This is a genomic window from Streptomyces sp. NPDC015242 (assembly GCF_043079125.1).
Classification (GTDB): Bacteria; Actinomycetota; Actinomycetes; order Streptomycetales; family Streptomycetaceae; genus Streptomyces.
This window is the reverse complement of sequence record NZ_JBIBUF010000016.1, coordinates 1-51,018: the sequence shown is the minus strand read 5'-3', so window position 1 is coordinate 51,018 and position 51,018 is coordinate 1. Positions and strand designations below refer to the sequence as shown.

48 protein-coding genes are annotated in these 51,018 nt (G+C 71.3%); 19 read left to right on the top strand and 29 right to left on the bottom strand.

What is annotated here, in order from left to right:
- Window positions 1-378 (bottom strand): Scr1 family TA system antitoxin-like transcriptional regulator (locus tag ACF07N_RS35850; RefSeq protein WP_392121019.1); only part of this gene is annotated, 378 nt, incomplete at its 3' end.
- A gap of 141 nt (window positions 379-519) precedes the next feature.
- Between ACF07N_RS35850 and ACF07N_RS35845 the strand changes: the two genes are divergently transcribed.
- The 4 genes from ACF07N_RS35845 to ACF07N_RS35830 all read left to right on the top strand — a co-directional run bounded on the left by ACF07N_RS35845 (window position 520) and on the right by ACF07N_RS35830 (window position 4,035).
- Window positions 520-1,002 carry an ATP-binding protein gene (locus ACF07N_RS35845; protein ID WP_392121014.1) on the top strand — a complete coding sequence of 161 codons (483 nt, stop codon included), beginning with the start codon at window positions 520-522 and terminating at the stop codon, window positions 1,000-1,002.
- A 28-nt stretch (window positions 1,003-1,030) separates the two neighbouring features.
- Window positions 1,031-1,489 carry a TIGR03618 family F420-dependent PPOX class oxidoreductase gene (locus tag ACF07N_RS35840; RefSeq protein ID WP_392121012.1) on the top strand — a complete coding sequence of 153 codons (459 nt, stop codon included), beginning with the start codon at window positions 1,031-1,033 and terminating at the stop codon, window positions 1,487-1,489.
- 147 nt (window positions 1,490-1,636) lie between these two features.
- On the top strand, window positions 1,637-2,617 hold the full coding sequence (locus tag ACF07N_RS35835; RefSeq protein WP_392121010.1) for an arabinan endo-1,5-alpha-L-arabinosidase: 981 nt from the start codon (window positions 1,637-1,639) through the stop codon (window positions 2,615-2,617).
- Window positions 2,599-4,035, top strand: coding sequence for a family 43 glycosylhydrolase (locus ACF07N_RS35830; RefSeq protein WP_392121008.1), 1,437 nt, complete (start codon window positions 2,599-2,601; stop codon window positions 4,033-4,035). Before ACF07N_RS35835 ends, ACF07N_RS35830 begins: the two co-directional genes overlap by 19 nt.
- 60 nt (window positions 4,036-4,095) lie before the next feature.
- Here ACF07N_RS35830 and ACF07N_RS35825 read toward each other — a convergent pair whose 3' ends face one another.
- The 8 genes from ACF07N_RS35825 to ACF07N_RS35790 form a co-directional block, all read right to left on the bottom strand.
- The gene (locus tag ACF07N_RS35825) at window positions 4,096-5,808 is read right to left on the bottom strand and encodes a pyridoxal phosphate-dependent aminotransferase (RefSeq protein WP_392121006.1); all 1,713 of its coding nucleotides are present in this window, start codon (window positions 5,806-5,808) and stop codon (window positions 4,096-4,098) included.
- A gap of 186 nt (window positions 5,809-5,994) precedes the next feature.
- Complete coding sequence (locus ACF07N_RS35820; RefSeq protein ID WP_383340321.1) at window positions 5,995-7,143, bottom strand: aldose epimerase family protein; 1,149 nt, start codon at window positions 7,141-7,143, stop codon at window positions 5,995-5,997.
- A gap of 55 nt (window positions 7,144-7,198) precedes the next feature.
- Window positions 7,199-8,443, bottom strand: coding sequence for a multiple monosaccharide ABC transporter permease (gene mmsB / locus ACF07N_RS35815; protein WP_383340324.1), 1,245 nt, complete (start codon window positions 8,441-8,443; stop codon window positions 7,199-7,201).
- Window positions 8,440-9,990 carry a multiple monosaccharide ABC transporter ATP-binding protein gene (gene mmsA, locus ACF07N_RS35810; RefSeq protein WP_392121003.1) on the bottom strand — a complete coding sequence of 517 codons (1,551 nt, stop codon included), beginning with the start codon at window positions 9,988-9,990 and terminating at the stop codon, window positions 8,440-8,442. The genes mmsB and mmsA overlap by 4 nt, the downstream gene beginning before the upstream one ends.
- Before the next feature lie 46 nt (window positions 9,991-10,036).
- Window positions 10,037-11,149 carry a multiple monosaccharide ABC transporter substrate-binding protein gene (gene chvE / locus ACF07N_RS35805; protein WP_383322993.1) on the bottom strand — a complete coding sequence of 371 codons (1,113 nt, stop codon included), beginning with the start codon at window positions 11,147-11,149 and terminating at the stop codon, window positions 10,037-10,039.
- A gap of 138 nt (window positions 11,150-11,287) precedes the next feature.
- The gene (locus tag ACF07N_RS35800; protein WP_383322996.1) at window positions 11,288-12,256 is read right to left on the bottom strand and encodes a hypothetical protein; all 969 of its coding nucleotides are present in this window, start codon (window positions 12,254-12,256) and stop codon (window positions 11,288-11,290) included.
- A 111-nt stretch (window positions 12,257-12,367) separates the two neighbouring features.
- Window positions 12,368-13,372, bottom strand: a complete 1,005-nt coding sequence (locus tag ACF07N_RS35795) for a zinc-binding dehydrogenase (protein WP_383581365.1) — start codon at window positions 13,370-13,372, stop codon at window positions 12,368-12,370.
- Window positions 13,373-13,433: 61 nt separating this feature from the next.
- A complete protein-coding gene (locus tag ACF07N_RS35790; protein WP_392121000.1) occupies window positions 13,434-14,597 on the bottom strand; it encodes a mandelate racemase/muconate lactonizing enzyme family protein in 1,164 nt (387 codons plus the stop codon).
- A gap of 255 nt (window positions 14,598-14,852) precedes the next feature.
- On the opposite strand from ACF07N_RS35790, the gene ACF07N_RS35785 reads away from it, so the two are divergent.
- Window positions 14,853-15,671, top strand: coding sequence for a hypothetical protein (locus ACF07N_RS35785; protein WP_392120998.1), 819 nt, complete (start codon window positions 14,853-14,855; stop codon window positions 15,669-15,671).
- A 284-nt stretch (window positions 15,672-15,955) separates the two neighbouring features.
- Here the strand turns inward: ACF07N_RS35785 and ACF07N_RS35780 are convergent, their stop codons facing one another.
- Window positions 15,956-16,408: a MarR family winged helix-turn-helix transcriptional regulator gene (locus tag ACF07N_RS35780; RefSeq protein WP_392120996.1), complete on the bottom strand. Its 453-nt coding sequence runs from the start codon at window positions 16,406-16,408 to the stop codon at window positions 15,956-15,958.
- 99 nt (window positions 16,409-16,507) lie between these two features.
- Between ACF07N_RS35780 and ACF07N_RS35775 the strand changes: the two genes are divergently transcribed.
- Together ACF07N_RS35775 and ACF07N_RS35770 are read left to right on the top strand one after the other, a co-directional pair.
- Complete coding sequence (locus ACF07N_RS35775; protein WP_392120994.1) at window positions 16,508-17,530, top strand: NADP-dependent oxidoreductase; 1,023 nt, start codon at window positions 16,508-16,510, stop codon at window positions 17,528-17,530.
- A gap of 93 nt (window positions 17,531-17,623) precedes the next feature.
- On the top strand, window positions 17,624-18,043 hold the full coding sequence (locus ACF07N_RS35770) for an organic hydroperoxide resistance protein (RefSeq protein WP_383581377.1): 420 nt from the start codon (window positions 17,624-17,626) through the stop codon (window positions 18,041-18,043).
- Between the two features lie 68 nt (window positions 18,044-18,111).
- On the opposite strand, the gene ACF07N_RS35765 is transcribed toward ACF07N_RS35770, so the two are convergent.
- Window positions 18,112-19,257, bottom strand: coding sequence for a serine hydrolase domain-containing protein (locus ACF07N_RS35765; protein ID WP_392120992.1), 1,146 nt, complete (start codon window positions 19,255-19,257; stop codon window positions 18,112-18,114).
- Window positions 19,254-21,827, bottom strand: a complete 2,574-nt coding sequence (locus ACF07N_RS35760; RefSeq protein WP_392120990.1) for a M14 family zinc carboxypeptidase — start codon at window positions 21,825-21,827, stop codon at window positions 19,254-19,256. The genes ACF07N_RS35765 and ACF07N_RS35760 overlap by 4 nt, the downstream gene beginning before the upstream one ends.
- Window positions 21,828-22,023: 196 nt before the next feature.
- Between ACF07N_RS35760 and ACF07N_RS35755 the strand changes: the two genes are divergently transcribed.
- Entirely contained in the window at window positions 22,024-22,818 is a 795-nt protein-coding gene (locus ACF07N_RS35755) for an EI24 domain-containing protein (protein WP_392120988.1), read from the top strand.
- Here ACF07N_RS35755 and ACF07N_RS35750 read toward each other — a convergent pair.
- The 3 genes from ACF07N_RS35750 to ACF07N_RS35740 form a co-directional block, all read right to left on the bottom strand.
- Window positions 22,802-24,046, bottom strand: coding sequence for a pyroglutamyl peptidase (locus tag ACF07N_RS35750; protein ID WP_392120986.1), 1,245 nt, complete (start codon window positions 24,044-24,046; stop codon window positions 22,802-22,804). The genes ACF07N_RS35755 and ACF07N_RS35750 overlap by 17 nt on opposite strands.
- A gap of 87 nt (window positions 24,047-24,133) precedes the next feature.
- Window positions 24,134-24,409: a LysR substrate-binding domain-containing protein gene (locus ACF07N_RS35745; protein ID WP_392121017.1), complete on the bottom strand. Its 276-nt coding sequence runs from the start codon at window positions 24,407-24,409 to the stop codon at window positions 24,134-24,136.
- A 129-nt stretch (window positions 24,410-24,538) separates the two neighbouring features.
- Entirely contained in the window at window positions 24,539-25,120 is a 582-nt protein-coding gene (locus ACF07N_RS35740) for a TetR/AcrR family transcriptional regulator (RefSeq protein WP_392120985.1), read from the bottom strand.
- Between the two features lie 64 nt (window positions 25,121-25,184).
- Between ACF07N_RS35740 and ACF07N_RS35735 the strand changes: the two genes are divergently transcribed.
- Entirely contained in the window at window positions 25,185-27,662 is a 2,478-nt protein-coding gene (locus ACF07N_RS35735) for a glycoside hydrolase family 3 protein (RefSeq protein WP_392120983.1), read from the top strand.
- 91 nt (window positions 27,663-27,753) lie between these two features.
- Here the strand turns inward: ACF07N_RS35735 and ACF07N_RS35730 are convergent, their stop codons facing one another.
- Window positions 27,754-28,725: an aldose epimerase family protein gene (locus ACF07N_RS35730; protein ID WP_392120981.1), complete on the bottom strand. Its 972-nt coding sequence runs from the start codon at window positions 28,723-28,725 to the stop codon at window positions 27,754-27,756.
- Window positions 28,726-28,735: 10 nt separating this feature from the next.
- Window positions 28,736-29,629 (bottom strand): SGNH/GDSL hydrolase family protein, encoded by an 894-nt coding sequence (locus tag ACF07N_RS35725; protein WP_392120979.1) that lies wholly within the window; start codon window positions 29,627-29,629, stop codon window positions 28,736-28,738.
- Between the two features lie 258 nt (window positions 29,630-29,887).
- Between ACF07N_RS35725 and ACF07N_RS35720 the strand changes: the two genes are divergently transcribed.
- Window positions 29,888-30,382, top strand: a complete 495-nt coding sequence (locus ACF07N_RS35720) for a DUF3145 domain-containing protein (RefSeq protein WP_031111976.1) — start codon at window positions 29,888-29,890, stop codon at window positions 30,380-30,382.
- A gap of 142 nt (window positions 30,383-30,524) precedes the next feature.
- Here ACF07N_RS35720 and fabF read toward each other — a convergent pair whose 3' ends face one another.
- The 5 genes from fabF to fasR all read right to left on the bottom strand — a co-directional run bounded on the left by fabF (window position 30,525) and on the right by fasR (window position 35,461).
- Window positions 30,525-31,796 (bottom strand): beta-ketoacyl-ACP synthase II, encoded by a 1,272-nt coding sequence (gene fabF / locus ACF07N_RS35715; protein ID WP_383586384.1) that lies wholly within the window; start codon window positions 31,794-31,796, stop codon window positions 30,525-30,527.
- Between the two features lie 86 nt (window positions 31,797-31,882).
- Window positions 31,883-32,131 (bottom strand): acyl carrier protein, encoded by a 249-nt coding sequence (locus ACF07N_RS35710; RefSeq protein WP_121746777.1) that lies wholly within the window; start codon window positions 32,129-32,131, stop codon window positions 31,883-31,885.
- An 81-nt stretch (window positions 32,132-32,212) separates the two neighbouring features.
- A complete protein-coding gene (locus tag ACF07N_RS35705; protein ID WP_392120976.1) occupies window positions 32,213-33,214 on the bottom strand; it encodes a ketoacyl-ACP synthase III in 1,002 nt (333 codons plus the stop codon).
- Between the two features lie 16 nt (window positions 33,215-33,230).
- Entirely contained in the window at window positions 33,231-34,166 is a 936-nt protein-coding gene (locus ACF07N_RS35700; protein ID WP_392120974.1) for an ACP S-malonyltransferase, read from the bottom strand.
- 89 nt (window positions 34,167-34,255) lie between these two features.
- The gene (gene fasR, locus ACF07N_RS35695; protein WP_383323055.1) at window positions 34,256-35,461 is read right to left on the bottom strand and encodes a fatty acid biosynthesis transcriptional regulator FasR; all 1,206 of its coding nucleotides are present in this window, start codon (window positions 35,459-35,461) and stop codon (window positions 34,256-34,258) included.
- 62 nt (window positions 35,462-35,523) lie between these two features.
- Between fasR and ACF07N_RS35690 the strand changes: the two genes are divergently transcribed.
- Complete coding sequence (locus tag ACF07N_RS35690) at window positions 35,524-36,174, top strand: pirin family protein (protein ID WP_392120972.1); 651 nt, start codon at window positions 35,524-35,526, stop codon at window positions 36,172-36,174.
- Between the two features lie 15 nt (window positions 36,175-36,189).
- On the opposite strand, the gene ACF07N_RS35685 is transcribed toward ACF07N_RS35690, so the two are convergent.
- Window positions 36,190-37,005 carry a serine hydrolase domain-containing protein gene (locus tag ACF07N_RS35685; protein ID WP_392120970.1) on the bottom strand — a complete coding sequence of 272 codons (816 nt, stop codon included), beginning with the start codon at window positions 37,003-37,005 and terminating at the stop codon, window positions 36,190-36,192.
- Window positions 37,006-37,023: 18 nt separating this feature from the next.
- On the bottom strand, window positions 37,024-37,494 hold the full coding sequence (locus ACF07N_RS35680; RefSeq protein WP_383323064.1) for a GNAT family N-acetyltransferase: 471 nt from the start codon (window positions 37,492-37,494) through the stop codon (window positions 37,024-37,026).
- 98 nt (window positions 37,495-37,592) lie between these two features.
- On the opposite strand from ACF07N_RS35680, the gene ACF07N_RS35675 reads away from it, so the two are divergent.
- Both ACF07N_RS35675 and ACF07N_RS35670 read left to right on the top strand, forming a co-directional pair.
- On the top strand, window positions 37,593-38,057 hold the full coding sequence (locus tag ACF07N_RS35675; RefSeq protein ID WP_392120968.1) for a MerR family transcriptional regulator: 465 nt from the start codon (window positions 37,593-37,595) through the stop codon (window positions 38,055-38,057).
- Window positions 38,054-39,067 carry an aldo/keto reductase gene (locus ACF07N_RS35670; RefSeq protein WP_392120966.1) on the top strand — a complete coding sequence of 338 codons (1,014 nt, stop codon included), beginning with the start codon at window positions 38,054-38,056 and terminating at the stop codon, window positions 39,065-39,067. The genes ACF07N_RS35675 and ACF07N_RS35670 overlap by 4 nt, the downstream gene beginning before the upstream one ends.
- Window positions 39,068-39,150: 83 nt before the next feature.
- Here the strand turns inward: ACF07N_RS35670 and ACF07N_RS35665 are convergent, their stop codons facing one another.
- The 3 genes from ACF07N_RS35665 to ACF07N_RS35655 form a co-directional block, all read right to left on the bottom strand.
- Entirely contained in the window at window positions 39,151-40,002 is an 852-nt protein-coding gene (locus ACF07N_RS35665) for a DUF4429 domain-containing protein (protein ID WP_392121015.1), read from the bottom strand.
- A 66-nt stretch (window positions 40,003-40,068) separates the two neighbouring features.
- Entirely contained in the window at window positions 40,069-41,277 is a 1,209-nt protein-coding gene (locus tag ACF07N_RS35660) for an alpha/beta hydrolase (RefSeq protein ID WP_383586388.1), read from the bottom strand.
- A 73-nt stretch (window positions 41,278-41,350) separates the two neighbouring features.
- Window positions 41,351-41,983: a TetR family transcriptional regulator gene (locus tag ACF07N_RS35655; protein ID WP_392120964.1), complete on the bottom strand. Its 633-nt coding sequence runs from the start codon at window positions 41,981-41,983 to the stop codon at window positions 41,351-41,353.
- A 116-nt stretch (window positions 41,984-42,099) separates the two neighbouring features.
- Between ACF07N_RS35655 and ACF07N_RS35650 the strand changes: the two genes are divergently transcribed.
- The gene (locus tag ACF07N_RS35650; protein WP_392120962.1) at window positions 42,100-43,719 is read left to right on the top strand and encodes an MFS transporter; all 1,620 of its coding nucleotides are present in this window, start codon (window positions 42,100-42,102) and stop codon (window positions 43,717-43,719) included.
- Window positions 43,720-43,962: 243 nt separating this feature from the next.
- Window positions 43,963-44,274: a small hydrophobic protein gene (locus tag ACF07N_RS35645; RefSeq protein WP_383323084.1), complete on the top strand. Its 312-nt coding sequence runs from the start codon at window positions 43,963-43,965 to the stop codon at window positions 44,272-44,274.
- 65 nt (window positions 44,275-44,339) lie between these two features.
- Here ACF07N_RS35645 and ACF07N_RS35640 read toward each other — a convergent pair whose 3' ends face one another.
- Together ACF07N_RS35640 and aceE are read right to left on the bottom strand one after the other, a co-directional pair.
- Window positions 44,340-45,074 carry a potassium channel family protein gene (locus ACF07N_RS35640; protein WP_383323089.1) on the bottom strand — a complete coding sequence of 245 codons (735 nt, stop codon included), beginning with the start codon at window positions 45,072-45,074 and terminating at the stop codon, window positions 44,340-44,342.
- An 82-nt stretch (window positions 45,075-45,156) separates the two neighbouring features.
- Window positions 45,157-47,904 carry a pyruvate dehydrogenase (acetyl-transferring), homodimeric type gene (gene aceE, locus ACF07N_RS35635; protein ID WP_383323094.1) on the bottom strand — a complete coding sequence of 916 codons (2,748 nt, stop codon included), beginning with the start codon at window positions 47,902-47,904 and terminating at the stop codon, window positions 45,157-45,159.
- A gap of 418 nt (window positions 47,905-48,322) precedes the next feature.
- Here aceE and ACF07N_RS35630 point away from each other — a divergent pair, with 418 nt between their 5' ends.
- The 4 genes from ACF07N_RS35630 (at window position 48,323) to ACF07N_RS35615 (ending at window position 50,764) form a co-directional block, all read left to right on the top strand.
- Window positions 48,323-48,760: a DUF3052 domain-containing protein gene (locus ACF07N_RS35630; RefSeq protein WP_010048512.1), complete on the top strand. Its 438-nt coding sequence runs from the start codon at window positions 48,323-48,325 to the stop codon at window positions 48,758-48,760.
- Window positions 48,761-48,888: 128 nt separating this feature from the next.
- Complete coding sequence (locus ACF07N_RS35625; protein ID WP_383323098.1) at window positions 48,889-49,347, top strand: peroxiredoxin; 459 nt, start codon at window positions 48,889-48,891, stop codon at window positions 49,345-49,347.
- Window positions 49,348-49,493: 146 nt separating this feature from the next.
- Window positions 49,494-50,069: a calcium homeostasis/redox stress adaptation protein gene (locus ACF07N_RS35620; RefSeq protein WP_383323101.1), complete on the top strand. Its 576-nt coding sequence runs from the start codon at window positions 49,494-49,496 to the stop codon at window positions 50,067-50,069.
- A gap of 119 nt (window positions 50,070-50,188) precedes the next feature.
- Window positions 50,189-50,764, top strand: coding sequence for a TerD family protein (locus ACF07N_RS35615; RefSeq protein ID WP_094058093.1), 576 nt, complete (start codon window positions 50,189-50,191; stop codon window positions 50,762-50,764).
- The last annotated feature ends 254 nt before the right edge of the window (window positions 50,765-51,018 follow it).

The following is a 51,018-nucleotide window of genomic DNA, read 5'->3' as shown; positions in this document are numbered from 1 at the left end:
GAACAACTGGTGTGCGTATGCCTCCGTTTGCAGGAGGCCCGGAACCATGCGGCACTCGTAGGTGTACAGGGTGATCGCCACCTGCTCCAGCTGAGTCCAACGTCGGAACCATGCCGCCAGACCCGGCTGCCGCTCCAGGCGTCCCGCTGCCTTCTGGAGGACGCCTGCCATACCCAAGGCCTCCTCCGCGCGCGCCACGAAAGTGGGATCCGGCATCCGCCTCCCCAACTCCACCGAAGCCACCGTGTGTTTGGAGAACCGCACCAGTTCCCCGAACTCCTCCCGGCTCAGCCCGGCGTGTTCGCGCAAGCCCTGGACCACCGCCCCGAACGTCCGCAGACTGTCCGACGACTCCGGCTCGCCACCCGTCCCCACCATGCCATCGACCACGGTCGGTCACCTCCCGCAGCATGGTTACGGGACGTCACCGGTACTGTCCAGTCCGTGACCGCGTACGCTGCCGCAGCGTACGCGGTCACGGCCTGGAGAATCGCCGTCCCCGCACGTCACATTGGGCGCATGACAGCGCCGATCAGCCGCAGCACCGCCCAACCTTCGGTTACCGTACGTGTGTTCACCCAGCGCCTCAGCTCCACGCCCCGCGGTGCCCGTCTCGCCCGCCGCCTCACGCTGAACCAGCTGCACTCCTGGGGCATCCCCTACGGCACGGACGTCTCCGACGCGGTCGGGGCGATCGTGGCGGAGCTGGCGGCCAACGCCGTGACCCACGGGCGCGTGCCCGGGCGGGACTTCGCGCTGCGGCTGGAACTCGCGCCGGGCCGTGTCCAGGTCGAGGTGGCCGATTCCCGCAGCGGGCCGCCCCGCCCGCCCGCACCCGGTGCCGTACGGCCGCCCCGGCCCCTCGACGAGCACGGCCGCGGGTTCGTCCTCGTCGACGCGCTCGCCGACCGCTGGGAGGTGCTCGACCGCGAGCCGCCCGGCAAGACCGTGCGGGCGGAGATCGACCTGCCGGAATGGATCGACGTCCCCGGCTCGAAATGACCCGCGGCGCCCCGGCGTTGGTGAGGGCATGACCGACAGACCGACGCCCCGCATCCTGTCCGACGAAGCCCTCTCCGGCCTGCTCGCCGCGCAGCGGTTCGGCACGCTCGCCACCGTCAAGCGCAGTGGCCACCCCCACCTGACCACCATGGCGTACAGCTGGGACGCCGAGTCCCGCACACTGCGGTTCTCGACCACTGCCGACCGCGTCAAGGTCACACACCTGCGCCGCGAACCCCGCGCCGCCCTGCACGTGCAGGGCGGGGACGTCTGGTCGTTCGCCGTCGCCGAGGGGGAGGCGGAGGTCTCCGCAGTCACGTCCGTCCCCGGCGACGCGGTCGGGCGGGAGCTGCTCGCGATGATCCCGGCGGACGCCGCGCCGCAGGACGAGGACGCGTTCCTGCGGCAACTGGTCGACGAGCGACGGGTCGTGATCCGGCTGCGGGTGGACCGGCTGTACGGGACGGCGCTCGACGTCGAGGGGTAGGGCACCTGCCCGGGGCGGGCGCCCGGTTGTTGCTGCGCGAACCATTGACGCGCAAGGGGTTCGATTCTACGGTCCCGTTCGAACTTGCGAGCACTGTTCGAGATCTCGACCAGTTGTGACACCCCCACCGCAAGGAGGACCCCCCGTATGAGCCGCACCCCCCTGCGCAGGCGCACCACCCTGCTCGCCCTCCCCGCCGCCGCCCTGCTGGCCCTGATCCCGGGTACGGCGTCGGCCTACCCGGGCCCCGGTCGCGTGACCGGCGACATCGTCACGCACGACCCGTCGATGATCCGCACCTCGTCCGGCCAGTACCTGCTCTACGCCACCGGCGGCGGCATCGCCCACAAGACCAGCGGCGACCGCACCGCCTTCCGCAACGGCGCCGACGCCTTCTCCAGCCGGCCGAGCTGGTGGCGCACCTACTCCTCCGTCCCCGAGGCCTGGGCGCCGGACATCTCCTACCAGGGCGGCAAGTACCTGATGTACTACTCCGTCTCGAAGTTCGGCTCGAACACCTCCGCCATCGGACTGGCGACCTCCACCACCGGCCAGCCGGGCAGCTGGACCGACCAGGGCCCGGTCTACACCTCCAACTCCGCCAGCGACTTCAACGCCATCGACCCGAACCTCTTCGTGAACGACGACGGCACGTGGTGGCTGTCGTTCGGCAGTTGGTGGACCGGGATCAAGATGATCCGCATCAACCCCGCCACCGGGAAGCAGCTGGCCTCCCACACCACCCGGTACTCGCTCGCCTCCCGCCCCACCGGGACCAAGGCGGTCGAGGCGCCCTTCATCGTGAAGCGGGGCGGCTACTACTACCTCTTCGCCAGCTACGACACCTGCTGCGCCGGCACCGGCTCCACGTACAAGGTGAAGGTCGGGCGTGCCACCAGCGTCACCGGACCCTACGTCGACAGGAACGGCGTGTCGCTGATGAACAACGGCGGCACCCCCGTCCTCGAATCGCACGGCAGCGTCATCGGCCCCGGCGGCCAGTCGATCCTGAAGGACGCCGACGGCGACCTGATCGTCTACCACTACTACGACGGCAACGACAACGGCACGCCCAAGCTCGGCATCAACCTCCTGAACTGGAGCAGCGGATGGCCCGTCGCCTACTGACCCTGCTGGCGGCCCTGCTGCTGGCCCTGTCCGCCGGGCAGCCGCAGGCGAGCGCCGCCTCCTTCACGAACCCCGTCAAGTCCGTCAAGGGCGCCGACCCCTGGATCTCGTACCACGACGGCAACTACTACCTGGTGACGACCACTTGGACCGACGTCATCACCATCCGCAAGGCCACCACCCTCGCCGGGCTCGCCACCGCCCCCAGCGTCCAGGTGTGGAAGGGCGACGCCGCCTCCCGCTGCTGCAACATCTGGGCGCCCGAGCTGCACTTCCTCAATGGCCGCTGGTACCTGTACTACGTCGCCGGGCAGAACGTGTCCGACTACAACCCGACCCAGCGCAGCCACGTCCTGGAGAGCGCCGGCTCCGACCCCATGGGGCCGTACACGTACAAGGGGCAGCTCAGCAGCGCGTGGATGCTGGACCCGAGCGTGCTGAACGTGAACGGCCGGCTGTACGTGCTGGGCAGCGCCATCACGGGCGGGACGCAGAACCTCGTCATCGCCCCCATGTCCAACCCGTACACCGTCAGCGGCTCCTACTCGACCATCTCGACTCCGACGTACGCCTGGGAACGGCAGGGCGGTACGGTCAACGAGGGCGCCGAGGTGCTCCAGCGGGGCGGCCGCACGTTCCTGATCTACTCGGCGAGCGGCTGCTGGACCCCCGACTACAAGCTCGGGCAGCTGGAGCTGACCGGCCCCGACCCGCTGGCCGCGTCGTCCTGGACGAAGAAGTCCACGCCCGTCTTCCAGCGCAGCGATGCCAACGGGGTGTACGGGCCCGGCCACAACGGCTTCTTCACCTCACCCGACGGCCGCGAGAACTGGATCGTCTACCACGCCAACGACTCGGCCTCCGAGGGCTGCGACAACGGCCGGACGACCCGTGCCCAGAAGTTCACCTGGAACGCCGACGGCACGCCGGACCTCGGCACGCCGGTGCGGCTGGGCGCCTCCCTCCCCGGGCCTTCCGGGGAACCGTCCAGCGCCTCCACCACGTACACGGTCACCAACCGCAACAGCGGCAAGTGCTTGGACGTGACCGGCGGTTCCACGGCGGACGGCGCCAACGTGGCCCAGTACACCTGCAACGGCAACACCAACCAGCGCTGGCGCCTGGAGGACCTCGGCGACGACACCCATCGCCTGGTGAACGTCGCCACCGGCAAGGTCCTCGACACCGCCGACTGCTCCTCCGCCGACGGCGCCGACCTGCGCCAGTGGTCGTGGCTGAACAACACCTGCCAGCGGTTCCGCTTCGTGGCCACGGACGGCGGCTTCGTCCGCATCACCAACCAGGCGACGGGCAAGGTGGCGGACGTGGCGGACTGCGGGACGGCGGACGGCGCGGACGTACGCCAGTGGTCATGGCTGAACAACGCCTGCCAGCAGTGGAAGCTGACGGCCGTGTAGCGCCGCCCCCGGGGGTGCGGGGAACCGCGCGACGGCCACGACGGCCCCGCACCCGCCGACCTACCCCGCCTGCCCCATCCCCGCCGCGTTGGGCCAGCTCTGCGCGGCGGGCCACCCGGTGGCCGGTGCCGGCGTCAGCCCGTTCGTGCCCCGCACCTGCGCGGCCGTCAGGCCACCCCGCGCGGGAACACCGGGCGGCGTGGGCCCGCTGAACGGCGCGGCCACCGGCTGGGGAGCGGGCTGCGGCACCTGGGGCTGGGGCGCCTGCGGCAGCGGCTGCGGCATCTGCGGCACGGGCTGCGGCTGCGGCTGCGGCATCTGCGCCGCGGCCGGCATCGGCATCCCGCCGCCCGCACCCGCCGGCACGGCGGACGCGGCGGCGGGGAGCGGCATGCCGATGCCGGCGGCCGGAGCGGGGACGGGGGCGGGCATCGGCGCGGCGGGCGCCGGTGCGGGGGCGAGCCCCGGGCCACCGGGACCCGCGCTCGCGGCGGCCGGAACCGCCGCCGGTCCCGGTCCGCCCGGACCGGCCATGGCCTGCGCCGCCAGCCCTCGCGTTCCCGCCCCGTTCGTCTCGCTCACCAGCCGGTCCACGGCCGCCGTACCCGAGCTGTAGCTGGTCCCGTTGCCCGGCTCGGATACGGCGGCTCCCCTCCTGGACGTCCCGTAGAGCACCTGTTCCAGGCCGGACACCAGGCGACGCACGTCCACCTGGGGGCGCACCACGAGACGCAGGAAGCGGCTGGACGAACCGATCTTGTTGCCGCACTCGCGGACCAGGATCCGGTGCTCGGTGAGCATCCGGTCGCGGACCACGGTGCCCTCGGCACCCACGGGCAGGCGCACGAAGAGGAAGTTGCCCTGGGACGGGTAGACCGTCAGACCGGGCAGTGCCGAGAGCTGGCTCGCCATGTCGAGGCGGTCCCGGCGCACCTGCTGCAGGCTCTGCGCGTACTCGGCGCCGTGCTCCTTCAGCATGAAGACGACGTGCTCGGCGAAGGAGTTGAGGTTCCACTTGGGCAGCATCGAGCGGACCCGGCCCGCGAGCGCCGGGTTGGCGACGAGGTAGCCGAAGCGGATGCCGTGCAGGCCGAAGTTCTTGCCGAGGCTGCGCAGCACGACAACGTTGGGGCGGAGCATCGCCTCCTGCACCACGGACGGTTCGGCCTCGGCGTCCGCGAACTCCAGGAACGACTCGTCGATCACCACGAGGTCGAGGTCGGCCATGGCGTCCATGAACTGCACCACGGCGTGCTTGTGCAGGAAACCGCCGTCGGGGTTGTTGGGGTTGCAGATCACGGCGACGCGCGTGCCCCGGGCGCGGATGAACTCGGCGTACTGCGCGAGGTCCAGGGCGAAGCCGCTGGACTCCTGGAGCGGGAACATGTCGACCCGCTTGCCGGTCTCCATGGGCTGGTCGGTCCAGCGGCCGAACGTGGGGACGGGGACGGCGAGGGACTCGCGGACCAGCAGGTGGTCGATCCAGGTGATCAGCTCGGTCGAGCCGTTGCCCATGGCCACGCACTGCGGGGGCAGCTGGAGCAGGCTGCACAGCTCGGCCGTGATCGTGTCGGCGCTGCTCGGGTAGTAGGTGATGATGTCCCGCAGCTTGCCCGCCATGTCCTCGAACATGGCCGGGGTGGGGAAGTAGGGGTTGCAGGGGATACAGAAGTCCACGGGGCCGGCTCCCTCGCCGCCCTCGCGTGTCAGAGCCGCCATCGACGGGCTGTGAGCCGCGGTACTGCGGAACAGCGACGTGACGTTGTCGGCCATGGAACCTCCGTAGGGGGCGGGCCCGTGGGGGACGGCCGGACCCGACGTTCAAGGGCGGCCCGCGCGGGGGAGCGCGGGCCGCCCTTACATACGGAGCCTCCGGTGACGCCGTTCAACCACTGAGACGTCCCTCAGGAAAATGTGTGCCCCCTGTGAAGACGGCTGAGGGCGCCCGGAGGGGCCGGGTCAGCAGCCGAACGTGTGGACCGTGGTCGTCCGGTACGTCTGCCCGGGCCGCAGCACCGTCGACGGGAACGACGGCTTGTTCGGCGAGTCGGGGAAGTGCTGCGTCTCCAGGCACAGCGCGTCACCCTGCCGGTAGATGCGGCCGGACGGGCCGGTGAGCGTGCCGTCGAGGAAGTTGCCGGAGTAGAACTGCAGGCCCGGCTCGTTCGTGGAGATCTTCATCGTGCGGCCGGAGGACGGGTCGCGCAGGGTGGCCACGGGCTCGGGCCGGGCGGTGACGCCCTTGTCCAGGACCCAGTTGTGGTCGAAGCCCTTGGCGGTCACGAGCTGCGGGTGGGAGACGCGTATGTCCCGGCCGATCGGCTTGGCCTTGCGGAAGTCGAACGGGGTGCCCGCGACCTTGGCCAGCTCGCCCGTGGGGATCAGGCCCGCGTCGGTGGGCGTGTAGCGGGAGGCGGCGATGTGCAGCTCGTGGTCCTCGATGGTGCCGCTGCCCTCGCCGGCCAGGTTCCAGTACACATGGCTGGTGAGGTTGACGACGGTGGCCTTGTCGGTGGTGGCCTCGTAGTCGATGCGCCAGTCACCGTGCTTGGTGAGGGTGTACGTCACCTTCGTCTTGAGCGTGCCCGGGTAGCCCATCTCCCCGTCGACGCTCGTGTAGTACAGGTACAGGCCGACGTCGGAGCCCTTCACGAACGGCTCGACGTCCCAGACGCGCTTGTCGAAGCCCTTGGCGCCGCCGTGCAGGCTCTGCTCGCCGTCGTTGACGGAGAGCTGGTAGTTCTTGCCGTCGAGCGTGAACTTGCCCTGGCCGATGCGGTTGCCGTACCGGCCGATCAGGGCGCCGAAGTACGGGCTGCTGGCGACGTAGTCCTCGAGGTTGTCGAAGCCGGCGCTGACGTTGGCGTAGCGGCCGCGGCGGTCGGGGATCTCCAGGGACTGCACGATGCCGCCGTAGGAGAGGACCTTCAGGCGGGTGCCGCCGTTCTCCAGCGACCAGAGGTGCACCTTCGTGCCGTCGGCGAGCTTGCCGAAGAGCGTCTTCACCGGCTTCCTGCCTCCCGTGGCGTGCGCCGTGCCGCCGAACGCGGTGGCGGCCATGCCCGCCGCCGCCGCTCCCGCGATGACCGTGCGTCTGTTCAGTTCCATGTGTGCGGCTCCCGATGAGGAAAGGGCCCCGCCTTCCGGCGGGGCCCGAGCTGACTTACGAACCGACCTTGCGCTTGTTCCACACGTCGAACCCGACCGCCGCCAGGAGCACCAGGCCCTTGATGACCTGCTGCCAGTCGGTGCCGATGCCGACGAGGTTCATACCGTTGTTCAGCACGCCCAGGACCAGGCCGCCGATGATCGCGCCGAGGACGGTGCCGACACCGCCGCTCATCGACGCACCGCCGATGAACGAGGCCGCGATCGCCTCCAGCTCGAAGTTGAGGCCGGCCTTGGGAGAGGCCGCGTTGAAGCGGGCGGCGAAGACCAGACCCGCCAGGGCCGCGAGCATGCCCATGTTCAGGAAGACCAGGAAGGTGACCTTCTTGTCCTTCACACCCGACAGCTTGGCCGCCGGGAGGTTGCCGCCGATCGCGTAGATGTGGCGGCCGATGATCGCGTTGCGCATCACGTAGCCGAAGCCGACGAGCAGCACGCCCAGGATGAGCAGCACGATCGGGGCGCCCTTGTAGCTGGCCAGCAGCAGCGTCAGCGTCAGGATGGCGGCGCCGATCGCGACCAGCTTCAGCAGGAACAGCTTGGCGGGCGGGACGTCGAGCGCGAACTCCTGCTGCCGCTTGCGGTCACGGACCTCCTGGAAGATCACGAAGGCGATCATCGCGAAGCCCAGCAGCAGCGTGAGGTTGTGGTAGTTCGTGTTCGGGCCGACCTCGGGCAGGAAGCCGTTGGCGACCTTCTGCAGGCCCTCCGGGAACGGGCCGAGGGTCTGGCCCTCCAGGAAGATCTCCGTCAGACCGCGGAAGATCAGCATGCCCGCCAGGGTCACGATGAACGACGGTATGCCGCCGTACGCGATGAAGAACCCCTGGACGGCGCCCGCCAGCGCGCCCACGGCGAGGCACAGCACCACGGCGAGCGGCCACGGCATGTCCTGTTTGACCATGAACACGGCGGCCATCGAGCCGACGAACGCCGTCAGCGAGCCGACCGACAGGTCGATGTGGCCCGCGATGATGACCAGCATCATGCCGATCGCGAGGATCAGGATGTAGCTGTTCTGCAGCACCAGGTTGGAGACGTTGCGCGGCAGCAGCAGGTCGCCGTCGGTCCACACGGCGAACAGGACCACGATCAGGCCCAGGGCGATCAGCATGCCGTACTGCCGCATGTTGCGGCGCATGCCGTCCAGCACCAGGGCCAGCAGGCCGTCGCCCGTGGCCCCTCCGCTCCTGCCCGGCGGCGCGGGGGCCGGGCTCTTGGCGGTCACGTCCGTGCTCATCGGGATACCTCTTTGTCCTTCGTCATCTGACGCATCAGCGATTCCTGGGAGGCCTCGGCCCGCGAGAACTCACCCGTCAGCCGCCCCGCGGCCATCGTGTAGATGCGGTCGCACATGCCGAGCAGCTCGGGCAGTTCGGAGGAGATGAAGACGACCGCCTTGCCCTGGGCGGCCAACTGGTCGATGACCGTGTAAATCTCGTACTTGGCGCCGACGTCGATACCGCGCGTCGGCTCGTCCAGGATCAGCACGTCCGGACCCGAGAAGATCCACTTGCTGAGGACGACCTTCTGCTGGTTGCCGCCGGACAGCTTGCCGACCGGCTCGAAGACGGTCGGCGCCTTGATGTTCATCGACTTGCGGAAGCCCTCGGCGACCTGCCGCTCCTCGTGCTCGTCCACCACACCGCGCTTGGCGACCTTGCCCAGGGCGCTCAGCGAGATGTTGCGGTTGATGGTGTCGATGAGGTTCAGGCCGTAGTGCTTGCGGTCCTCGGTGACGTAGGCGATGCCGTGCTTGACCGCCTCGGGGACGGACTTGGTGCGGATCTCCGTGCCGTCCTTGAGGACCGTGCCGCCCGCGTACCGGCCGTAGGTGCGCCCGAAGACGCTCATGGCGAGTTCGGTGCGGCCGGCGCCCATCAGGCCCGCGATGCCGACGATCTCGCCGCGGCGCACGTGGAGCGACACGTCGTCGCACACCTTGCGCTGCTGGTCGATCGGGTGGTGCACGGTCCAGTTGCGGATCTCCAGGGCGGGGGCCGCCCCCTCCTCGGGCTCGTGCGGCGTCCGCTCCGGGAAGCGGTGCTCCAGGTCGCGGCCGACCATGCCGCTGATGATCCGGTCCTCGGTGGTCTCCGGCGCCTTCACGTCCAGGGTCTCGATGGTCTGGCCGTCGCGCAGGATCGTCACCGAGTCGGCGACCTTGCGGATCTCGTTGAGCTTGTGGGAGATGATGATCGAGGTGATGCCCTGGTTCTTCAACTCCAGGATCAGGTCCAGGAGTTTGCCGCTGTCCTCGTCGTTCAGGGCGGCGGTCGGCTCGTCCAGGATGAGCAGCTTCACCTTCTTGGACAGGGCCTTGGCGATCTCCACGAGCTGCTGCTTGCCCACGCCGATGTCGGCGACGCGGGTGTCCGGGTGGTCGGACAGGCCGACCCGGCGCAGCAGTTCGGTGGCGTGCCTCAGGGTCTCGGTCCAGCTGATGATGCCCCGGGTGGCGTGCTCGTTGCCGAGGAAGATGTTCTCCGCGAGGGAGAGGTAGGGCACCAGGGCCAGTTCCTGGTGGATGATCACGATGCCGCGCTCTTCGCTGGCCCGGATGTCCTTGAACTGGCAGACCTCTCCCTCGAAGAGGATGTCGCCCTCGTAGGTGCCGTGCGGGTGGACGCCGGAGAGGACCTTCATCAGGGTCGACTTGCCGGCGCCGTTCTCCCCGCAGATGGCGTGGACCTCGCCCTGCCGGACGGTCAGCGTGACGTCCGACAGCGCCTTGACGCCGGGAAAGGTCTTGACGATCGAGCGCATTTCCAGGACGGGTCCCGCCATGGTCGTGCCTTCCAATCAGTGGTGAATCGTCGGTGGGTGGCGGGGCTTACTTGAGGTCGCTCTCCTTGATGTAGCCGGAGTCGACGACCTCCTTCTGGTAGTTGCTCTTGTCGACGGCGACCGGCTCCAGCAGGTAGGCCGGGACGACCTTGGCGCCGTTGTCGTAGGTCTTGGTGTCGTTGACCTCGGGCTTCTTGTCGTTCAGCAGGGCGTCGACCATGTTGGAGGCCACCTTCGCCAGTTCGCGGGTGTCCTTGTAGACGGTCATCGACTGCTGGTCGGCGATGATCGACTTCACCGAGGCGACCTCGGCGTCCTGGCCCGTGACGACCGGCAGCGGCTTGCTCTTGGAGCCGTAGTCGTCCGACTTCAGGGCCGACAGGATGCCGATGGAGATGCCGTCGTAGGGGGAGAGGACGGCGTCGACGCGCTCGGTCTTGTAGGCCGAGGTCAGGATGTCGTCCATGCGCTTCTGGGCGGTGCCGCCGTCCCAGCGCAGGGTGGTGACCTGGTTGAGCTTGGTCTGGCCGGAGCGGACGACGAGCTGCTTCTTGTCGATGTAGGGCTGCAGCACGTTCATCGCGCCCTGGAAGAAGTAGCGGGTGTTGTTGTCGTCGTTGGAGCCGGCGAACAGCTCGATGTTGAACGGGCCCTTCTTCGAGCCGTCCTTCAGGCCGAGCTTCTCGACGATGTAGCTGCCCTGCAGCTCGCCGACCTTCTCGTTGTCGAAGGAGGCGTAGTAGTCGACGTTCTGCGTGCCGAGGATCAGCCGGTCGTAGGAGATGACCGGGATGTTCGCGTCCTTGGCCTGCTGCAGCACGTTGTTCATCGACTTGTTGTCGATGGCCGCGACGATCAGCGCCTTGACGCCCTGCGTGATCAGGTTCTCGATCTGCGAGACCTGCTGGTCCGGGTCGTCCTCGCCGTAGACCAGCTGGGTCTTGTAGCCCTTGGACTCCAGGTCCCTCTTGACGTTGTTCCCGTCGGCGATCCAGCGCTCGGACGACTTGGTCGGCATCGCGATGCCGATGGTCCCGCCCTTGGCGCTGTCCCCGCTCTCCTCGCTGCCGCCCTCGCTGTTCTGCCCGCAGGCGGACAGGGTCAGGGCGAGGGACGCGGCTCCGGCTATGGCGGCGAGGGCGGCTCTGCGGTTACGCATGATCATCATCCTTGATGTGTGCAGGGCTCGGTCTGGGAGGCGCGAAGTCGCTCCGGTGGTCGTGCCGGAAAGACCGAGAAGAGATGTGTGGGATTGTGGTCGGCTGTGTCGTCTTTTGTAAGACGAGTTTCCGGAACGTTATGACGAGATTTCGAACCGTTGCAGATCGCCGGGCAGTCGCGAACCCAGCGGCGCCATGTCGCCGTCGGCTCCGTGACGGGCCAGGAGGTCCAGGGCGAGCCGGCCGCGCCGCACGCGTTCCTTGGCGGTGGCCAGGGTCAGCTCCCGCATGTGGTGCCCGTAGGGGTAGATCCCGGGCGCCTTCGACAGGCCGAACTTCAGGTAGAGCGGTGCGCCGCGCCGGATCAGCTCGGCGACCTCGTACATCCGGACGTAGCCGCCGAGGTCGTCGGGGGCCTCGATGTACATGTCCATGGGAGCGCCGGACACCCGGCGGATCTCGGTGAGGTGATCGAGCGTCAGGTCGCTCGGCACGTTGACCGAGTCGGCGCCGAGACGCTCGTAGACGGCGTACGCCGCCGGGTTGACGGGGCCGATCAGCGCGCTCACCTTGAGCGTGGTGTCGGCCGGGATGATGCCGGCCGCGCGGGCCCGGTGCAGCGTCCACAGCACGCCCTCGTCGGCGACGAGCAGGCACTTGACGCCCAGCTCCGTGGCCCGGACGGCGTCCTCGACGCACCCGGCGACCGCGTCGTGGCCGCGGGCGCGCAGGCCGGCCCCCCGTGAGTCGGTGCGCGTGGACCCGCCGATGTCCCACGTGCCGCGCGGGCCGGTGAACAGGCAGAGTTCGATGTCGCGCTCGGCCGTCGCCTCCACCATCTCGGTGATCTCGGCGTCGGTCAGCATCCACACGCCGCTGCCCTGGCTGATCCGGTGGATCGGCACGTCCAGCCGCGAGGCCTCCTTCAGGACCACGGCCAGCGCCTCCGGGCCCTCGCAGGAGGGGATCTCCGTGCGCCAGCGGCCGCCGCCGGGGAAGGAGTGCGGCGAGGCGTCGGCGGGATCGAGGGCGGGCGCGTTCAGGCCCAGGGTGGTGAGCGCCTGCTCACCGGGCCTGCGGGCGGCCGGGGCGGAAGCGTCGGTCACAGCAATGTCCTTCGGTTCGATATTTCGGACGAGGTTCGCGGCTCGGGGTAGGGCAAGGCTGGGTGTACGCCGGTACGGGGGCCGTCAGGTCGCCCCCGTACCGGCGTACGTCTACGGGCGGAGCAGCACCTTGCCCACCTTCGGATCACCGGCTCCCACCAGCTCGATGGCCTGCGGGAACTCGGAGAGCGGCAGCTCGTGCGTCACCAGCGGCAGCGGGTCGAGCAGCCCGGCGGCGAACACCCGCACGGTGTGCGCCCAGGCATCCGGCGGAGCACCGAAGACGGTGTGCACCTCCAGCTGCCGTACGACCAGGTCGGTCGGGTCGAGGCCCTCGGCACCCGGTGCCGGGATGCCCGTCAGGACCAGCCGGCCCCCGCGCCTGAGCAGAGCGGCGGAGAGCCGGGCGGCGTCCGCGGACCCGGCCGTCTCGATCACCACGTCGACGTCGTCCGGGAGCTGCTCGTCCTTGGTCCGGAAGTCCGTCGCGCCGTACTGCCGCGCCAGCGCCTCGCGGTCCCGGCGGGTGCCGACGACCAGCAGCTCCGCGGGCGAGTTCGCCTTCAGGAACTGCACGGCGAACATGCCGAGCGTGCCGGTGCCGACCACGGCGACCTTCTCGCCGGGCCGCGCGTTCGCCTTCAGCGCGGCGGCCGCGATGCACGCGGCCGGCTCCAGCAGCGCCGCCGCCGTGAGGTCGCAGCCGTCCGGCAGGACGTGCAGCAGCCGCGCCGGGAGCGTCAGCGTGGCCGCCATCGCGCCCGGCTGGGTGAACCCGGTCTCCTCGTACCCGGCCGCGCACAGGGTCGTGTCGCCCGCGTGGCAGCGGTCGCAGACCTGGCAGTTGCGGAAGCCCTCGCCGACGACCTTGCGGCCGACCAGGGAGGCGGGGACGTCCGCGCCCACGGCCTCCACCGTCCCGGACCACTCGTGGCCCGGGGTGAGCGGATAGCGCACATACCCCTCGGGGCGGTTGCCCTGGTACACCTCGCGGTCGCTGCCGCAGATGCCGGAGGCGTGCACGCGCACCAGGGCCTCGCCGGCCCCGGGCCGCCGGGGCTCGTGCGGGACGAGACGGTGCTCGCCCGGGGCGTCGATCACTACCGCGGTGCTCACGGGGCGCCTCCGGTTTTCGAAGGTTTCGGTGGCCGGTGCCGGGTTTCCGGGGGCCGTACGGTCACTGGGTGGCCTTGGGCTTGCGCTGCTCCCAGCCCTCCGCCCAGAGGTCGAAGCGCGCCTGCTGCTGCGGGAACTCGGCGGCGGCGTCCACGTCCAGCTCCACGCCGAGGCCCGGGGCGTGGGACAGGTGGAAGCAGCCGTCCTCCGGGTTCACCTGCGGCGCGCCCTTGACGACCTTCTTGATCTCCGCGTCCGCGAAGTCGTTGAAGTGCTCCAGGATCTTGAAGTTCGGGGAGGTGAACCCGACCTGGAGCGAGGCGGCCGTCAGCACCGAGCCGCCCACGTTGTGCGGGGCCACCAGCATGTAGTGGGTCTCGGCGGTCGCGGCGAGCTTGCGGGTCTCCCAGATGCCACCGATGTGGCCGACGTCCGGCTGGATGATGTCGACGGCCTGGTTCTCGAACAGCTCCCGGAACTCGATCCGGTCGTGGATGCGCTCACCGGTGGCGACGGGCATGTCGACCTTGGCGGCGACCTTCTCCAGGGCCTTCAGGTTCTCCGGCGGGACCGGCTCCTCCAGCCACGCCGGGTTGAACGGCGCCAGCTCCTTGGCCAGGCGCACGGCCGTGGCCGGGGAGAAGCGGCCGTGCATCTCCAGCATCAGCTCGGCCTCGGGGCCGATGGCGTCGCGGACGGCCTCGATCAGGGAGACGGCGTACAGGGTGTCCTTGTGGTCCAGCTCGAAGTGGCCGGTGCCGAAGGGGTCGATCTTGAGCGCCCGGTAGCCGCGCTCCATGACCCCCTGGGCGGCCTTGTGGTAGGCCTCCGGGGTCCGCTCGGTGGTGTACCAGCCGTTGGCGTACGCCTTGACCTTGTCGGTGACCTTGCCGCCCAGCAGCTGCCAGACGGGGACGCCCAGGGCCTTGCCCTTGATGTCCCAGCAGGCCATCTCGATCACGGCGATGCCCGACATCACGATCTCGCCCGCGCGGCCGTAGTCGCCGTACTTCATCCGCTTGACGAGGTCCTCGACAGCGAACGGGTCGGAGCCGAGAATGTGGTTGGCCTCGGCCTCCCTCAGGTAACCGAGAAGGGCGTCGGTGTGTCCCAGCATCCGGGTCTCGCCGACTCCGGTGATGCCCTCGTCGGTGTGCACCTGGACGTACGTCAGGTTGCGCCACGGCGTCCCGACCACGTGTGTGCTGATTCCGGTGATGCGCACGGCGATTGTCCCTCGCAGCTTCGTCGGCTCGGTTTCCGTCAGTGTTTCGTCCGTGTGCCCGTCATGCTGTGTTCGAGATTTCGGCACACGTTCGAAATGCTGGCGTGACAGTAAGGACGGGGCGGCGGGGGTGTCAATGGGTCGCGCGCATAACGGTTTCGACAGTTTCGAAACCTCGGCCGGGGTGCGTCCCTACAGAACCTTCACAGCTGGATCTAGGAACGTGACCCGCGCGGAACTTAATCTTCCCGCGTCATGGACTACTGCGACCCGTGCCGACGGCACCTCAACGGCGCGCTGGCCTGCCCCGGATGTGGCACCTCAGCGGAATCGCTGCGCTGGCGTGAGCCGGGGCAGGGCGTGTACGACGACGGCGCCGGCTCGGACGGCGACGCCGATGCCGTGGCCGACGCCGATGCCGAGGTCGACGCCGAGGACCAGGTCGCCGGCGAGGTCGCCGACGACACTGCCGAAGAGGCCGGTGACGAGTCGTCGGGGCGTGCCGCGCGCCGGCGGGGGCGCGGGCAGGGGCCGGCCGGTGACGGCCCGGGCGGGTCGAGCCGGCGTGACCGCAAGGCCGCGGCGCACCGCCGGCGGAGGCGCCGCACCCTGTTCATCGCGGCCGGGTTCGTCCTGGCGGCGGGCGGGCTGAGCCTGGCGGAGCTGGGCATGGACGCGCAGAGGGCGGCACCGAAGCCCGCGGCGGCCGGCGGGGAGTCGGTCGACGGCGAGGCGGTGGAGGCGGAAGCGGGCGAGCAGGGGGCGACTCCCGGCGGAAGCAGCGCTCCTGAGGGTTCGTCAGCGAGCCCCTCGGCCAGTGCGTCCGACTCACCGTCGGCTTCCGCGTCCCCGGAGGACGAGAGCTCGGAGTCGCCGGAGGGGGACGAGACGTCGAAGGGCCCGGAGTCGGCTCCGGCGGGCACCTCCCCGAGCGGATCGTCCCCTGCCTCGACGGCCACCGCGCCGGCCCCGGCGCCGACCCCCACCTCGGATCCGACGACCCGTCCTCCGGACCCGGATCCGGAGCCGTCTCCGTCGGAGACGTGCGACCGGTTCCTGTGGTGGTGTACGTAGCGCCTGACGGTGGGGTGCGGGTCGGGGCCGCGCCGGGGGGTGTCCGTCCTCGGAACGGCGCGATCGACTTGCGTGCCGACTGACTCCCCGTTGACGCGCCAACCGCTGCGGGCGGACACCCCCCGACACGGCCCCTTCCGTGCGTCGGCGGGTGCGGGAGCGTATCGGCCACCGCCCGGAATGCGCCTCAGATCCGTCGCAGCGCCACCGAGCTGTGGGGACCCCGTCCGCCCGGCTGCGGGCAGGCGTACCCCCGCTGTGCCGGGTCGCGCACCGCGCCGGTCTCAGCCCAGCATCCCCCGCAGCGCGTCCCGCAGAGCGAGTCGCTCCTCCTCCGGCAACCCCGCCAGCGGCTCCCGCGCGAACCGCAGCGACTCCCGCAGGCTCCGCGCCACCCGCCGCCCTTCCTCCGTCGCCGCAGCCACCTTCACGCGGCGGTCCGCCGGATCCGGCTGCCGCTCCACCAGCCCGCGTGCCTCCAGCCGGTCCACGATCCCGGTCACGTTCGACGGCTCGCACTTCAGCCGCTGCGCGAGCCTCCGCATCGGCAGCGGCTCCAGGCACAGCAGGCTCAGCAGCCGCGCCTGCGCGCCCGTCAGCGCGTGCTCCGCCGCCGCCGACTCGTAGTCCTCGTGGAACCGCGCCACGACCTCCCCGATCAGCTCGACGACTTCGAGGGTCAGGGGATCGGGGCGGGGGTGGGTCCTGGTCTCGGGACCCGGTGTGGTGGAGGCCATGCCGTCGAGGGTACCCGCTTGTTTGACAACCTGAAATATTCAGAGCACGGTTGTTTCAGGTACTGAAACATCTGCCGGAGACCGAAGGAAAGGCGCACCATGACCGACACCCCCACCCTCCCCGCCGTCAGTCGCGAGTGGCACCTGCTCAGCCGCCCGGTCGGCTGGCCGAAGCCCGAGGACTTCGCCCTGGTCGAGGCGGAGGTCCCGCAGCCCGGTGAGGGGCAGGTCCTCGTCCGGAACAAGTACCTCTCCGTGGACCCGTACATGCGTGGCCGTATGAGCGCCGCGAAGTCGTACGTCGCCCCGTTCGAGCTGGGCAAGGTCATGCAGGGCGGCGCCGTCGGCGAGGTCGTGGCCTCGAACGCCGAGGGGATCTCCGCCGGCGACCACGTGCTGCACTTCTTCGGCTGGCGCGAGTATGCCGTCGTGGCCGCGAAGAACGCCGTGAAGGTGGACCCGGAGGCCGCGCCCCTCTCGGCGTACCTGGGTGTGCTGGGCATGACCGGCCTCACCGCCTACGCGGGCCTGCTGCGCACCGCCTCCTTCAAGGAGGGCGACGCCGTCTTCGTCTCCGGCGCCGCCGGCGCCGTGGGCGGCCAGGTCGGGCAGATCGCGAAGCTGAAGGGCGCCTCGCGGGTCATCGGGTCCGCCGGGTCGGAGGAGAAGGTGAAGCTCCTCGTGGAGGAGTACGGGTTCGACGCCGCCTTCAACTACAAGGACGGCCCCGTGAGCGAGCAGCTGCGCGCCGCCGCCCCCGACGGCATCGACGTCTACTTCGACAACGTGGGCGGCGACCACCTGGAGGCGGCCATCGGCTCCCTCAACGAGGGCGGCCGGATCGCGGTCTGCGGCATGATCTCCGTCTACAACAACACCGAGCCCGCCCCGGGCCCGAGGAACCTGGCCCGCCTCATCCAGACCCGCGGCCGCATCGAAGGCTTCCTGGTCGGCGACCACTACGACCTGCAGCCGCAGTTCGTGCGGGAGGTCGCCCCCTGGGTCGCCTCCGGCGAGCTGAAGTACCGCGAGACCGTCGTCGAGGGCATCGAGAACAACCTGGAGGCGTTCCTCGGCGTGCTCCGCGGTGACAACACCGGGAAGATGATCGTCAAGCTCTGACCTTTGCTTGACTTTCGGTATGCGGTAACTTCTTTCCGAATCCGTCCCGGCCCGGGCGCGAGCCGCGGCGGACGACCGGAGGAACACCACCGCATGCCGATCCAGCAGTCCGACGTCCTGTACACCGCCGTGGCCACCGCAGAGAACGGGCGCGACGGCCGTGTGGCCACCGACGACGGCAAGCTCGACGTCGTCGTCAACCCGCCGGAGGAGATGGGCGGGAGCGGCGCCGGGACCAACCCGGAGCAGCTCTTCGCCGCCGGTTACAGCGCCTGCTTCCAGGGCGCGCTCGGTGTCGTCGCCCGTCAGGAGGGGGCCGACCTCACCGGTTCGACCGTGACCGCCAAGGTCGGTCTCGGCAAGAACGGGGAGGGGTTCGGGATCATCGTCGAGATCTCGGCCGACATCCCCGGGGTCGACCGGAGCACCGCCCGGTCGCTGGTCGAGAAGGCCCACGAGGTGTGCCCGTACTCGAAGGCGACCCGCGGGAACATCACCGTGACGCTGGTCTGAGGACCGTCGTTGCGTACACGGAGGCCGCACCCCTGGACGTGGGGTGCGGCCTCCGCCCGTGCCCGGTGTCAGGCGGCGAGCGCGGCCCGGTGGACCGCCCGCGCCAGCCGGTCGTTCTCCGGTGCCGCCCCGCCCGGGAAGGCGAACCGGCGGCGCGTGTAGCCGTACGCCAGGCCGCTCCACGGGTCCGCGAAGGCCTGGGACCCGCTCGCGCCGCTGTGCCCGATCGTCCCGGCGCCGAGGAACGGGTGCCACGTGTCAGCGGTCGTCTGGAAGCCCAGCCCGAACGACTTGTGGCTCCGGGCCACCAGGTCGTAGCCGACCGAGTGGTACTGGCCGAACTCCGCCACCGTGTCCGGCTTGAGCAGCGGCGCCCGGTCGCCCAGCTCGCTGATCGCCGCCGCGTACAGGCCTGCCAGGCCCCGCGCGGACGCCACCCCGCCCACCGACGCCGGGCCCTTCGCGCGCACCAGCGGCATGTTGGGCAGCGAGGCCAGGTCGGTCGGCTCGGCCGCGTTGCCGTTGAAGGCGATCGAGGCCAGCGTGTGCGGGCCCGTCGGCGCGGCGTCGAGGAGGGCCTGCTGCTTCGGGGTCGGGGCCATCGGCTGCGTCGTGCGGAAGCGGGGTTCCAGCGGGGCGGGCAGGCCCAGGTGGAAGTCCAGGGCGTACGGGGTCCGGATCCGCTCCTGGTAGACCTCCTGGAGGGTGCGGCCGGTGGCCCGGCGGACCACCTCGCCCACCAGAGCGCCGCTGACCAGCGCGTGGTAGCCGAACGCCGTGCCGGGACGCCAGAACGGCCGCTGGTCCGCGAGGCGTTCGGCGAGCTGGCGGTCGTCCGCCAGCTCCGCGAGCGTGAAGCCGGTGTCCGTGCCGACCACGCCCGCCCGGTGCGCGAGCAGGTCGCGCAGGGTCAGCGCCCCCTTGCCCTCGGCCGCGAACTCCGGCCAGTAGTACGTCACCTTGCGGTCCAGTTCGAGCGTGCCGTCCTGGACCAGGAGCGCCACGACCAGGTACGCGGCGCCCTTGGTCGACGAGAACACGCCGTAGAGGGCGTCCGCCTCGGTGCCCGCCCACAGGTCGACGACCCTGCGCCCGTGGACGTAGGCGCACAGCTGGCCCTCGTAGTCCGGCCGTTCCCCGGCCACGAACGCGGCGAACTCCTCGCGTACGTCCTCGAAGCCGTCCGCCACGGTGCCGTGGATCTCCTGCGTCATCCGCTCTCCTCAACCGAACCGCTGTGTGCCACTGTGAACAATGCCCTCGCCACCTGGGCGAATCCCCCCTTGGGGTGATCACGGAAGAGTGGTTCCGTGCCGAACAGGACCGTCCGGTCACCGCTGACCACGGCGGCCCGTCCGGCTGCCGCGGCCGGGCCGCCCGAACCGTCGCGCAGCGGGCGCCAGTGGCCGGAGACCAGCGGGTTCCCGGACGCGTACGCCTGCTCGACGCGCACCCCGGCGCCCAGGCCGGTGAACCAGAGCGGGGCGTAGACGAAGGTGTGGTCCGGCGCGCCTCTGGTGAGCGGACCCGGGTTGGTCACCCGCACCACGCCGTTCGCATCCGCGTCGCCCGCCACCGGCGTGACGGCCAGCCGGCCCGCCGCCGCGTTCAGGGCCGCGCCCGTCGCGCCCCGGCCGACCAGGCCGTGACGGCCGAGGAAGGCGTCCAGGGCACCGCGTGCGGGCGCCGTCAGCCGGGCGCGGTCCAGGCCGGCGGAGACGAACAGCACGTCCGTGCCGGACCAGTCGAAGCCCGCGTTCAGCACGGCCGTCGAGACCGGTGTGACGTCGAAGCCCATCTCCCGCAGGGCGAACAGCTCACCCGGGGTGACGGCGGCGGCGACGCGCAGCCGGTGCAGCGGGGTGGTGCCCGTGAGCCGGGTGGCCGTGAAGGAGACGTCGTGCGCGCGGGCGGCGGCGAGCGCCGCGCGGCGGGCCGAGGCGGGCACGACCGCGTTGCCGTCCGGGGTCTCGCGCACGGTGACGCCGTCGCGGAGGAGGGAGTTGAGGGCCGCGATCTCGCGCGGGTCGCCCAGGCGCAGCAGGAGGTCGCCGTGCGGCGGTACGTGTGCGACGGGGGCCGCCCCGGTGACCGGGCGCAGGGGCGCGCCCCGCAGGCTGCCCGAGGCCACCGGCTCGACCGTGGCGCCCCACAGCCGGCCCAGGCTCCAGCCGGAGATGTCGTACATCGCCGACACCTCGCCGCTGATGTCCCGGCCGTCGGCCAGCAGCACGTTCGCCATGCCGCGCTTGGGCTGGCGCATGTCGACGACGTACGAACCGGCGGGGTAGGTGCGTCCGGCGAGCCGGACGGCGCGGGTGGCGCGGGTGACGCGGACGTCGTTGGCGAGGAGGTGGTCGACCAGACGTGCGGCGGCCGGGGCGGAGCGCTGGGCACGCGAGGTGCCGGGCGGGATGACGTAGGCACGCGGGAAGGTGGTCGTGTAGACGTCCTCCGGGCCGATGCCGGGCACGCCGGGGACCGTCCGCGGGGACACCGGCACCTGCGGGGCGCCCGCAGCGCCGCGGCGGAACACCTCGATCTGGTCGGCGATCAGCGTCGTGCGCCGCTCCCGGACGTGCTCCAGGGTCGCGCGCACGGCCGCGCCCGCCACGGCCGTGTTGACGGCCGAGCGGCGGCGCAGCTCGGCCACGGGCAGCTCGTCGTACTCCTCGTTGTTCACCGCCAGCGGGATCTCCACGGTGTGGGCGGCGACCGTGCCGTGGAAGGCCGCGTACTGCGGGGTGAAGATCGGCGGCCAGTCGTCCCAGCCCTCCTCCTGGTCGCGGAAGGGGATCTGGGCCGGTTCGACGCCGTCCTTCGCGGGCGTGTAGCCGAGGGCGTTGACGGCGGACTCCATGCCGAGGGCGTTGGCGTAGGTGTTCTTCAGGAAGAGGTCGTACTCGTAGTTCTCGCCGTGCGGGGGAGTGGTGGGCTCGATGAGGGTGCCGTTGACGTAGCCGTGCAGGTCGAGCAGGACGGCCGGCTGGGTCTCCAGCTGGATGCGCCGCATGGCGCGGGTCTCGGGCTGGGAGGCGGTGACGAAGTCGCGGTTCAGGTCGAAGCCGCCCGCGTTGGCGCGGGTGCCGGCGATGCGGCCGTCCGGGTTGGCCGTGATGTTGAAGTACAGGCGGCTGTGCGCGAGGAGGTCCTTCGTCCTGGCGTCCCGTGCGGTCGCGAGCTCCTCGATGACCTTCAGGGAGGCGTCCGTGCCCTCCCACTCGTTGCCGTGGATGTTGCTGTTGACGAAGACCGGGGTCTTGTAAGTTCGCTTGATCTCGGGGGACTTGGCCGCCGTGGCCGGTGCGTGCTCGATGAGCTCGCGCATCCGCCGCTGGGCGCGGGCCTCGCGGGTGGTCTCCGGGGCGGTGACGGTGACCAGGTAGAGGCGGTGGCCGCCGGCCGAGCGGCCCGCCACCTCCACGCTCACCCGGTCGCCGAGGCGCTGCAGGGCGTTCAGCTCCGGCGCGATCCCGTGGTACGGGATGAGCCCCAGCTTCTGGGACCTGTCGCCGGGGTTCTCCGGGTCGGGGGAGAGCACCTGGCGGCGGGGATAGCCGCGGGTGTCCGCCGCGGGGGAGGTCTCGTCGGGCGCGGTCAGGGCCCGCCGGGCCGCGCTCTCGGGAGCCCGGGCCGCCCGGTCGTCGACGGGGGCGCCCTCCCGGGTGACGGGCTGGGGGTCGGCGCCCGCGGTGCCGGGGGCGAGCAGCAGCGAACCCGCCGTGGCGAGGCCGAGGACGACGGTCAGCGCAGGTCTCGCAGGAACGGTTCTCGTGGTGCGCACGCGTACCTCCTGTGGGGCTTCCTGAGATCGGTACGGCGAGGTGTACCGGTTCGACTCAACGGCAACAAGGGCGCGTTGGTGTCCCCGGTGACCCGGACGGCCCACCGGCGGGGCCCCTCGCGGCCCGGGCGGCCTGTGACAGCGGCGTGACCGGAGCGCGTCAAGAGCGCGACACCGGCCCGGATAGGGTCGTCCCATGCGCGATCTGGGGACGGGTTTCCGGTACTTGCTCAAAGGCCAGCGATGGGTGGCCCGGCACGGCAGGCAGTACGGCTTCGGGCTGCTCCCGGGCCTGATCACCCTGGTGCTGTACGCGGGGGTGCTCGTCGCGCTGGGCGTGTGGGGCGAGGACGCCGTCGCCTGGTCGACGCCCTTCGCCGACGACTGGCCGAACCCGTGGCTCGGGCTGTTCCGCGGCTTCCTGACCGCCGTGCTGTTCGCCCTCGCGCTGCTCCTGGCCGTCGTGACGTTCACCGCGGTGACGCTGCTGATCGGGCAGCCCTTCTACGAGAACCTCTCCGAGAAGGTCGACCGGGACGTCTCCCCGGACGGGCACGCCCCCGAGTCCGGCCTGCCGCTGTGGCGGGAGCTGTGGATCTCCGGCCGCGACAGCCTGCGGATCGTCGTGCGGGCCGCGCTGTGGGGCGTGCTCCTGTTCGCCTGCGGCTTCATCCCGGTGGTCGGGCAGACGGCCGTGCCCGTGATCGGGTTCTTCGTCACCGGCTTCTTCCTCACCGAGGAACTCACCGCCGTCGCCCTCCAGCGCCGGGGTGTGGAGCTGCGCAGCCGCCTGACGCTGCTGCGCTCCCGCAAGACCCTGGTCTGGGGCTTCGGCACGCCCCTGGCCGTGTCGTTCCTGGTGCCGTTCGTCGCGGTGTTCCTGATGCCGGGCGCGGTGGCCGGCGCCACCCTCATGGCGCGGGAGCTGCTGGGCGAGGAGATCCGGGAGAGCGACGAGGGTGGCGACCAGGCGGTCAAGACGCTTCGGTAGCCGCCTCCGTGGCCACCGTCAGGATCGTCCTCACCTGAGCGATGATGTCCAGCCGGTTGCGCACGAAGTCCGGGTCGGTCACCTCGGTGGTGTTCCCGGCGCCGAACTGCAGGACCGGGGTGTGCACGTGCCCGCCCGGCAGGACGTCGTGCAGGCCGAGCCGGTCGCGCAGCAGGGTCGCCCGGTAGGCGATCTCGTTGGAGAGGTAGTCCCCGCCGCCGCCCGCGCGCGCGGTCGAGCCGGGGGTCGGCCCCTCGGGGCGCACGACGGGCTGCGTGCCGCCCGCCGGGATCTCGGTGACGCTCGTGTTGTCGTACACGGGGAAGCGGCCGGTGGGCGCCGCCACGATCGCCGCGTACGGCAGCGTGGTCGTCGTCCACTGGGGCTGCGAGGCGGGGTCGGTGACGGGGACCGTCTCGGTGCGGCCGACGTTCTCGTTGTCCCCGAAGCCGCCCCGCCAGGCCCCGTTGGTCCGCTCGATGTCGAACCGCCCGACGCGGCCCTGGCTCACGGTCGTGAACAGGTCGACCTTCCCGAGGTGCGGCCGCAGGGCCCGCTCCACGGTGCCTTCCGTGAAGTCCCGCCAGCGCACCGGGAACACGGCCGTCTCGATCCGGGCCGGTCCGTCCGCGGTCTCGACGACCGTGCCGTCGAGGGCGAGCGCGGTGGCGCCGGAGGGGTTGGAGATGCGGATGTCCCGGTCCAGGGTGAACGGGTCGAAGCCGGTGAGCAGGATGCGCTTCAAACCCTTGCCGTGCGGGTAGCGCACGGCGCTCTGGCCGCGCGACGTGCGCTCCAGCTCGTCCAGCAGCGCGGCCCGCTGCCCGTCCGTCAGCCCGAACTCCGGCTCCCAGGTGCGCACTTCCCGGGTCATGCCGAGCCGCGCCCAGTACAGCGGCCGGTCGTCGTCCCGGCTCAGGTCACCGCCGGCGGGGCCGCGCCCCTGCGCCCGGTCCACGGCCCGCCGCCACAGCTGTGCCCCCTCGCGGGCGACGACCCGGCGCGCCTCCCCGTAGGAGCCGGCCGTGCCGAGCGCCCGGGCCAGCCGCGGGGCCACGGCGTCGAACCCGGACCGGCGCAGGATCTCCTGCGGGGCGGCCCGGTCGAGCCGCTGCTCCTCGACGGTGGGGGAGGGGGCCGCCTCGGCGGCGCTCGCCGACGGGGGAACGGTGAAGCCGGTCAGCAGCGCGAGGCCGAGGACGCCGAGGCGAACGCGTATGGAGTTCAAGGGGGTTGGGCCTTCCGTCACGGTGGGGGTGGCGTGGTGCCGGACGGCGGCAGTATCGCGTGACGGGAGTGGTCCACGCCATGGGGATCAGCGGGGGATCCTCGCCGCCGCCTCCCGCAGCGCGGCGAGGAAGGCCGCGGCGGCCGGCGTCGGATGCCGTCCCCGCACGCTCGCCGCGTACACCGCCCGGGCCGGCCCGCCCGTGTCGAGCACCCGAAGCAGCCTGACGTCCGGGCGCATGGACCCGGCCGCGAGCGCCGGTACCAGCGTCAGCCCGAGACCGGCGGCGACATGGCCCTGCTTGGCCGTCCACTCGCCGACGACGTGCGCGACCCGCGACCGGCATCTCCCGGCTGGAGGAATACGGTGCCGTGCGGCGGGAGTCCCTCACCGGCACCCCGCCGGCCGGCATGACCTTCGAAGCGTCCCGGCTGTTCCGCCCGGAGGCGCTCGTGGAGGTGGAGGCCGTGGCGGCGGTGCCCGCCCGCTGAGTCAGCCGCCGCTCTCGCCCAGCAGCGTCAGGAAGTCCCGGAACGCCGACGCCATGTCCACCGACTCCGGGTCCAGCAGCCACTGGTACTGCAGCCCGTCCAGGACCGCGACCAGGAGCGGGGCGGCCCGCTCGGGGGTGAGCCCGCCGGGCAGACGGTCGCCGTACTCGGCGCGCAGCACGTCCGCCATGCCGGCCCGCACCCCGACGTAGCGCTCGGTGAAGTAGGCGCGCGCCGGGTGCCCTTCGGTGACGCTCTCGCCGAGCAGTGCCGAGAAGGTCTGGACGATGGCGGGCCGCATCGCGTTGTACTCGACCAGCGAGGCCAGCAGGTCCAGGCGCAGCCGGCCGGCGGGCAGCGCGTCCCAGCGGTCCCGTTCCTGAAGGACCGCCACGAGCAGGGCCTCCTTGGTGGGGAAGTGGTGCAGCAGGCCCTGCTGGGTCAGTCCGACCCGGTCGGCGACCGCCGCCAGGCTCGCTCCCCGGTAGCCGCGCTCGGCGATCACCTCCAGGGCGGCCCGCACGATCTCCGCGCGCCGCTCCTCGCTCCTCGTCCTGGCCGTCATGGCGTCACCGTACGGCACCCCGAACACCTGAATGTCACGGGCGGATAACGAAACCTACCGTGTCACAGGTTCCGGGTGCACGATGGTGACGTCCAGCGGCTTTCGACGTGGAGGTGCCGACGTGGCGGAGACAGCGGAGGAACGGCGCGAGGTGGCCGTCGAGGCGGCCCTCGGCAAGCTCGACCTGGACGCCAGGACACGGCTCCTGGCCGGCCAGGACATGTGGAGCCTGCCCGCGCTGCCGGAAGCGGGCCTCGCGTCCCTGGTCATGTCCGACGGCCCGGTCGGCGTCCGCGGGGTGCACTGGAGCGCCGACGACCCGTCCGTCGCCCTGCCCTCCCCGACCGCACTCGCCGCCACCTGGGACCCGGACCTCGCCCACCGGGCCGGCGTCCTGCTCGCCCAGGAGGCCCGCCGCAAGGGCGTCCACCTGCTGCTCGCCCCCACGGTCAACCTCCACCGCTCCCCGCTGGGCGGCCGCCACTTCGAGGCCTACAGCGAGGACCCGTACCTCACCGGCCGGATCGGCGCCGCCTACGTCCGCGGCGTCCAGTCCGGCGGCGTCGGCACCACCGTCAAGCACTTCGTCGCCAACGACGCCGAGACCGACCGCCTCACCGTGAACAACCTCGTGAGCGAACGCGCCCTGCGCGAGCTGTACCTGGCCCCCTTCGAGGCGATCGTCGAGAACGCCCACCCCTGGGGCATCATGACCGCCTACAACTCGGTCAACGGCCCGACCATGACCGAGCACCACCACCTGGTCAACGAGGTCCTGCGCGGCGAGTGGGGCTTCGACGGCGTCAACGTCTCCGACTGGACCGCCGCCCGCTCCACCACCGGCGCCCTCACCGGCGGCCTCGACATCGCCATGCCCGGCCCCGGCACCGTCTACGGCGAGAACCTGGCGCGCGCCGTGCGCGCCGGCGAGGCCGACGAGGCGCTGGTCGGCGAGGCCGTCCGCCGCGTGCTGCGCCTCGCCGCCCGGGTGGGCCTCCTGGAGGGCGCCGACCCCGTCGTCACCGGACCGCCCCCGGAGGTCGACGGCGAGGCCCTCGCCCGCGAGATCGCCCGCCGCTCCTTCGTCCTCGTCCGCAACGAGAACGGCGCCCTGCCGCTGAAGCCCGGCCGGGTCGCGCTGACCGGCGCCGCGGCCCGCGACGCCCGCGTCCTCGGCGGCGGCTCCGCCACCGTCTTCCCGGCCCGGACCGTCTCCCCGCTCGACGGCCTGACCGCCGCCCTCCCCGAGGGCGCCCTGACCTACACCCTCGGCGCCGACCCCAACACCGAACTCCCCGTCGCCGACGCGGGCTTCGAGCTCCGCGCCGTCTGCCGGGACGCCGACGGAACCGTCCTCGGCACCCGCTCCGCCCCCAGCGGCCACATCCAGTGGATGGGCGCCGACCTCCCCGACGGCGTCACCCACGAGAAGCTGCACAGCGTCGAGCTGACCGGCACCTTCACCCCGCGCGAGACCGGCACGCACACCTTCGGCATCAAGGGCCTCGGCCCCTTCCGGCTGACCGTCGCGGGCACCGCGTACTACGACGACGTCCAGCGCCCCGACGGGGACGACCCGTTCCTCACCTTCTTCGGCCCGCCCGTGCCGCACGCCCGGGTGGACCTCACCGCCGGGGAACCCGTCGAGGTCTCCCTCACCCACACGGTCCCGCCGCCGGACGGTCACCCCATGCGCGTCATCGGCTTCACCCTCGCCCACCAGGACCCGCAGCGCGACCCGGACGCACTCATCGCCGAGGCCGCCGCGTCCGCCCGGGACGCCGACACGGCCGTCGTCGTGGTCGCCACCACCGAGCGCGTCGAGTCCGAGGGCTTCGACCGCACGGACCTGCGCCTGCCCGGCCGCCAGGACGACCTCGTGCGCGCCGTCGCCGCCGCCAACCCGAACACCGTCGTGGTCGTCAACTCCGGCTCCCCGGTGGAACTGCCCTGGCGCGACGAGGTCGCCGCCGTGCTGCTGTCCTGGTTCCCCGGCCAGGAGGGCGGCGCGGCCCTCGCGGACGTCCTCACCGGCGCCCACGAGCCCGGCGGCCGCCTGCCCACCACCTGGGGCTCCCTGGCCGACGCCCCGGTCACCCGGGTCGTCCCGGAGAACGGCGAACTCCCCTACGACGAGGGCGTCTTCATCGGCTACCGCGCCTGGGAGAAGCACGGCCGCACCCCCGCCCACCCCTTCGGCCACGGCCTCGGCTACACCGACTGGACCTACGAGTCGGTCGAGGTCGCCGGGACACCGCACGGCACCACCGCGAAGGTCCGCGTGCGCAACACCGGAGACCGCCCCGGCCGCGAGGTCGTCCAGCTCTACCTCGCCCCCGGCGAGGCGGACCCCACCCGCCCGGCCCGCTGGCTGGCCGGCTTCGCGAACGTCGAGGCCGCCCCCGGCGAGACGGCCGAGGCGACCGTCGAACTGCCGCGCCGGGCCTTCGAGATCTGGGACGAAGCGACCGACTCGTGGTCGTTTGTGAAGGGTTCGTACGAGATCCAGGTCGGACGCTCGATCGCCGACCGCAGGATCACCGCGACGATTAACGTCTGATCCGGGACGAGTTCCCCACCTGGCAGCCCCGGTCCGGGACCTGACCTCCGGACCGGGGCTCATGGGTTCACCGAGGACGTCCGTCCCGGGGCTACCGCACCCCGAACCCGTACACCGTCTCCGAGCGGAACACCTCGCCCGGCCGCAGCACGGTCGTCGGGAAGTCCGGCCGGTTCGGCGCGTCGGGGAAGTGCTGCGTCTCCAGCGCGACGCCGTCGCCGGGCGCGAACGGCCCGTCCAGGTGGTCGCCGGTGTAGAGCTGGAGGCCGGGCTCGGTCGTCGCCACCGTCAGCACCCGCCCGGACGCCGGGTCGTGCAGCTCGGCGACCTCCACCGGAGCGTCCGTCACGCCCTTGTCGAGCACGAAGTTGTGGTCGTATCCGCCGCCCACCTTGCGGGCGGCACGGAAGTCGAAGCGCGTGCCCGACACGTCCCGCGGGTCCCCGGCCGGGATCAGGTCCGCGTCGACCGGCGTGTAGCGGGAGGCCGCCAGCCGCAGCTCGTGACCGCCCGCGTCGCCGGAACCGGCCAGGTTGAAGTAGCTGTGGTTCGTGAGGTTCACCGGGGTCGGCGCGTCCGTCACCGCCTCGTACGCGATCCGCAGCGCCCCGTCCGCCCGCAGCGAGTACGTCGCCGCGACCTCCAGCCGCCCCGGGAAGCCCTCCTCGCCGTGCGGACTGACCCGCGACAGCCGCACACCGTGCTCGACCGGGGTCACGTCCCACACGCGCTTGTCGAAGCCACGCGCCCCGCCGTGCAGCGAGTTCGGCCCGTTGTTCGGTTCGAGCGCGTACGTCCGCCCGTCCAGCGTGAAACGGGCACCGGCGATCCGGTTGGCGTACCGCCCGACCAGGGCGCCGAGATACGGCTCCGGATGCGCGAGGTAGCCGTCGAGGTCCGGAAAACCGAGCACCACGTCGGCGGCCCGGCCGGCCCGGTCCGGCACCCGCACCGACTGCACGATCCCGCCGTACGAGAGCACCCGCACCCGTACACCCGCCCGCTCCAGGGTCCAGCGGTGCACCGGCGTCCCGTCGGGAAGTGTGCCGAAGAGTTCGCTCATGTGCGGAACTCTAGGTGAGCGGCTTTTCCGCCGTGACGGCGCGGTACGCGATCTCCGCCAGCCGGGCCTGTCCGTCCACGCTCGGGTGGAAGTAGTCCCAGCGGCTCAACTGGGCCGTGCCGAAACGGTAGTCGTACACCGCGCCGCCGTCGTGACGGCACCGCTCGTCCCGGGCGCAGACCTCCCGCAGCACCTTGTTGTACTCCTCGACCCGCTTCTGCACCGTGTTCCGCCGCAGGGCCGCCGACGCGTCCAGGGCCTGGGCGTCGCCCAGCATCGACGGGCAGATGCCCAGCCGCCAGACCTGTCTGGCCATCGAGCTGGTACGGCCCTCGGACCACAGCCGCTTCAGATCCGGCACGCTCGCCACGAACACCTGGGTCTTGGGCAGGGCCTTGCGCAGGGAGCGCAGGGCATCCTCGAAGTCGGCGCGGAAGGCGGAGACCGGGGTCATCGCGGAGGGCGTGGCCCGGCAGGCGTCGTTCGCCCCCATCAGCACCGTCACCAGCTGCGGCTTCCGCCGCACCGCCTGGGCCATCTGCCCGGGCAGGTCGGCCATCCGCGCTCCGGTCACGGCGTAGTTCCAGCTGTGCCGGGCGGCACCGGTCTTCCCCAGCAGCCGCACCGCGAGCGAGTCGACCTCGGGGCTGGCGCCGGTCGCCCAGGACGCCTCAGGGCAGTCCGACAGCACGTCACAGGCGTCGAAGGCGCGCGTGATGGAGTCGCCGACGGCGGCGACGGAACCCGGGCTGCGGTCCCACGGGGGCGTCGGCTCCGGGGACGGCTTCGCGCTCCGGGCCGGGGCGGCGGAGTCGCCTCCCACGGCATCACACCCGGCCACGCCCAGCACGGCCGCCGCGACCACGGCGAGAACACCCCGTGAACGGTGGCTCAGCGTCCGCATCCCTGCTCCGTCCCCTCGCCCGGCCGTCTCTTCCTCCCCAACCCATGAGACCGCACGAGGGTTCCCGGCCGATCAGGTGCAACGGCTCACACCCGTACAAGCGTCCCCCTGGGTGAATGGCGGGAGTTTCCCGGCACCTGGACCGACCGTACGTCACACTCCTCGCGCCCCCGCACGGTAGCCTCGCCATCAACGTGACCCGCCCGGTCACCGCCGTACCGCCCGTTCCAAGATGGTCCGCACTGCCCGGAGGTTCCGGTGACGACACGTGGAGTTCTGTACGTGCACTCGGCGCCGCGCGCGCTGTGCCCGCACGTCGAGTGGGCCGTCGCCGGGGTGCTCGGCACACGCGTCAGCCTGGACTGGATCCGGCAGCCCGCCGCGCCCGGCACCTGGCGTTCGGAGTTCTCCTGGCAGGGCCAGGCCGGCACGGCGTCCAAACTGGCCTCCGCGCTGCGCGGCTGGCACCTGCTGCGCTTCGAGGTCACCGCGGAACCCTGCCCCACCGCCGAGGGCGAGCGCTACAGCTGCACCCCCGACCTGGGCATCTTCCACGCCGTCACCGGCATCCACGGCGACATCCTCATCCCCGAGGACCGGCTCAGAGCGGCCCTCCAGCGCAGCCGGCAGGGCGAGACCGACCTGGAAGCCGAGCTGAACAAGCTGCTCGGCAAGCCCTGGGACGACGAGCTGGAACCCTTCCGCTACGCGGGCGAGGGCGCCCCGGTCCGCTGGCTCCACCAGGTGGTGTGAACGCCTTCAGGGGACGCGCCCCTCAGGGGCGCGGGGAACTGCGCGACCAGCCCCCACCCGCCCGCACCCGCACACAACACGACGCGAAACGGCGAGTGGCCCGGACTCACGGAGAGTCCGGGCCACTCGCCGTAAAGGCGAATCAAACCGTCCGGAACGCCAGCACCACGTTGTGCCCACCGAACCCGAACGAGTCGTTCAGCGCGGCGATCCGCCCGTCGACGGGCAGCTTGCGGGCCTCACCCCGGACGACGTCGGCGTTCGCCTCGGCCTCGGGGTCGAGGTTCTCCACGTTGATCGTCGGCGGAGCCACCCGGTGGTACAGCGCGAGCACCGTCGCCACCGTCTCGACACCGCCCGCGCCACCGAGCAGATGGCCGGTCATCGACTTCGTCGCCGACACCGCGATGTGGTCGGCGTCGTCACCGAACACCTTCCGCAGCGCCTTCAGCTCGGCGATGTCACCGGCCGGCGTCGACGTCGCGTGCGCGTTGACGTGCACGATCTCCGCCGGGTCCAGGTCGGTGCGCTCCAGCAGGTTCTGCAGGGCGTGCGAGATGCCCCGCCCCTCCGGCTCCGGCTGCACGATGTCGTGCGCGTCCGCGGAGATGCCCTGCCCGACCGCCTCGGCGTACACCCGGGCGCCGCGCTTGGCGGCGTGCTCGGCGGACTCCAGGACGACGACACCGGCGCCCTCGCCGAGGACGAAGCCGTCACGGGCGACGTCGTAGGGACGCGAGGCGCCCTGCGGGTCGTCGTTGTTCTTGGACATCGCCATCATGTTGCCGAACGCGGCGATGGGCAGCGGGTGGATCGCCGCCTCCGTGCCACCCGCGACGACGACGTCGGCGCGGCCGGTGCGGATCATCTCGATGGCGTAGCCGATGGCCTCGGCGCCCGACGCGCAGGCGGAGACCGGGGTGTGCACGCCCGCCCGGGCGCCGACGGCCAGACCGACGTTGGCCGACGGGCTGTTGGGCATCAGCATGGGAACGGTGTGCGGGGAGACGCGGCGGACGCCCTTCTCCTTCAGCACGTCGTACTGGTCGAGCAGCGTCGTCACGCCGCCGATGCCGGAGGCGATGACCGCGCCGAGCCGGTCGGGGTCGACGTTCGGGTCCTCGCCGGCCTTGGCCTCGAAACCGGCGTCGGCCCAGGCCTCCTTGGCCGCGACCAGCGCGAACTGCGCCGAGCGGTCCAGCCGGCGGGCCTGGGGCCGGGGGATGACCTCGGTCGGCTCCACGGCGACCGGGGCCGCGATCTTGACGGCCTGGTCGGCCGCCCAGTCCTGCTCCAGGGGCTTGACGCCGGAACGTCCGGCGACCAGGCCCTCCCAGGTAGAGGCTGCGTCGCCACCCAGCGGTGTGGTTGCGCCGATACCGGTGACGACCACGGTGCGATTGGTCGAGCTCACGGGAATTCTTTCTCCAACGGATCCGAGGATTAAGCGGCGCCACCGCCGGGTGGCGGGGCAGTCAGCCCAAGGGCCTGATCGGTCGATCAGCTCTGGTGCTTGAGGATGTAGTCGGTCGCGTCGCCGACCGTCTTGAGGTTCTTGACGTCCTCGTCGGGGATCTTGACGTCGAAGCGCTCTTCGGCGGCGACGACGACCTCGACCATGGACAGCGAGTCGACGTCCAGGTCGTCGGTGAAGGACTTGTCCAGCTGGACGTCCTCAACCGGGATGCCGGCGATCTCGTTCACGATCTCGGCGAGACCGGCGACGATCTCTTCCTGAGTGGCGGCCATGTTGGCGCTCCTTCGTAGATATCCAGAGGGTGTGGCAGGTGGTTCTTCCCGTCCCGGACCGCATGATCCGGCACGGAGTGCCTAGGGGAGGGTAACGACAGTCGCGGCGTAGACGAGACCCGCCCCGAAGCCGATGACGAGCGCGGTGTCGCCGCTCTTCGCCTCGCCGGTCGCCAGGAGCCGCTCCATCGCGAGCGGGATCGAGGCGGCCGAGGTGTTGCCGGTGGTGCGGATGTCACGCGCGACCGTGACGTGCTCCGGCAGTTTCAGGGTCTTCACCATCGAGTCGATGATCCGCACGTTGGCCTGGTGCGGGATGAAGACGTCCAGGTCGTCCACGGTGATCCCGGCCGCGTCCAGCGCCTGCTGGGCGACCTTCGCCATCTCGAACACGGCCCAGCGGAACACCGCCTGGCCTTCCTGGGTGATCGCGGGGAACTTCTCGACCGTCCCGTCGCGGTAGTCCGTCCACGGCACGGTCTGCTTGATGGTGTCGGACTTGTCGCCCTCGGAGCCCCACACGGTCGGGCCGATCGCCGGCTCCTGGGACGGGCCGACCACGACCGCGCCCGCGCCGTCGCCGAACAGGAAGGCCGTCGCACGGTCCTCCAGGTCGGTCAGGTCGCTCAGCCGCTCGACGCCGATCACCAGGACGTACTCCGCCGAACCTTCGACGATCATGCCCTTGGCGAGGGTCAGGCCGTAGCCGAAGCCCGCGCAGCCGGCCGAGATGTCGAAGGCGGCGGCCTTGGCGGTGCCCAGCTTGTCGGCGATCTCGGTGGCGACGGCCGGCGTCTGCTTGAAGTGCGAGACGGTCGAGACGATCACGCCGCCGATCTGCTCCGCGGAGATGCCCGCGTCCGCGATGGCCTTGCCGGACGCCTCGATCGACATCTGCGCGACGGTCTCCTCGGCGGAGGCCCAGTGCCGCGTCTCGATGCCGGAGCGCGAGCGGATCCACTCGTCGGAGGAGTCGATCGTCTCCAGGATCACCTCGTTCGGCACCACCCGGGTCGGCCGGTAGCCGCCGACACCGAGGATCCGCGCGTACGGGGCACCCTTGCCGGGCTTGATCTTCGCCATGCTCTCGGGCTCCTTCTCAGGCACTGTGCTCGGCGATGAGCTCGCGAGCCGCGTCGAGGTTGGCGGGGGTCTTCAGGGCCAGCGTCTTCACGCCGGGCAGGGCCCGCTTGGCGAGACCGGTGAGGGTCCCGCCGGGGCACACCTCGATCAGGGCCGTGACCCCGAGCTCCTTGAAGGTCTCCATGCACAGGTCCCAGCGGACCGGGCTGGCGACCTGGCCGACCAGCCGCTCCAGCACCTCGCTGCCGGTGGCGACGGTCTGTCCGTCCTTGTTGGAGACGTAGGTGACCTTCGGGTCACCGGTGCCCCGCGCTTCGGCGGCGGCCTGCGCCAGCTTCTCGACCGCGGGGGCCATGTGCCGGGTGTGGAACGCGCCGGCGACCTTGAGCGCGACGACCTTGCGCACGCCCTCGGGCTTGTCCGCCTCCAGGGCGGCGAGCTGCTCCTGGGTGCCGGCCGCGACGATCTGCCCGGCGCCGTTGATGTTCGCCGGGGTCAGGCCCAGCTTCTCCAGGTGCGGAACCGTCACGTCGGGGTCGCCGCCCAGCAGCGCCGCCATGCCCGTCTCGACGGCCGCGGCGGCCTCGGCCATGGCGAGACCGCGGGCGCGGACCAGGCGGAGCGCCTCCTCGTGCGGAAGCACCCCGGCGAGCGAGGCGGCGGTGAACTCGCCGACGCTGTGCCCGGCGAGCGCACCGACCTTGCGCGGAAGGTCGGCCGGGTCCTCGAACAGCAGGGACGCGGACACCATGCCGGCCGCGACGAGCAGCGGCTGCGCCACCGCGGTGTCGCGGATCTCCTCCGCGTCGGCCTCGGTGCCGTAACGGATCAGGTCGATCCCCGCGGCGTCGGACCATGCCTCCAGGGCACCGCGGACACCGGGGAGGTCGAGCCATTCGGTCAGGAAGCCGGGCGTCTGGGCGCCTTGGCCGGGAGCGACGAGTACGAGCACTCTCACACTCTCTCTTGGGTACGGGCACGGCCGCCCGTGGGGACAGGGACGAAGAACACGAGGGGGTTTTGTCGAGCCCCGACAAAACCTTAGGGCTGGAGATCTCCATCGACCAGACGCCCCAGGATCAGCGCGATCCGCAGCGTGAACGCAGAGCGTACATCGGAGGGTGACCAGCCGGTGACGTCAGTCACACGTCGGAGCCGGTAGCGGACGGTGTTGGGATGCACGAACAGCATCCGGGCCGCGCCTTCGAGGCTGCTCGCCTGTTCCAGGTAGACGCTCAGGGTCTCCAGCAGCGCCGCCCCGGCCTCCTCCAGCGGTCTGTAGATCTCCTCCACCAACTGCTCGCGGGCCGAGGGGTCACCGGCGATCGCCCGCTCCGGGAGCAGGTCGTCGGCCAGCACCGGGCGCGGGGCGTCCTGCCAGGCGGAACACGCCTTCAGACCCGCGGCGGCGGCCTGCGCGGACCGGGTCGCGGCCTGCAGGTCGGCCACCACCGGACCGGCCACGACCGGCCCGGCGGCGAACGGGCCGATCAGCGACTTGGCGACGGCCAGCGGATTGTCGCTGCCGCCCGCGATCACGACCAGCCGGTCGCCGAGCACCCCGGTCAGCACCTGGAGCTTGGCGTGCCGGGCCGCCCGCCGTATGGCCTCCACGGTCAGCTCGCTGTCCCCGTCGGGCGCCGTGCCGAGCACCACGCAGACGTGCTCGGGCGAGTTCCAGCCGAGGGCGGCGGCCCGGGAGACGGCGCCCTCGTCGGCCTCGCCGCTCAGCACGGCGTTGACCACCAGGGACTCCAGCCGGGCGTCCCAGGCACCGCGTGCCTCGGCGGCCTGCGCGTACACCTGGGCGGTGGCGAAGGCGATCTCGCGGGCGTACACCAGCAGCGCCTCGCGCAGGATGCTCTCGTCCCCGGGGGCCGCGACCTCGTCGATCGCGGACTCCATCACCTCGATGGTGGTGCGCACCATCTCCACGGTCTGGCGCAGAGTGATGGCCCGGGTCAGCTCGCGCGGCGCGGTGCCGAACACGTCGGTGGAGATGGCCTGGGGGGCGTCCGGGCGCCGGAACCACTCGGTGAACGCGGCGATGCCCGCCTGCGCGACCAGACCGATCCAGGAACGGTTCTCCGGGGGCATCGCCCGGTACCAGGGCAGCGTCTCGTCCATCCGCGCGATGGCCTGCGCCGCGAGCGATCCGGACGACTTCTCCAGTCGCTTCAGCGTCGCGGCATGCGGGTGGACGGGACGGGCTGCGGCTGCGTTCTTGCTGGTTTCGGGTTCGGGCACGGGGACAAGACTGCCTTATCCGGACGGGAGGGTGGGCCGCCGGGTCTACGGTGGTCCTCGTGATGGACATTCGGCGCGCCGGCGAGCGCTACCAGGGCGGCGACCCGGCGGCCGGAATCGAGACCCGGCACGCCTTCTCCTTCGGGTCCCACTACGACCCGGACAACCTCCGCTTCGGCGCGGTGCTCGCCTGCAACGAGGAGCGGCTCGCGCCCGGCGCCGGGTTCGACGAGCACCCGCACAGCCACACCGAGATCGTGACGTGGGTGGTGGAGGGCGAGCTGACGCACCGCGACTCCACGGGGCACGAGACGGTGGTCCGCCACGGCGACGTGCAGCGGCTCAGCTCGGCGGGCGGCGTGCGGCACGTGGAGCGCAACGACGGGCCGGAGCCCCTGACCTTCCTCCAGATGTGGCTCGCCCCGCTGCACCCCGGCGGCGACCCGTCCTACGAGGTCGTCCGCGGCATCGCCGACTCCACGCCCTACGCCGTCCCGGAGGCCGGCGCGATGCTGCACGTACGGCGGCTCCAGGCGGGGGAGCGGACGGCGGTGCCCGACGCGGCGTACGCGTACGTGCACGTCGTACGCGGCCGGGTGCGCCTGGCCGGCGAGGAGCTGGGCGCCGGCGACGCGGCCCGGATCACCGGCGCCGAGGGGCTGGAGGCCGACGCCGTGACGCGGGCCGAGCTGCTCGTCTGGGAGATGGCCTGAAGCTCCGGGCCGCGTCTAGAGCTCGGCCAGCACCGCGTCCGTGAAGGGCGGCCACGCCTCGATCGCCCAGGGCCCGAACGCCCGGTCCGTCAGCGCCACGCACGCCACCCCCGCGTCGGGGTCGATCCACAGGAACGTGCCGGACTGGCCGAAGTGCCCGAACGTGCGCGGGGAGGACGAGGAACCCGTCCAGTGCGGGGACTTGGAGTCGCGGATCTCGAAGCCGAGCCCCCAGTCGTTGGGGTTCTGGTGCCCGTACCCCGGCAGGACGCCCTTGGTGCCCGGGTAGTGCACGCTCATCGCCCCGGCGACCGTACGGGGGTCCAGCAGCCGCGGGGCCTGCACCTCGGCCGCGAACCGCAGCAGGTCCTCCACCGTGGAGACCGCGTCCTTGGCCGGGGAGCCCTCCAGGGTCGTCGAGGTCATGCCCAGCGGCTCCAGCACGGCCTGGCGCAGGTACTCGGCGAAGGGAATGTCGGTCGCCTTCGCCACATGGTCGCCCAGCTGCTCGAAGCCGGCGTTGGAGTACAGCCGCCGCTCCCCGGGCGGGGCCGTGACCTTGTGCTCGTCGAAGGCGAGACCCGAGGTGTGGGCGAGCAGGTGCCGGACCGTCGACCCGGCCGGGCCGGCGGGCTCGTCGAACTCGATCGCACCCTCCTCGTAGGCGACCAGCACGGCGTAGGCGGCCAGCGGCTTGGTCACCGACGCCAGCGGGAACCGCTGCCCGGCCGGGCCGTGCGTGCCCAGGACGGTGCCGTCCGCCCGGACGACACCCGCCGCGGCGGTGGGAACCGGCCAGTTCTCGATCAGCGCGAGGCTCTTCAGCGACATGCGATCGAGCCTATGCGCTCACAGCGTCAGCTCCAGCAAGGGGTCCGGCTTGGGCCGGAACCCGAGGGAGACGTACAGCGGCGCGGCCTCCGCCGAGGCGGTGAGCTGGACGCGCCGGGCACCGCGCTCGCGGAACCACTCCAGCAGCGTCGTCATGCACGCCCGCGCGTAACCCCGGCGCCGCGCCCCGGGGTCGGTGGCGACGCTGAAGACGAAACCGACCCTGCCCCGGGGGTCGCCCGCCCTGCCGATCCGGTAGTCGATCGTGCCCGCCACCAGCGAGGCCAGTGCCCCCGGCCGCTCCGGGTGGTCCACGACGAACGCCGCGAAGTCCCCGTCCTCGTCCGCGAGTTCGGCCCTGAGTGTGGGCAGGGACTCCTCGTGCCAGCCGACGGAGGGGTCGGCGGGGAACAGCGCGTCGATCATGACCTGCCGCAGGCGCAGGACTTCCTCGGCGTCCTGGGGCAGTGCACGGCGTACCGGAATCATGACTCCGTACGCTAACCAGCCGGATCGCGGGACGTCCTGCCGATTTCTTGCCGTCGCCGCTTGCTTGGAGCGCACTCCAAGGTTCTAGCGTGGGGACCATGACGGTGATGGAGACCACGGGGACCAGGACCGACACCTGCGCAGGCCCACCGCGGCAGAACCGGCGCCCGGACGGCGAGGACCGCTACACGATCAGCGAGGTCGTCGCTTTCACCGGCCTCACGGCGCACACCCTGCGCTGGTACGAGCGCATCGGCCTGATGCCGCACATCGACCGCTCCCACACGGGGCAGCGCCGCTACACCAACCGCGACCTCGACTGGCTCGACCTGGTCGGCAAACTCCGCCTGACGGGCATGCCGGTCGCGGACATGGTCCGGTACGCGGAGCTGGTGCGCGAGGGCGACCACACCTACGCCGAGCGCTTCGAGCTGCTGCAGACCACCCGCGAGGACGTCCTCGCGCGCATCGAGGAACTGCGCGGCACGCTCGCGGTGCTCGACTGGAAGATCAGTTTCTACGCGGACGCCGGGCGAGCCCTGGCGTCGGAGAGGTCCCGATGACGGACGGCAGGATCACGACGGCCCAGCTCGGCGACGACGGCCCCGAGGTGGGCGTCCAGGGCCTCGGCTGCATGGGCATGAGCTTCGCCTACGGCCCCTCGGACGCGGACGCCTCCCGGGCCACCCTGGAGCGGGCCCTCGAACTGGGCGTCACCCTCTACGACACGGCCGACGCGTACGGCGCCGGCGAGAACGAGCGCTTCCTGGCCCCGTTCCTCAAGGCCCACCGCGACGAGGTCGTCATCGCGACCAAGTTCGCCCTGTCCATCCCGCCGGACGACCCGACGCGCCGTGTCGTCCGCAACGACCCGCCCTACATCCGCCAGGCCGTCGAGGCGAGCCTGAAGCGCCTCGACGTCGACGCCATCGACCTCTACTACATGCACCGGCGCGATGTGAACGTGCCGATCGAGGAGAGCGTCGGCACGATGGCGGACCTGGTGCGCGAGGGCAAGGTCAAGCACCTCGGCCTGAGCGAGGTCACGGCCGACGAGCTGCGCGCCGCGCACGCCGTGCACCCCATCGCCGCCGTGCAGTCGGAGTGGTCGCTGTTCAGCCGGGACATCGAGCGGCACGTCGTCCCGGCGGCCCGTGAACTGGGCGTGGCCCTCGTGGCGTACTCGCCGCTCGGCCGGGGCTTCCTGACCGGCGCCTTCGCCCGGGCGGAGGAGCTGTCACCCGACGACTTCCGCCGCCGGCAGCCCCGCTTCACGGGCGACAACGCCACGGCCAACGCGCCCCTGCTGGAACTGATCCGCTCGGTGGCGAAGACCCACGACGCCTCCCTCGGCCAGATCGCCCTGGCCTGGGTCCACCAGCAGGCGACGCTCCGGGACCTGCCGGTCGTCCCGATCCCGGGCACCCGCAAGCCCTCCCGGGTCGAGGAGAACACGGCGGCGACCCGGATCGTCCTGACGGACGAGCAACTGGACCTGCTGGACGGCATCGCGGCCCAGGTGGCGGGCGACCGCTACGCGGACATGGCGTTCACGTCGGCGGGCCGGGAGTAGCCAAACGCCCTGAAGGGGCGCGGGGAACTGCGCGACCGGCCGCGTACGGCCCGCGCGCGCCGGCGCGCAGTGCCCCGCGGACGCTAGAGCTCCGCCAGCAACTCCGCCTTCTTGACGGAGAACTCCTCATCGGTCACCAGCCCGGCCTGATGCAGCTCCCCCAGGTGCCGGATCCGCTCGGCGATGTCCGCGGGGTCACGCCGCGGTGCCGGCACGGCGGCCACCGGACTGGACGTCCGCACCGCGGCCAGCACCGCCGCGGCGAACGGCAACGACTCGTGCACCGGCCCGTACCCCAGCCCGAACACCACGGCGGCCGGGTCCTGGTCGGCCTGCGCCGCGCTCTCCCCGGCGTCCCGCCGCAGCAGGCGCAGATGCCCCTCGAAAACCTCCGGCGAGCGCCACTCCACCCCGTTGAGCTCGCCGACGGAGAAACTCTGGTCCCCGGCCTTCCACTTCGCCGACGACGCCCCCGTCCAGAACCAGCGGAAGGTCACGGTCCGCCCGTCGAAGGACGCCTTGCCGTCGTAGGCCTTGAACGACAGCGGCCCTTTCGGCGGCTCCACGAGGAAGCGGTCCACGGGCCCCGACTCGGCCAGCAGCCCCCGCAGTTCGTCGGCGTAGTACTCCGCGAGCACCTCCCGCTCGGCGGGCAGCACCAGCCGGTAGGGGTCGCCGCTCTCCTTCAGCTGCCCGGCGGCCGCCTCCATCAGCGGGTCCGCCCCGGGCCGCGGTTCGACGCGCAGCACGACCGTGCCGCGCTTGCCCCGCGTCAGCGTCACCCCGGCGATGGCGTCGAGGGGCACACGCCGTTCACCGAGGGCCTGGAAGAGCTTGGGTGTTCGAATCCCCCGTTCGTAGCGGATGAGCACGGAGTCGGACTCGAACTCCCAGGCGGCATGAAATCCGGCCAGTACGTCACCCATGCGGCTCATCGTATGCGGCACGCGCCCCTCCGTCCCCCTCCCGGGCAGACCGCGGTTTCTTCGCCGCTACGCGCGTCAGGCCGCCGTCGCACCGGACAAACCGGTCCGGCAGACGCCGTCTTCGTGCGCGCAGTGCACCGAGCGGTATGCGCCGACGCCGATCTCTGCGAAATTGAACAGACTTGCGGTGCCCGGCTCGAAGTAGCCGGCGTGACCCTTCGCACCCGCCGCCGACAGCACCCGCGCCCCGAACCCGGCGGACACCGGATCGGCGCCGTGGCCCAGCCCGCCGAGCTCCAGGTACGGCACGTCCTGGATCCAGTCGTCGGCGTCGCGCATCGCCCACACCCGGGCGCCGGTGCCGAGGTGGGCCGCCTTCTCGACGCGCATGCCGGGACTGCCGGCCACCGCGATGTCGGACACCCGGTCCGGCAGGCGGTGCGCCGCGACCCCGCAGACCACGGAGCCGTAGCTGTGGCAGAACAGCGACACCGGGGCGCCGCCGGGCAGGGCCCGCACCAGCGAGTCCAGCCGCACGGCCCCGTCCTCGGCGCGCATCGCGGTCGCCGAGTCGATGCCGAGTCCGCTCGGCGCCGTGTAGTCGGCCCAGGCGATCACGGCCGTACGGGTCGAGGGGCTCGCCTGCCGCTCGGCCGCGTACAGGGCCCTGGCCATGCCGACGGGCGCCGCGTAGGGGCGGTGGGTGCGCTGGAAGGTGAGCAGGTCGGTGTCGACGCCGGGGACGACGACCGAGACCCGGTCCGCCCGGCGCAGGTCGCCGAAGACCTCCGCGACCCGGCCCGAGCCGTCCGGGTCGAAGGCCAGGATGCGGCGGCCCTTCTCCAGCAGGTCCTCGAAGCGGTGCATCCTGCGCCCGGCCTGGTGCTGTCCGGCCGGGGTGAGGCGCTTGTCGCGCATGCGTTCCCGCTCGACGTCCCGCGCCTTCGCCAGGGCCAGCCGGTTGGCGCGGTAGCGCAGCTCGACCGGAGCGCCGTTCATGTTGCCGACCGCGAGGGGGTACGTGCGGACCAGGCTCGCGCGGTCCCGCTCGCCGAGCGAGGCGAAGAAGCGGGCGAGCCTCACCGGCCCGGACTGCGGGTCCGGCAGGCGATGCCCGGCGATCCGGCCCTGCTCCCACGCGGAGAGCGAGGCCTGCAGCGGTGTGTCGCCCCGCTCGTTGCGCAGGGCCGTCCAGCCGGTGGTCGCCAGCATCACGAAGACGACGGCCAGAGCGAGCAGTGCGCGCCAGACGTTCAGTTGCGGGGAGGTGTCGAAGGAAGTCACTGAAAGGACACACTAGGAGAACGAGAGGGTCTCGCGTTAACCAAGTGACCGGGATCACGTTTCGGTGTGTGGGTCAGGGGGAGGGCTCCGTACGCCAGTTCCCGGCCAGCGCCGGCCCCACCTGATCGAGGTAGGCCGTGGTGAGGGCGCGCAGCCCCTCCAGGGTGAGGTCGTCCCCGGCGGACCACAGCCGCTCGGTGACCCGGATCACCCCGCCGAACACCGCGACGAGGATCCGCGGCCGCGGGTCCGCGTCCACGTCGAGCCCCTCGCGCTCGGCGACGATGCGGGCGAGCTGCTCCTCCAGTTCCGCCGCCCGGCGCAGATGGGCGGCGAGCAGCGCGGGCGTCGACTCGATCAGCCGGTAGACGCGCATGTGGAGGTCGATCGGCACGATCTCCGCTACGGCCTCGTGGATGGTGTCCCAGCTCTCCACCACGGCCCGGCGCAGCGCCTCCAGCGGCACCTCGCCCGGCGGTCGGGCCCGTACGGCGTCGACCACGAGGGCCTCCGCGAGCCGCGGCACGAAGAACGCCGTCTCCTCCTTGCCGGCGAAGTAGCGGAAGAAGGTGCGCTGCGACACGTCGACGGCGGCGGCGATGTCGTCGACGGTCGTCTCCTCGTATCCGCGCGTGACGAACAGCTCCAGGGCGGCCCGCAGCAAGGCGTCCCGGGTGCGCTGCTTCTTCCGTTCGCGCAGGTTCAAGGCGTTCCTTCCGTCCGCGGTGTTTCCGCAGCTCAGGCTATACGGAGATGTCGTGTCAGTTACCGACTAGTGAATCGGTTTGTCAATTGTCAGTGACTGTCACTAGCCTCGAACGTATGACTAGTCAGACCACCATCGACACGACGGGGCCGGGGGGCGACACACCGGCGACGCCGTCGGGCGCGACGCCGGGCAAGGGGCTGCGGGGGCACCCCTGGCTCACCCTCATCACCGTCGCAGTGGGGGTCATGATGGTGGCCCTCGACGGCACCATCGTGGCCATAGCCAACCCGGCGATCGGCAAGGACCTGGGAGCCTCCTGGTCGGATCTGCAATGGATCACCAACGCCTACTTCCTCGCCCTCGCGGTCTCCCTGATCACCGCGGGCAAGCTCGGTGACCGGTTCGGCCACCGCCAGACGTTCCTCATCGGCGTGGCGGGCTTCGCCGCCTCCTCCGCCGCCATCGGGCTGTCCAAGGGCATCACCGCGGTCATCGTCTTCCGCGTCTTCCAGGGGCTCTTCGGCGCCCTGCTGATGCCGGCCGCGCTCGGCCTGCTGCGAGCCACCTTCCCGGCCGAGAAGCTGAACATGGCGATCGGCATCTGGGGCATGGTCATCGGCGCCTCCACCGCCGGCGGCCCGATCCTCGGCGGTGTGCTCGTCGAGCACGTCAACTGGCAGTCGGTGTTCTTCATCAACGTGCCGGTCGGTGTCCTCGCCGTCGTCCTGGGTGTGTGGATCCTGCTCGACCACCGCGCCGAGAACGCCCCGCGCTCCTTCGACCTGCTCGGCATCGCCCTGCTGTCCGCGGCCATGTTCTGCCTCGTCTGGGCTCTGATCAAGGCCCCGGAGTGGGGCTGGGGCGATCTGAAGACCTGGTCGTTCATCGTCGCGTCGGTCGTCGGCTTCGTTCTCTTCGCCCTCTGGGAGACGAAGGTCAAGGAGCCGCTGATCCCGCTGGCGCTGTTCCGTTCCGTCCCGCTGTCGGCGGGTGTCGTCCTCATGGTCCTGATGGCCATCGCGTTCATGGGCGGCCTGTTCTTCGTGACGTTCTACCTGCAGAACGTGCACGGAATGAGCCCGATCGACGCCGGTCTGCACCTGCTGCCGCTCACCGGCATGATGATCGTCGGCTCGCCGCTCGCCGGCGTGATGATCACCAAGTTCGGACCGCGCATCCCGCTGGCCGGCGGCATGGCCTTCACCGCCATCGCCATGTACGGCATGTCCACTCTGGACGCGGAGACGGGCAGCGGTGTGATGTCCGTCTGGTTCGCCCTGCTCGGCCTCGGCCTCGCTCCCGTCATGGTCGGCGCCACCGAGGTCATCGTGGGCAACGCGCCGATGGAGCTCTCCGGTGTCGCCGGCGGTCTCCAGCAGGCCGCCATGCAGATCGGCGGCAGCCTGGGCACCGCCGTGCTGGGCGCGGTCATGGCCTCCAAGGTCGACAACGAGCTGGCAGGCAACTGGGCGGAGGCGGGGCTGCCCCCGCTCACCCCGGCCCAGTCCGAGCAGGCGGCGCTGGCCGTCCAGCAGGGCAGTGCCCCGGTGCCCCCGGGCACGCCCGAGCAGATCGCCGCGAAGATCACCGAGGTCGCGCACACCACGTTCATCGACGGCATGAGCCTGGCCTCGCTGACCGCGGCGGGCGTGGCCGCCGTCGCCGTGTTCGTCGCGTTCCTCACCAAGCGCGGGGAGAACGCCGAGGCCGGCGCGGGCGTCGGGCACATCTGACCGGACCGCCGCGGATCCCGGCCGAGTTCGCCTATCAGGGTGAACGAGGCCGGTGATCCCTCCCCTTCAGCCCCCCTCCCAGGTCACAGTGGGTCAAGTCCTCCGCAGGGCATGGAGGACGGACGCTGCGGCGCGCCGCCGGAGGGGGGTGGCGCGCAGGCAGCGGGATTGAGGGCCGTATCCGGGGTACTCGCCATGCCGTACCCGCATCGAACCCAACCGACTGAGGGTTGACGGGAGTTGATGATGGCGAGCTTCGGACACGGTACGCGCAGGCACCCCCGCTCACGTGGCCGGACGTGGTCACGTACCGGGCCGGATCGCGCGACGCTCGGAATCATCGGAGTCATCTGCGCGGTCGCCGGCTTCTTCGTGCTGGGGATCATCCTCGGCCCCGTGGCGATCGTCTGCGGCTGGCTCGCGATGGGCCGCAGCTGGGCGGGCTCCCGGCCGGTCACGGCCGTGGTCGCCCTCGTCCTGGGCGCCATCGACACGCTCCTGGCCCTGGTCTGGCTGGCGGGAGCGGCGACTCCGGGCAACGGCATGCTGTTCTGACGTGCCGCCCCGTCCGGGGACGTGAGGGAAGGCCTTCGGCGACCGCGCCGGGGGCCTCCTTCCTGTCACTCCACCGACGTCCCCTTCAGCGCCGCCAGTTCGCCGCGCAGCGCCCGGACCTCCTCCGTCAGCTCGCGTATGGCCTCGGTCTGCCGCCGCTCCTCGACGTCGTCCTTCTCGAACCGGGCGATGAACCAGGCGGCGATGTTCGCCGTCACCACACCCAGCAGGGCGATCCCGGACAGCATCAGCCCGACCGCGAGCATCCGCCCCAGCCCGGTCGTCGGCGCGTGGTCCCCGTAGCCCACGGTCGTCATCGTGGTGAAGGACCACCAGACCGCGTCACCCAGCGTCCGGATGTTCCCGTCGGGCGAGTCCCGTTCCACCGAGAGCACGGCCAGCGAGCCGAACATCATCAGACCGACCACGGCGCCCGCGACGTACGTGGTGAGCCGTATCTGGGAGGCCATCCGCGCCCGCTGGCCGACCAGCAGCAGCGTGGACACCAGCCGCAGCAGCCGCATCGGCTGCAGCAGCGGCAGCAGCACCGCCCCCAGGTCCAGCCAGTGCGTCCGGACGAACTGCAGCCGCCGCTCGGCCAGGGCGAGCCGGACGAGGTAGTCCAGCGCGAACGCCGCCCACACCACCCACTCGACGGCCGTGCAGACGCGCACCACCTCCCCGCCGGCGTCCGGCCGGACGATCGGCACCGCGTAGGCGACGGCGAAGGCCAGGGCCAGCCCGAAGAGGGGGCGCTGCGTGTGGTGTTCCCAACGGAGTCGGGCCGGCTGCTGCTGCATGGCCGCATCGTAGAAAACGTGAAGGGGTGGTGTGCCCACGGTGCACCCGTGAGGCTCACCACCCCTTGACAGGGTCTGTCCGCTATGCGTCGCCGCCCGCGGCCCCCGGGTCCGCCGCCGACACGTCGAGCAGCTGGTACCGGTCGATCGCCTGCTTGAGCACCGACCGGTCGACCTTGCCCTCACGGGCCAGCTCGGTCAGCACCGCCACCACGACCGACTGCGCGTCGATGTGGAAGAAGCGGCGGGCCGCGCCCCGGGTGTCGGCGAAGCCGAAGCCGTCCGCGCCGAGCGACTGGTACGGCTGCGGCACCCAGCGCGCGATCTGGTCCGGAACCGACCGCATCCAGTCGGAGACCGCCACGACCGGGCCCTGCGCGTCCGCCAGCTTCCGCGTCACGTACGGCACCCGCTGCTCCTCCTCCGGGTGCAGCAGGTTGTGCTCCTCGCAGGCCACGGCGTCGCGCCGCAGCTCGTTCCAGGAGGTCGCCGACCAGACGTCCGCCCGGACGTTCCACTCGTCGGCCAGGATCCTCTGGGCCTCGATCGCCCAGGGCAGCGCGACACCGGAGGCCAGGATCTGCGCCGGGGTCTGCCCGGCGGTGCCCTCGCTGAAGCGGTACAGGCCCTTGAGGATGCCCTCGACGTCCACGTTCTCGGGCTCGGCCGGGTGCTGGATGGGCTCGTTGTAGACGGTCAGGTAGTAGAAGACGTCCTCGCCGTGCGGGTGCTCGGGCGAGCTGCCGTACATCCTGCGCAGCCCGTCCTTGACGATGTGCGCGATCTCGAAGCCGAACGCCGGGTCGTACGCCACACAGCCCGGGTTCGTCGAGGCCAGCAGCTGCGAGTGGCCGTCCGCGTGCTGCAGGCCCTCACCGGTCAGGGTCGTGCGGCCGGCGGTCGCGCCCAGGACGAAACCGCGCGCCAGCTGGTCGGCCATCTGCCAGAACTGGTCGCCGGTGCGCTGGAAGCCGAACATCGAGTAGAAGACGTAGACCGGGATCAGCGGCTCGCCGTGCGTGGCGTAGGCCGAGCCGGCGGCGATCAGCGAGGCCGTGCAGCCCGCCTCCGAGATGCCGTCGTGCAGCATCTGGCCGTTCGGCGACTCCTTGTACGCCAGCAGCAGCTCGCGGTCGACCGACTCGTACTGCTGCCCGAGCGGGTTGTAAATCTTCGCGCTCGGGAAGAACGAGTCCATGCCGAACGTGCGGTACTCGTCCGGCGCGATCAGCACGAACCGCTTGCCGATCTCCTTGTCCCGCATGAGGTCTTTCAGGAGCCGGACGAAGGCCATGGTCGTCGCGATGGACTGGTGACCCGAGCCCTTCTTCACGGTCGCGTACGTCTTCTCCTCCGGCAGCGGCAGCGGCTCGGAGCGGACGACGCGGGTGGGGACGTAACCGCCGAGGCTCCTGCGGCGGTCGTGCATGTACTGGATCTCCTCCGAGTCCCGGCCCGGGTGGTAGTACGGCGGCACGCCGGACTCCAGCTCCTTGTCCGGGATCGGCAGGTGCAGACGGTCGCGGAAGCGCTTGAGGTCGTCAACCGTCAGCTTCTTCATCTGGTGTGTGGCGTTGCGGCCCTCGAAGTTCGGGCCCAGCGTCCAGCCCTTGATCGTCTTGGCCAGGATGACCGTCGGCTGGCCCTTGTGCTCGACGGCCGCCTTGTACGCCGCGAAGATCTTGCGGTGGTCGTGACCGCCGCGCCCCAGGTGCAGGATCTGGTCGTCGGTCATGTTCTCGACCATGGCGCGCAGCCGGTGGTCGTCGCCGAAGAAGTGGTCGCGGATGTACGCGCCGGTCTCCGTGGCGTACGTCTGGAACTGCCCGTCCGGCGTGGTGTTCATCTTGTTGACCAGCACGCCGTCGCGGTCCTGCGCGAGCAGCGGGTCCCAGGTGCGGTCCCAGACCAGCTTGATCACGTTCCAGCCGGCGCCGCGGAAGATCGACTCCAGCTCCTGGATGATCTTCCCGTTGCCGCGCACCGGGCCGTCCAGGCGCTGCAGGTTGCAGTTGACCACGAACGTGAGGTTGTCCAGGCCCTCGCGGGCGGCGATGGACAGCTGGCCCAGCGACTCCGGCTCGTCCATCTCGCCGTCGCCGAGGAACGCCCAGACGTGCGACTTGGAGGTGTCGGCGATCCCGCGCGCCTCCATGTACCGGTTCATCCGGGCCTGGTAGATCGCACCGATCGGGCCGAGGCCCATCGACACCGTCGGGAACTCCCAGAAGTCCGGCATCGACCGCGGGTGCGGGTACGACGACAGCGCGTACGGCGCCTTGGACTTCTCCTGGCGGAAGCCGTCCAGGTGCCGCTCGCTGAGCCGGTCCAGCAGGAAGGCGCGGGCGTAGATGCCGGGGGAGGCGTGGCCCTGGAAGAAGACCTGGTCGCCGCCGTCGCCCTCGTCCTTGCCGCGGAAGAAGTGGTTGAAGCCGACGTCGTACAGGGAGGCGGAGGAGGCGAACGTGGCGATGTGGCCGCCGACGCCGATGCCCGGACGCTGGGCGCGCGACACCATCACGGCCGCGTTCCAGCGGGTCGCGTTGAGGATCTTGCGCTCGATCTCCTCGTTGCCCGGGAAGAACGGCTCGCTCTTGGTGGGGATGGTGTTGACGTAGTCCGTGCTGCGCATCTCCGGCACGGCCACGCGCTTCTCGCGGGCCCGCTCGATCAGCCGGAGCATCAGGTAGCGGGCGCGTTCCCGGCCGCGCTCGTCGACGGCGGCGTCGAGGGAGTCGAGCCACTCCTGCGTCTCTTCGGGGTCGAAGTCAGGAACCTGACTCGGAAGGCCGCCAATGATGATCGGGTTGCGATCGGATGCGGAAGCCACGCTGTTCCTTACCTGTCGGAGGGCCGTGCGAGGGCCGCTGTTTCGCTGTCGTCGCTGGGCGTCGTCGCCGAGGGCTGCGCCGCTCCCCATGGTCCACCTCGCGGCCGTCGCGCGTCATCTCTACCGAGCGGTAACCCGAGCGTGCGATCGGTCCGTGACGTATGGGGCGAATACCTTCGAGTCTCGTACCCACGGACGATTCCCAAACGCCCAAACGGGGCAGAAAGGTGTGGTGTGCGTCACCAGGGGCCATGATGGTGTGCCTGAAGTTGCGGTGACACGGCCAGGATCGTCACCGTTTCGGCGGTCTGAACGGCCGGGTACTTGCGCGATCCGCCCCGCCCGTGTGGACTACGGCCAATGCTTCGCGCACGCGCGTGGCTGAGATATTTCCCAAAACATGATCAGGAGGCAACCCGTGAGCGCGACCGCGGACCACGCGGAGGAGCGGACGAACCCTGCCGCCAGGCTGGGGTTCCAGCCCGGGCAGGTGGTCCAGGAGATCGGCTACGACGACGACGTGGACCAGGAACTCCGCGAGGCCATCGAGGGCATCGTCGAGGGCGACCTGGTGGACGAGGACTACGACGACGTGGCCGACGCCGTTGTGCTGTGGTTCCGTGACGACGACGGCGACCTGACGGATGCGCTGGTCGATGCCACCACGTACATCGAAGAGGGCGGTGCCATCCTGCTCCTCACGCCGAAGACCGGCCGTTCGGGTTACGTGGAGCCGAGTGACATCTCGGAAGCCGCCACGACCGCCGGCCTGACGGCGTCCAAGAGCGTCAGCGTCGGCAAGGACTGGAGCGGGAGCCGCCTGGCGACGCCCAAAGCAGCCAAGTCCAAGCGTTAGCCGTACGGACCGTACGGACGGGGCGGGCCGGCAGCGTCGGCCCGCCCGCAGGCCTGCGCGGGTCCCTGCGTAGGGTGGTCGTCCCACCGGAAACCGCTCCACCGCTCCACGAAGGGACACCCGCGAGGATGGCGATCCAGGCCGGCGACAAGGCCCCGGACTTCGAGCTCAGGGACAACCACGGCAGGACCGTGCGGCTGTCCGGCTTCCGCGGCCGGCGGAACGTGGTGCTGCTCTTCTACCCCTTCGCCTTCACCGGCGTGTGCACCGGCGAGCTGTGCGAGCTGCGCGACAACCTGCCCCTGTTCGCCGACCGCGACACCCAGCTGCTCGCGGTCTCCAACGACTCCATCCACACCCTGCGCGTCTTCGCGGAGCAGGAGGGCCTGGAGTACCCGCTGCTGTCCGACTTCTGGCCGCACGGCAACGTCTCGCGCGCCTACGGCGTCTTCGACGAGGACAAGGGCTGCGCCGTGCGCGGCACCTTCGTCATCGACAAGGAGGGCGTCGTGCGGTGGACCGTCGTCAACGGCCTGCCGGACGCGCGCGACCTGAACGACTACGTGAAGGCGCTCGACTCCCTGTGACGCCACTCGGGCCCCAAGCGCTCGACACCCGCTGAAATGTCGGCTCCAGGGCCTGCGGGGTGCGGGAACCCGTCACTAGGATCGAGTCGTTGATCCGACATCCGAGCACAACGGGGCATCCCGCCCCTGACACCAATGGAGGACTCGTGGGAGTCAGCCTCAGCAAGGGCGGCAACGTATCGCTGACCAAGGAGGCGCCGGGTCTGACCGCGGTCATCGTCGGTCTGGGGTGGGACGTGCGCACCACGACCGGCACCGACTTCGACCTGGACGCCAGCGCGCTGCTGCTGAACAGCTCCGGCAAGGTCGCCAGCGACGCGCACTTCGTCTTCTTCAACAACCTCAAGAGCCCGGACGGCTCGGTCGAGCACACCGGTGACAACCTCACCGGTGAGGGCGAGGGCGACGACGAGCAGATCAAGGTCGACCTCGCCGGCGTCCCGGCCGACGTCGAGAAGATCGTCTTCCCGGTCTCGATCTACGACGCCGAGACCCGCCAGCAGTCCTTCGGCCAGGTGCGCAACGCGTTCATCCGCGTCGTCAACCAGGCCGGCGGCGCCGAGATCGCCCGGTACGACCTGAGCGAGGACGCCTCCACGGAGACCGCCATGGTCTTCGGTGAGCTCTACCGGCACGGCGCGGAGTGGAAGTTCCGCGCCATCGGCCAGGGCTACGCCTCGGGCCTGCGCGGCATCGCGCAGGACTTCGGCGTGAACGTCTGAGCCACCTGACGGGCCCCCGCGAGGGGCCCCGGGTCCTTTCTGTCCGGCGCCGCACGGTTTACGTGCGGCGCCGGACGTGCAGGACCACCTCAGTAACACCATCGGGGAGGGACATCAGCATGGGCGTCACGCTTGCCAAAGGGGGCAACGTCTCCCTGTCCAAGGCCGCACCGAACCTCACTCAGGTGATGATCGGGCTCGGCTGGGACGCGCGCTCCACCACCGGAGCCCCGTTCGACCTCGACGCCAGCGCGCTGATGTGCAGCGGCGGCCGGGTGCTCGGGGACGAGTGGTTCGTCTTCTACAACCAGCTCAAGAGCCCGGACGGCTCGGTCGAGCACACGGGTGACAACCTCACCGGCGAGGGCGACGGCGACGACGAGTCGCTGCTGATCGACCTCTCCAAGGTGCCGCCCCAGTGCGACAAGATCGTGTTTCCCGTCTCCATCCACATGGCCGACGAGCGGGGCCAGACCTTCGGCCAGGTCAGCAACGCGTTCATCCGGGTCGTGAACCAGGCCGACGGCCAGGAGCTCGCCCGCTACGACCTCAGCGAGGACGCCTCCACGGAGACCGCGATGATCTTCGGTGAGGTCTACCGCTACCAGGGCGAGTGGAAGTTCAGGGCCGTGGGGCAGGGGTACGCGTCCGGTCTGCGTGGCATCGCCCTGGACTTCGGGGTCAACGTCTCGTAACGCGTTATGAGCAAAACGCGGGGCCCCCTGGGGGTCGGAGGGAGCCCGACTAGACTTCGGCTTCAAAAGTTCGTAAAGCCGGGTACGGCGCGGGGGAGTGCCTCCCCCAGACTCCGTCTGGGGGGGACCCCCAACACACGATTGGGTAGCCAGTGGTTCTGAAAACCTTCGGGTGGTCGTTCGCGGTCACCGCGCTCGGCCTGGTCGCAGCGGTCTTCTACGGAGGGTGGACCGCGTTCGGTGTCGTAGCGATC

Bases quoted from the DNA above. Each gene is read 5' to 3' on its own strand.
- ACF07N_RS35840 (WP_392121012.1), top strand. From the start codon at position 1,031: ATGACCGACAGACCGACGCCCCGCATCCTGTCCGACGAAGCCCTCTCC.
- ACF07N_RS35665 (WP_392121015.1), bottom strand. From the start codon at position 40,002: ATGAGCCGCATGGGTGACGTACTGGCCGGATTTCATGCCGCCTGGGAG.
- ACF07N_RS35705 (WP_392120976.1), bottom strand. From the start codon at position 33,214: ATGGCGAAGATCAAGCCCGGCAAGGGTGCCCCGTACGCGCGGATCCTC.
- ACF07N_RS35825 (WP_392121006.1), bottom strand. From the start codon at position 5,808: ATGGCCGACAACGTCACGTCGCTGTTCCGCAGTACCGCGGCTCACAGC.
- ACF07N_RS35710 (WP_121746777.1), bottom strand. From the start codon at position 32,131: ATGGCCGCCACTCAGGAAGAGATCGTCGCCGGTCTCGCCGAGATCGTG.
- ACF07N_RS35835 (WP_392121010.1), top strand. From the start codon at position 1,637: ATGAGCCGCACCCCCCTGCGCAGGCGCACCACCCTGCTCGCCCTCCCC.
- ACF07N_RS35755 (WP_392120988.1), top strand. From the start codon at position 22,024: ATGCGCGATCTGGGGACGGGTTTCCGGTACTTGCTCAAAGGCCAGCGA.
- chvE (WP_383322993.1), bottom strand. From the start codon at position 11,149: ATGCGTAACCGCAGAGCCGCCCTCGCCGCCATAGCCGGAGCCGCGTCC.
- ACF07N_RS35680 (WP_383323064.1), bottom strand. From the start codon at position 37,494: ATGATTCCGGTACGCCGTGCACTGCCCCAGGACGCCGAGGAAGTCCTG.
- mmsA (WP_392121003.1), bottom strand. From the start codon at position 9,990: ATGGCGGGACCCGTCCTGGAAATGCGCTCGATCGTCAAGACCTTTCCC.
- ACF07N_RS35685 (WP_392120970.1), bottom strand. From the start codon at position 37,005: ATGTCGCTGAAGAGCCTCGCGCTGATCGAGAACTGGCCGGTTCCCACC.
- ACF07N_RS35770 (WP_383581377.1), top strand. From the start codon at position 17,624: ATGCCGATCCAGCAGTCCGACGTCCTGTACACCGCCGTGGCCACCGCA.
- ACF07N_RS35675 (WP_392120968.1), top strand. From the start codon at position 37,593: ATGACGGTGATGGAGACCACGGGGACCAGGACCGACACCTGCGCAGGC.
- ACF07N_RS35645 (WP_383323084.1), top strand. From the start codon at position 43,963: ATGATGGCGAGCTTCGGACACGGTACGCGCAGGCACCCCCGCTCACGT.
- ACF07N_RS35830 (WP_392121008.1), top strand. From the start codon at position 2,599: ATGGCCCGTCGCCTACTGACCCTGCTGGCGGCCCTGCTGCTGGCCCTG.
- ACF07N_RS35785 (WP_392120998.1), top strand. From the start codon at position 14,853: ATGGACTACTGCGACCCGTGCCGACGGCACCTCAACGGCGCGCTGGCC.
- ACF07N_RS35780 (WP_392120996.1), bottom strand. From the start codon at position 16,408: ATGGCCTCCACCACACCGGGTCCCGAGACCAGGACCCACCCCCGCCCC.
- ACF07N_RS35820 (WP_383340321.1), bottom strand. From the start codon at position 7,143: ATGGAACTGAACAGACGCACGGTCATCGCGGGAGCGGCGGCGGCGGGC.
- ACF07N_RS35735 (WP_392120983.1), top strand. From the start codon at position 25,185: ATGGTGACGTCCAGCGGCTTTCGACGTGGAGGTGCCGACGTGGCGGAG.
- ACF07N_RS35690 (WP_392120972.1), top strand. From the start codon at position 35,524: ATGGACATTCGGCGCGCCGGCGAGCGCTACCAGGGCGGCGACCCGGCG.
- mmsB (WP_383340324.1), bottom strand. From the start codon at position 8,443: ATGAGCACGGACGTGACCGCCAAGAGCCCGGCCCCCGCGCCGCCGGGC.
- ACF07N_RS35650 (WP_392120962.1), top strand. From the start codon at position 42,100: ATGACTAGTCAGACCACCATCGACACGACGGGGCCGGGGGGCGACACA.
- ACF07N_RS35625 (WP_383323098.1), top strand. From the start codon at position 48,889: ATGGCGATCCAGGCCGGCGACAAGGCCCCGGACTTCGAGCTCAGGGAC.
- ACF07N_RS35615 (WP_094058093.1), top strand. From the start codon at position 50,189: ATGGGCGTCACGCTTGCCAAAGGGGGCAACGTCTCCCTGTCCAAGGCC.
- ACF07N_RS35725 (WP_392120979.1), bottom strand. From the start codon at position 29,629: ATGCGGACGCTGAGCCACCGTTCACGGGGTGTTCTCGCCGTGGTCGCG.
- ACF07N_RS35730 (WP_392120981.1), bottom strand. From the start codon at position 28,725: ATGAGCGAACTCTTCGGCACACTTCCCGACGGGACGCCGGTGCACCGC.
- ACF07N_RS35775 (WP_392120994.1), top strand. From the start codon at position 16,508: ATGACCGACACCCCCACCCTCCCCGCCGTCAGTCGCGAGTGGCACCTG.
- ACF07N_RS35640 (WP_383323089.1), bottom strand. From the start codon at position 45,074: ATGCAGCAGCAGCCGGCCCGACTCCGTTGGGAACACCACACGCAGCGC.
- ACF07N_RS35670 (WP_392120966.1), top strand. From the start codon at position 38,054: ATGACGGACGGCAGGATCACGACGGCCCAGCTCGGCGACGACGGCCCC.
- ACF07N_RS35845 (WP_392121014.1), top strand. From the start codon at position 520: ATGACAGCGCCGATCAGCCGCAGCACCGCCCAACCTTCGGTTACCGTA.
- ACF07N_RS35765 (WP_392120992.1), bottom strand. From the start codon at position 19,257: ATGACGCAGGAGATCCACGGCACCGTGGCGGACGGCTTCGAGGACGTA.